General features: G+C 76.5%; 54 protein-coding genes and 2 tRNA genes (1 of these 56 cut by a window edge). 22 read left to right on the top strand and 34 right to left on the bottom strand.

Annotation, left to right across the window (positions count from 1 at the left end; genetic code table 11):
- Positions 1-86, bottom strand: partial view of an aldo/keto reductase gene (locus tag ACI79Z_RS18060; RefSeq protein WP_387990267.1) — the 5' portion only. It extends 925 nt beyond the left edge of the window; the window shows 86 of its 1,011 coding nt (coding positions 1-86); its start codon is at positions 84-86; its stop codon lies off the left edge, out of view.
- 99 nt (positions 87-185) lie between these two features.
- Here ACI79Z_RS18060 and ACI79Z_RS18055 point away from each other — a divergent pair, with 99 nt between their 5' ends.
- A complete protein-coding gene (locus ACI79Z_RS18055; protein ID WP_387990270.1) occupies positions 186-710 on the top strand; it encodes a hypothetical protein in 525 nt (174 codons plus the stop codon).
- A 110-nt stretch (positions 711-820) separates the two neighbouring features.
- Here ACI79Z_RS18055 and ACI79Z_RS18050 read toward each other — a convergent pair whose 3' ends face one another.
- Positions 821-1,492 (bottom strand): aldo/keto reductase, encoded by a 672-nt coding sequence (locus tag ACI79Z_RS18050; protein ID WP_456903418.1) that lies wholly within the window; start codon positions 1,490-1,492, stop codon positions 821-823.
- Positions 1,493-1,675: 183 nt separating this feature from the next.
- Here ACI79Z_RS18050 and ACI79Z_RS18045 point away from each other — a divergent pair, with 183 nt between their 5' ends.
- Positions 1,676-3,058: a cystathionine beta-synthase gene (locus tag ACI79Z_RS18045; RefSeq protein ID WP_387990274.1), complete on the top strand. Its 1,383-nt coding sequence runs from the start codon at positions 1,676-1,678 to the stop codon at positions 3,056-3,058.
- Positions 3,055-4,203 carry a cystathionine gamma-synthase gene (locus tag ACI79Z_RS18040; protein ID WP_387990277.1) on the top strand — a complete coding sequence of 383 codons (1,149 nt, stop codon included), beginning with the start codon at positions 3,055-3,057 and terminating at the stop codon, positions 4,201-4,203. The genes ACI79Z_RS18045 and ACI79Z_RS18040 overlap by 4 nt, the downstream gene beginning before the upstream one ends.
- A gap of 20 nt (positions 4,204-4,223) precedes the next feature.
- Here ACI79Z_RS18040 and map read toward each other — a convergent pair whose 3' ends face one another.
- On the bottom strand, positions 4,224-4,994 hold the full coding sequence (gene map / locus ACI79Z_RS18035; RefSeq protein WP_387990280.1) for a type I methionyl aminopeptidase: 771 nt from the start codon (positions 4,992-4,994) through the stop codon (positions 4,224-4,226).
- Positions 4,995-5,060: 66 nt separating this feature from the next.
- Here map and ACI79Z_RS18030 point away from each other — a divergent pair, with 66 nt between their 5' ends.
- Positions 5,061-5,330, top strand: coding sequence for a helix-turn-helix domain-containing protein (locus tag ACI79Z_RS18030; RefSeq protein ID WP_387990283.1), 270 nt, complete (start codon positions 5,061-5,063; stop codon positions 5,328-5,330).
- Positions 5,331-5,336: 6 nt separating this feature from the next.
- On the opposite strand, the gene ACI79Z_RS18025 is transcribed toward ACI79Z_RS18030, so the two are convergent.
- The 4 genes from ACI79Z_RS18025 to ACI79Z_RS18010 all read right to left on the bottom strand — a co-directional run bounded on the left by ACI79Z_RS18025 (position 5,337) and on the right by ACI79Z_RS18010 (position 7,456).
- Positions 5,337-5,522 carry a ferredoxin gene (locus ACI79Z_RS18025; protein WP_387990286.1) on the bottom strand — a complete coding sequence of 62 codons (186 nt, stop codon included), beginning with the start codon at positions 5,520-5,522 and terminating at the stop codon, positions 5,337-5,339.
- Positions 5,522-6,886 carry a cytochrome P450 gene (locus tag ACI79Z_RS18020; RefSeq protein ID WP_456903417.1) on the bottom strand — a complete coding sequence of 455 codons (1,365 nt, stop codon included), beginning with the start codon at positions 6,884-6,886 and terminating at the stop codon, positions 5,522-5,524. Before ACI79Z_RS18020 ends, ACI79Z_RS18025 begins: the two co-directional genes overlap by 1 nt.
- Before the next feature lie 105 nt (positions 6,887-6,991).
- Complete coding sequence (locus ACI79Z_RS18015; RefSeq protein WP_387990292.1) at positions 6,992-7,282, bottom strand: GNAT family N-acetyltransferase; 291 nt, start codon at positions 7,280-7,282, stop codon at positions 6,992-6,994.
- A 97-nt stretch (positions 7,283-7,379) separates the two neighbouring features.
- A tRNA-Met gene (locus ACI79Z_RS18010) sits at positions 7,380-7,456 on the bottom strand.
- A gap of 125 nt (positions 7,457-7,581) precedes the next feature.
- Here ACI79Z_RS18010 and ACI79Z_RS18005 point away from each other — a divergent pair.
- Together ACI79Z_RS18005 and ACI79Z_RS18000 are read left to right on the top strand one after the other, a co-directional pair.
- The gene (locus tag ACI79Z_RS18005; protein WP_456903416.1) at positions 7,582-8,148 is read left to right on the top strand and encodes a hemerythrin domain-containing protein; all 567 of its coding nucleotides are present in this window, start codon (positions 7,582-7,584) and stop codon (positions 8,146-8,148) included.
- Between the two features lie 139 nt (positions 8,149-8,287).
- A complete protein-coding gene (locus tag ACI79Z_RS18000; protein WP_387990298.1) occupies positions 8,288-8,914 on the top strand; it encodes an antibiotic biosynthesis monooxygenase in 627 nt (208 codons plus the stop codon).
- A gap of 321 nt (positions 8,915-9,235) precedes the next feature.
- Here ACI79Z_RS18000 and ACI79Z_RS17995 read toward each other — a convergent pair whose 3' ends face one another.
- The gene (locus ACI79Z_RS17995; RefSeq protein ID WP_456903415.1) at positions 9,236-9,865 is read right to left on the bottom strand and encodes a response regulator transcription factor; all 630 of its coding nucleotides are present in this window, start codon (positions 9,863-9,865) and stop codon (positions 9,236-9,238) included.
- Positions 9,862-10,989 carry a sensor histidine kinase gene (locus ACI79Z_RS17990; RefSeq protein ID WP_387990304.1) on the bottom strand — a complete coding sequence of 376 codons (1,128 nt, stop codon included), beginning with the start codon at positions 10,987-10,989 and terminating at the stop codon, positions 9,862-9,864. The genes ACI79Z_RS17995 and ACI79Z_RS17990 overlap by 4 nt, the downstream gene beginning before the upstream one ends.
- Positions 10,990-11,075: 86 nt before the next feature.
- Between ACI79Z_RS17990 and ACI79Z_RS17985 the strand changes: the two genes are divergently transcribed.
- From ACI79Z_RS17985 to ACI79Z_RS17970, 4 genes are read left to right on the top strand one after another with little or no spacing between them, the layout of a single operon-like run.
- On the top strand, positions 11,076-11,411 hold the full coding sequence (locus ACI79Z_RS17985) for a DUF2568 domain-containing protein (RefSeq protein ID WP_456903414.1): 336 nt from the start codon (positions 11,076-11,078) through the stop codon (positions 11,409-11,411).
- A gap of 26 nt (positions 11,412-11,437) precedes the next feature.
- Positions 11,438-12,121, top strand: coding sequence for a hypothetical protein (locus ACI79Z_RS17980; RefSeq protein WP_456903413.1), 684 nt, complete (start codon positions 11,438-11,440; stop codon positions 12,119-12,121).
- 28 nt (positions 12,122-12,149) lie between these two features.
- Positions 12,150-12,473 (top strand): antibiotic biosynthesis monooxygenase family protein, encoded by a 324-nt coding sequence (locus ACI79Z_RS17975; RefSeq protein ID WP_387990312.1) that lies wholly within the window; start codon positions 12,150-12,152, stop codon positions 12,471-12,473.
- The gene (locus ACI79Z_RS17970; RefSeq protein ID WP_456903412.1) at positions 12,470-13,453 is read left to right on the top strand and encodes an alpha/beta fold hydrolase; all 984 of its coding nucleotides are present in this window, start codon (positions 12,470-12,472) and stop codon (positions 13,451-13,453) included. The genes ACI79Z_RS17975 and ACI79Z_RS17970 overlap by 4 nt, the downstream gene beginning before the upstream one ends.
- Before the next feature lie 751 nt (positions 13,454-14,204).
- On the opposite strand, the gene ACI79Z_RS17965 is transcribed toward ACI79Z_RS17970, so the two are convergent.
- The 4 genes from ACI79Z_RS17965 to ACI79Z_RS17950 form a co-directional block, all read right to left on the bottom strand.
- Positions 14,205-14,669, bottom strand: coding sequence for a hypothetical protein (locus ACI79Z_RS17965; RefSeq protein ID WP_456903411.1), 465 nt, complete (start codon positions 14,667-14,669; stop codon positions 14,205-14,207).
- A 249-nt stretch (positions 14,670-14,918) separates the two neighbouring features.
- A tRNA-Met gene (locus ACI79Z_RS17960) sits at positions 14,919-14,995 on the bottom strand.
- A 71-nt stretch (positions 14,996-15,066) separates the two neighbouring features.
- Positions 15,067-18,036 (bottom strand): UPF0182 family membrane protein, encoded by a 2,970-nt coding sequence (locus tag ACI79Z_RS17955; protein ID WP_387990408.1) that lies wholly within the window; start codon positions 18,034-18,036, stop codon positions 15,067-15,069.
- Between the two features lie 233 nt (positions 18,037-18,269).
- The gene (locus ACI79Z_RS17950) at positions 18,270-19,295 is read right to left on the bottom strand and encodes a YlbL family protein (RefSeq protein WP_456903410.1); all 1,026 of its coding nucleotides are present in this window, start codon (positions 19,293-19,295) and stop codon (positions 18,270-18,272) included.
- Between the two features lie 103 nt (positions 19,296-19,398).
- Here ACI79Z_RS17950 and ACI79Z_RS17945 point away from each other — a divergent pair, with 103 nt between their 5' ends.
- The gene (locus tag ACI79Z_RS17945; protein ID WP_456903409.1) at positions 19,399-20,808 is read left to right on the top strand and encodes a zinc-dependent metalloprotease; all 1,410 of its coding nucleotides are present in this window, start codon (positions 19,399-19,401) and stop codon (positions 20,806-20,808) included.
- Positions 20,809-20,916: 108 nt separating this feature from the next.
- Here ACI79Z_RS17945 and ACI79Z_RS17940 read toward each other — a convergent pair whose 3' ends face one another.
- On the bottom strand, positions 20,917-21,498 hold the full coding sequence (locus tag ACI79Z_RS17940; protein WP_387990324.1) for a M48 metallopeptidase family protein: 582 nt from the start codon (positions 21,496-21,498) through the stop codon (positions 20,917-20,919).
- A gap of 367 nt (positions 21,499-21,865) precedes the next feature.
- On the opposite strand from ACI79Z_RS17940, the gene ACI79Z_RS17935 reads away from it, so the two are divergent.
- The 3 genes from ACI79Z_RS17935 (at position 21,866) to ACI79Z_RS17925 (ending at position 24,551) form a co-directional block, all read left to right on the top strand.
- Positions 21,866-22,018 (top strand): DUF5679 domain-containing protein, encoded by a 153-nt coding sequence (locus tag ACI79Z_RS17935; protein WP_012950213.1) that lies wholly within the window; start codon positions 21,866-21,868, stop codon positions 22,016-22,018.
- A 109-nt stretch (positions 22,019-22,127) separates the two neighbouring features.
- A complete protein-coding gene (locus tag ACI79Z_RS17930) occupies positions 22,128-23,174 on the top strand; it encodes a ThiF family adenylyltransferase (RefSeq protein WP_456903408.1) in 1,047 nt (348 codons plus the stop codon).
- A gap of 54 nt (positions 23,175-23,228) precedes the next feature.
- Positions 23,229-24,551, top strand: a complete 1,323-nt coding sequence (locus ACI79Z_RS17925; protein ID WP_387990333.1) for an ABC1 kinase family protein — start codon at positions 23,229-23,231, stop codon at positions 24,549-24,551.
- A gap of 133 nt (positions 24,552-24,684) precedes the next feature.
- Here ACI79Z_RS17925 and ACI79Z_RS17920 read toward each other — a convergent pair whose 3' ends face one another.
- The 4 genes from ACI79Z_RS17920 to ACI79Z_RS17905 all read right to left on the bottom strand — a co-directional run bounded on the left by ACI79Z_RS17920 (position 24,685) and on the right by ACI79Z_RS17905 (position 27,955).
- Positions 24,685-24,849 (bottom strand): hypothetical protein, encoded by a 165-nt coding sequence (locus ACI79Z_RS17920; protein WP_456903407.1) that lies wholly within the window; start codon positions 24,847-24,849, stop codon positions 24,685-24,687.
- A gap of 74 nt (positions 24,850-24,923) precedes the next feature.
- Positions 24,924-25,271 (bottom strand): WhiB family transcriptional regulator, encoded by a 348-nt coding sequence (locus tag ACI79Z_RS17915; protein ID WP_456903406.1) that lies wholly within the window; start codon positions 25,269-25,271, stop codon positions 24,924-24,926.
- 145 nt (positions 25,272-25,416) lie between these two features.
- Entirely contained in the window at positions 25,417-25,722 is a 306-nt protein-coding gene (locus tag ACI79Z_RS17910; RefSeq protein WP_387990341.1) for a hypothetical protein, read from the bottom strand.
- 193 nt (positions 25,723-25,915) lie between these two features.
- Positions 25,916-27,955, bottom strand: a complete 2,040-nt coding sequence (locus ACI79Z_RS17905) for an ATP-dependent helicase (RefSeq protein WP_456903405.1) — start codon at positions 27,953-27,955, stop codon at positions 25,916-25,918.
- 213 nt (positions 27,956-28,168) lie between these two features.
- Between ACI79Z_RS17905 and ACI79Z_RS17900 the strand changes: the two genes are divergently transcribed.
- From ACI79Z_RS17900 to ACI79Z_RS17890, 3 genes are all read left to right on the top strand, one after another.
- On the top strand, positions 28,169-28,432 hold the full coding sequence (locus ACI79Z_RS17900; RefSeq protein WP_387990347.1) for a mycoredoxin: 264 nt from the start codon (positions 28,169-28,171) through the stop codon (positions 28,430-28,432).
- A gap of 121 nt (positions 28,433-28,553) precedes the next feature.
- Positions 28,554-29,147, top strand: a complete 594-nt coding sequence (locus tag ACI79Z_RS17895; protein WP_456903404.1) for an ANTAR domain-containing protein — start codon at positions 28,554-28,556, stop codon at positions 29,145-29,147.
- Positions 29,148-29,446: 299 nt separating this feature from the next.
- Positions 29,447-29,794, top strand: a complete 348-nt coding sequence (locus tag ACI79Z_RS17890) for a hypothetical protein (RefSeq protein WP_456903403.1) — start codon at positions 29,447-29,449, stop codon at positions 29,792-29,794.
- Between the two features lies 1 nt (position 29,795).
- Here ACI79Z_RS17890 and nudC read toward each other — a convergent pair whose 3' ends face one another.
- From nudC to ACI79Z_RS17860, 6 genes are read right to left on the bottom strand one after another with little or no spacing between them, the layout of a single operon-like run.
- A complete protein-coding gene (gene nudC, locus ACI79Z_RS17885; protein ID WP_456903402.1) occupies positions 29,796-30,764 on the bottom strand; it encodes an NAD(+) diphosphatase in 969 nt (322 codons plus the stop codon).
- Positions 30,761-32,140, bottom strand: coding sequence for a M16 family metallopeptidase (locus ACI79Z_RS17880; RefSeq protein WP_456903401.1), 1,380 nt, complete (start codon positions 32,138-32,140; stop codon positions 30,761-30,763). Before ACI79Z_RS17880 ends, nudC begins: the two co-directional genes overlap by 4 nt.
- Positions 32,137-33,447: a M16 family metallopeptidase gene (locus tag ACI79Z_RS17875; RefSeq protein WP_456903400.1), complete on the bottom strand. Its 1,311-nt coding sequence runs from the start codon at positions 33,445-33,447 to the stop codon at positions 32,137-32,139. Before ACI79Z_RS17875 ends, ACI79Z_RS17880 begins: the two co-directional genes overlap by 4 nt.
- Before the next feature lie 41 nt (positions 33,448-33,488).
- A complete protein-coding gene (locus ACI79Z_RS17870; protein WP_456903399.1) occupies positions 33,489-34,385 on the bottom strand; it encodes a DUF2510 domain-containing protein in 897 nt (298 codons plus the stop codon).
- A 54-nt stretch (positions 34,386-34,439) separates the two neighbouring features.
- Positions 34,440-36,047, bottom strand: coding sequence for a serine/threonine-protein kinase (locus ACI79Z_RS17865; RefSeq protein ID WP_387990367.1), 1,608 nt, complete (start codon positions 36,045-36,047; stop codon positions 34,440-34,442).
- Positions 36,044-37,447 carry a M20/M25/M40 family metallo-hydrolase gene (locus tag ACI79Z_RS17860; RefSeq protein ID WP_456903398.1) on the bottom strand — a complete coding sequence of 468 codons (1,404 nt, stop codon included), beginning with the start codon at positions 37,445-37,447 and terminating at the stop codon, positions 36,044-36,046. The genes ACI79Z_RS17865 and ACI79Z_RS17860 overlap by 4 nt, the downstream gene beginning before the upstream one ends.
- Positions 37,448-37,492: 45 nt before the next feature.
- Between ACI79Z_RS17860 and ACI79Z_RS17855 the strand changes: the two genes are divergently transcribed.
- Complete coding sequence (locus ACI79Z_RS17855; protein ID WP_387990372.1) at positions 37,493-38,329, top strand: alpha/beta fold hydrolase; 837 nt, start codon at positions 37,493-37,495, stop codon at positions 38,327-38,329.
- Positions 38,326-38,856: a GNAT family N-acetyltransferase gene (locus ACI79Z_RS17850; protein ID WP_456903397.1), complete on the top strand. Its 531-nt coding sequence runs from the start codon at positions 38,326-38,328 to the stop codon at positions 38,854-38,856. Before ACI79Z_RS17855 ends, ACI79Z_RS17850 begins: the two co-directional genes overlap by 4 nt.
- A gap of 155 nt (positions 38,857-39,011) precedes the next feature.
- On the opposite strand, the gene ACI79Z_RS17845 is transcribed toward ACI79Z_RS17850, so the two are convergent.
- The 9 genes from ACI79Z_RS17845 to ACI79Z_RS17805 all read right to left on the bottom strand — a co-directional run bounded on the left by ACI79Z_RS17845 (position 39,012) and on the right by ACI79Z_RS17805 (position 52,593).
- A complete protein-coding gene (locus ACI79Z_RS17845; RefSeq protein WP_456903396.1) occupies positions 39,012-39,506 on the bottom strand; it encodes a GNAT family N-acetyltransferase in 495 nt (164 codons plus the stop codon).
- A 402-nt stretch (positions 39,507-39,908) separates the two neighbouring features.
- The gene (locus ACI79Z_RS17840; protein WP_456903395.1) at positions 39,909-43,328 is read right to left on the bottom strand and encodes an ATP-dependent helicase; all 3,420 of its coding nucleotides are present in this window, start codon (positions 43,326-43,328) and stop codon (positions 39,909-39,911) included.
- A 16-nt stretch (positions 43,329-43,344) separates the two neighbouring features.
- On the bottom strand, positions 43,345-46,533 hold the full coding sequence (locus ACI79Z_RS17835) for an ATP-dependent helicase (protein WP_456903394.1): 3,189 nt from the start codon (positions 46,531-46,533) through the stop codon (positions 43,345-43,347).
- Between the two features lie 369 nt (positions 46,534-46,902).
- Entirely contained in the window at positions 46,903-47,235 is a 333-nt protein-coding gene (locus tag ACI79Z_RS17830) for an MGMT family protein (RefSeq protein WP_456903393.1), read from the bottom strand.
- Entirely contained in the window at positions 47,232-48,215 is a 984-nt protein-coding gene (locus ACI79Z_RS17825; RefSeq protein ID WP_456903392.1) for a hypothetical protein, read from the bottom strand. The genes ACI79Z_RS17830 and ACI79Z_RS17825 overlap by 4 nt, the downstream gene beginning before the upstream one ends.
- A 77-nt stretch (positions 48,216-48,292) precedes the next feature.
- Positions 48,293-48,880, bottom strand: a complete 588-nt coding sequence (locus ACI79Z_RS17820) for a TIGR03086 family metal-binding protein (protein ID WP_456903391.1) — start codon at positions 48,878-48,880, stop codon at positions 48,293-48,295.
- A 131-nt stretch (positions 48,881-49,011) separates the two neighbouring features.
- On the bottom strand, positions 49,012-50,172 hold the full coding sequence (gene moeZ / locus ACI79Z_RS17815; protein ID WP_387990398.1) for an adenylyltransferase/sulfurtransferase MoeZ: 1,161 nt from the start codon (positions 50,170-50,172) through the stop codon (positions 49,012-49,014).
- A gap of 120 nt (positions 50,173-50,292) precedes the next feature.
- Positions 50,293-51,105 (bottom strand): DUF3152 domain-containing protein, encoded by an 813-nt coding sequence (locus tag ACI79Z_RS17810; protein WP_387990401.1) that lies wholly within the window; start codon positions 51,103-51,105, stop codon positions 50,293-50,295.
- 399 nt (positions 51,106-51,504) lie between these two features.
- Positions 51,505-52,593 (bottom strand): alpha/beta fold hydrolase, encoded by a 1,089-nt coding sequence (locus ACI79Z_RS17805; protein WP_456903390.1) that lies wholly within the window; start codon positions 52,591-52,593, stop codon positions 51,505-51,507.
- A 69-nt stretch (positions 52,594-52,662) separates the two neighbouring features.
- On the opposite strand from ACI79Z_RS17805, the gene ACI79Z_RS17800 reads away from it, so the two are divergent.
- Positions 52,663-53,304 carry a TetR/AcrR family transcriptional regulator gene (locus ACI79Z_RS17800; protein ID WP_387991603.1) on the top strand — a complete coding sequence of 214 codons (642 nt, stop codon included), beginning with the start codon at positions 52,663-52,665 and terminating at the stop codon, positions 53,302-53,304.
- Positions 53,305-53,415: 111 nt separating this feature from the next.
- Positions 53,416-53,652 carry a DUF3107 domain-containing protein gene (locus ACI79Z_RS17795; protein WP_387991600.1) on the top strand — a complete coding sequence of 79 codons (237 nt, stop codon included), beginning with the start codon at positions 53,416-53,418 and terminating at the stop codon, positions 53,650-53,652.
- Positions 53,653-53,860: 208 nt separating this feature from the next.
- On the opposite strand, the gene ACI79Z_RS17790 is transcribed toward ACI79Z_RS17795, so the two are convergent.
- Complete coding sequence (locus ACI79Z_RS17790) at positions 53,861-54,511, bottom strand: ferritin-like fold-containing protein (protein WP_456903389.1); 651 nt, start codon at positions 54,509-54,511, stop codon at positions 53,861-53,863.
- Positions 54,512-54,583: 72 nt separating this feature from the next.
- Here ACI79Z_RS17790 and ACI79Z_RS17785 point away from each other — a divergent pair.
- Positions 54,584-56,473: DEAD/DEAH box helicase (locus ACI79Z_RS17785; RefSeq protein ID WP_456903388.1), on the top strand; the 1,890-nt coding region annotated here is incomplete at its 3' end.

The following is a 56,473-nucleotide window of genomic DNA, read 5'->3' as shown; positions in this document are numbered from 1 at the left end:
TGGCTCATGCCCATGCAGCCCAGGCCGAGGGCGGAGACGACCAGGCCGTTCCGGCCGAGCGTGCGGGTACCGGCGGGAGCAGTCATGCCCCGCATCCTCGTCCCGCCGCGAGCGGCCCCGCCACCGGCCGTTTCCGCGCCGGGCGCCCGGGTAGCCGCCCGGGCGACCGACCCCGGGAGGACCCCATGAGCGCGCGCCCCGCCCGCCGCACGGCCCGGCTGCTCGGCCTGGCCAGCCTCGGTCTCGGCACCTCGATGCTGGCCTCGCCCACGGCCGTCGCCCGCTTCGCCGGCGTCGACGACTCTCCCGTGGCGCTGCCGGTGGTCACCGCCGTCGGCGCCCGGGAGCTCGCGCACGCCGCCGGCCTGCTCGCCGGCCGACCCGGCTGGGCGTGGACCCGCGTCGCCGGCGACGCCGTCGACCTGGCCGTCATGGGCGTCGCCCTGCAGAACCGGCGCGGCGAGCGGGAGCGCCGGCTGCGCAACGTGCTCGTCGGCGCCTCGGTGCTGGCGGCGCTGGACCTGCTCACCGCCCTGCGCTCCCGGCGGCGGACGTCGGCCCCCACCCTGACCCCGGTGACCCGGCCGACGACGGGGCTGGTGGCCCCGCTGATCGACGTCCGGCCGGCACTGGCCGGCGAGCCCCGGCGCCCGGTCGCCACGGCCCCGGACGCCGGAGCCGTGGACGCCGGAGCCGTGGACGCCGGGTAGCTCTCAGCCGCGCGCCAGGCCGTCGACGCGGGCGACCTCCTCGGCCGACAGCGCGAAACCGCCGATCTCCAGGTTGGCCCGGATCCGCTCCGGGGTGGCCGACTTCGGGATCACCACCACCCGTGCTCGACGTGCCAGCGCAGCACGACCTGCGCCGGGGTGACGCCGTGCGCGTCGGCGACCTCCCGCAGCACCGGGTCGCCGAGGTCGGTGTTCTTGAACGGGCTGTACCCCTCGAGGACGACGCCGCGCTCCCGGTGCCCGTCCTCCACCGCCGGGTCGTACAGCGCCGGTGCCCAGCTGACCTGGTTCACCTGCGGTGCCACGCCGGTCGCCCGGGCGAGCCGGTCCACCGCGTCCAGCGAGTAGTTGCTGACCCCGACCGCCCGGGCCCGCCCGTCCTCGCGGGCGGCGACGAACCGCTCCCACAGGCCCTCGTCGGAGCCGCCGGGCGGCCAGTGCACCAGCCACAGGTCGACCGCGTCGAGGCCGAGGGCGTCCAGCGACGCCGACAGCGTGCGGTCGGCCCGGCCCGCCTCGCGCGGCGGCAGCTTGGTGGTCACGAAGACCTCGTCCCGGTCGACGCCGGAGTCGCGCAGCGCCCGGCCGACCTCGGCCTCGTTGCGGTACATCGTCGCGGTGTCCAGGTGCCGGTAGCCGGCGTCCAGGGCGGTGCGGACGGCGTCGTAGCAGGTGCTGCCGGTCATCTGCCAGGTGCCGAAGCCGAGCAGCGGCATGCTGCCGCCGCCGGTCAGCGGCGCGGACGGGAGGGGCGCGGTCATGCCGCAGCCCTGCCCGGGCCGGCCGGCGGCGACACGCGCCTCGGCGGACGGACGCGGGCGGGAACCCGCCGACGACGGCCGCCGGCCCGGGGCGCGGAGGGGACGGCGGCGCAGCCGGGAAGCCGTCGGGGTGGTGGGATGGGACACACGGCGCCCACCCGGAGCGCCGACGAGGAGGTCCGCGTGCAGTACGCCGAGTCCGTGGTCGACCTGATCGGCGGCACCCCGCTGGTCCGGCTGTCGAGGGTCACCGCCGACCTCGGCCCGGACGCGCCGCTGGTGCTGGCCAAGGTCGAGTACCTCAACCCCGGCGGGTCGGTGAAGGACCGGATCGCCGTGCGGATGGTCGACGCCGCCGAGGCCAGCGGGGAGCTGAGGCCCGGAGGGACGATCGTCGAGCCGACCAGCGGCAACACCGGCATCGGGCTGGCGCTGGTCGCCCAGCAGCGCGGCTACGAGTGCGTCTTCGTGTGCCCGGACAAGGTCAGCCAGGACAAGATCAACGTGCTGCGGGCCTACGGCGCCGAGGTCGTCGTCTGCCCCACCGCCGTCGACCCGTCGGACCCGCGGTCGTACTACTCCGTCTCCGACCGGCTGGCCCGCGAGACCCCCGGCGGCTGGAAGCCCGACCAGTACGCCAACCCGGCCAACCCGCGCTCGCACTACGAGACCACCGGCCCGGAGATCTGGGAGCAGACCGAGGGGAAGGTGACCTGCTTCGTCACCGGGGTCGGCACCGGCGGCACGATCAGCGGCATCGGTCGCTACCTCAAGGAGGTCAGCGACGGCCGCGTCCGCGTGGTCGGCGTCGACCCCGAGGGGTCGGTGTACTCCGGCGGCACCGGACGGCCCTACCTGGTCGAGGGCGTCGGCGAGGACTTCTGGCCCGAGGCCTACGACCGCTCGGTCGCGGACCGGATCGTCCCGGTCTCCGACGCCGACTCCTTCCGCATGACCCGCCGGCTGGCCCGCGAGGAGGGGCTGCTGGTCGGTGGCTCCTGCGGGATGGCCGTCGCCGGCGCGCTGCGCGCCGCGGAGGAGCTGGGGCCCGACGACGTCGTGGTGGTGCTGCTCCCCGACGGCGGCCGCGGCTACCTCAACAAGATCTTCAACGACCGGTGGATGGCCGACTACGGCTTCCTCGACGTCGCCACCGGCGAGACGGTGGGCGAGCTGCTCGCCGCCAAGGACGGCGCGACGCCGGTGCTGGTGCACACCCACCCGAACGAGACGGTGCGCGACGCCATCGACATCCTGCGCGAGTACGGCGTCAGCCAGATGCCGGTCGTGCGGGCCGAGCCGCCGGTGACCGCCGGCGAGGTCGTCGGCTCGGTGGACGAGAAGGTGCTGCTCGACGCCCTGTTCGCCGGCCGCGCCTCGCTGGCGGACCGGGTGGAGAGGCACATGTCCGCGCCGCTGCCGATCATCGGCTCCGGCGAGCCGGTCAGCGCCGCGGTGGCGGAGTTCGGCGAGGCCGACGCGCTGGTGGTGCACGTCGACGGCAAGCCCGCGGGTGTGGTCACCCGGCAGGACGTGCTCGGCCACCTGGCGGGGGTGACCCGGTGACCGGGTTCTCCGGCTTCGACACCCGCGCGATCCACGCCGGGCAGGACCCCGACCCCGCCACCGGCGCCGTCGTCGTCCCGCTGCACCTGGCCACCACCTTCAAGCAGGACGGCGTGGGCGGGCTGCGCAACGGCTACGAGTACGCCCGCAGCGCCAACCCCACGCGCGACGCCCTGCAGCAGCTGCTGGCCTCCCTCGAGGAGGGCACCGCCGGCCTGGCGTTCGCCTCCGGCCTGGCCGCCGAGGACACCCTGCTGCGCACCGTGTGCGAGCCCGGCAGCCACGTCGTCCTCGGCGGCGACGCCTACGGCGGCACGTTCCGGCTGATCTCGAGGGTCGTCTCGCGCTGGGGCGTCGAGCACACCCCCGTCGACCTCAACGACCCCGACGCCCTGCGCGCCGCGATCCGGCCCGGCGCCACCCGCGTGATCTGGTGCGAGACGCCGACCAACCCGCTGCTCAACGTCGCCGACATCGCGCTCACCGCCGAGGTGGCGCACGAGGCCGGCGCGCTGCTCGTCGTCGACAACACCTTCGCCAGCCCCTACCTGCAGCGGCCGCTGACCCTGGGCGCCGACGTCGTCGTGCACTCGACGACGAAGTACCTCGGCGGGCACTCCGACGTCGTCGGCGGCGCGCTCGTCGTCCGCGACGCCGACCTCGCCGAGCAGCTGGCCTACCACCAGAACGCCATGGGCGCGGTGTCCGGCCCGCTGTCGGACTGGCTGGTGCTGCGCGGGATCAAGACCCTCGGCGTGCGGATGGAGCGGCACCAGGCCAACGCCGCCCGGATCGCCGAGTACCTCACCGGGCACCCGGCGGTGTCCCGCGTGCTCTACCCCGGCCTGCCCGACCACCCCGGCCACGACATCGCGGTCAAGCAGATGTCCGGCTCCGGCGGGATGCTGTCGTTCCGGGTGGCCGGCGGCGAGGAGGCGGCGCTGCGGGTCTGCGAGCGGGCGCGGCTGTTCACGCTGGCCGAGTCGCTGGGCGGGGTGGAGTCGCTGATCGAGCACCCGCACCGGATGACGCACGCCAGCGCCGCCGGCTCGCCGCTGGAGGTGCCGGGCGACCTGGTGCGCCTGTCGGTGGGCATCGAGGACGTCGACGACCTGCTCGCCGACCTGGAGCAGGCGCTGGCCTGACGGCCTCAGCGCGGGGCGGGTCAGCGCGGAAGGGTCAAGATCCTCGGGCCGTCCTCGGTGACCGCGACCGTGTGCTCGACGTGCGCGGCCCGGCTCCCGTCGGCGCTGCGCAGCGTCCAGCCGTCGGCGTCCACCCGGTAGCCGTCGCTGCCGCCGGCGAGGAACCACGGCTCGATCGCGATCACCAGCCCGGCGCGCAGCGGCACGCCGCGGCCGGCGCGGCCCTCGTTGGGCACGTGCGGCGCCTCGTGCATGGTGCGGCCGACGCCGTGCCCGCCCTGGTCGGTGTTGATGCCGCAGCCACCCGCCCGCCCGACCGCCCCGATCGCCGCCGAGACGTCGCCCACCCGGTTGCCGACCACCGCCGCCGCGATCCCCGCCGCCAGCGCCCGCTCGGCGGTCGCCACGAGCGCGAGGTCCTCGGGCCGCGCGGTGCCGACGGGGAAGGTGATCGCCGAGTCGCCGACCCAGCCGTCCAGGGTGGCGCCGGCGTCCACGCTCAGCAGGTCGCCGTCCTCGAGCTCCCGGGTGGTCGGGATGCCGTGCAGGGCGACGTCGTTGACCGACAGGCAGACCACGCCCGGGAACGGCGGGGTGGTCGCGTGCGGGGCGTAGCCGAGGAACGGCGAGCCGGCGCCGGCGTCGGCCAGGACGTCGCGGGCCACCCCGTCCAGCTGGGTCAGCCGGACACCGGGGGCGGCCGCGGCGCGGACGGCGGCGAGCACGTCGGCGACGACCGCCCCGGCGGCCCGCATGGCCTCCAGCTCGCCCGGCGTGCGCAGCTCGATCATCTGGGTCCTCCCGGGATCGGTGTCCCGGCAGCACCGGGATTCATATCCCGGTATTACTATCACGCCATGGTGCGACCGCCGCTGAGCCCCGAGGAGCGCGAGCGCGGCCGCCGGCTGGGCGCGTTGCTGCGGGCCGCGCGGGGCGACCGCTCCCCCGCCGAGGTCTCCGCCGCCTCCGGGGTGAGCCTCGAGGCGCTGCGGAAGATCGAGTCCGGGCGGGTGCCCACCCCGGCGTTCTTCACCGTCGCCGCCCTAGCCCGGACGCTCGACGTCCCGCTCGACCGGCTGGCCGCGGACCTCACCGCGCCGGGCGCCGGGACCGCGCTCTCCGCCTGAGGGCGTTCAGCCGGCGATCGACAGCGCCCCGGTCGGGCACTGCTGCACGGCGTCCCGCGCGGCGTCCCCGTCGTCCGGCGTCTCCTGCAGCACCCGCACCGCGCCGTCGTCGTCGACCTCGAAGACGTCCGGGGCGAGCAGCTCGCACTGCCCCGAGCCCACGCACAGCTCGCGGTCGGCGGTGACCCGCATCAGCGGGTCCCGCCGAGGCGGGCCGGCAGCCGCTTGAGGCCGTTGACGAACGAGGACGCCAGCCGGTCGGGCGGGCCGGTGACCTCGAGGTCGGGCAGCTGGTCGAACAGCGCCCGGAAGGTCACCTGCAGCTCGCGGCGGGCCAGGTGCGCGCCGAGGCAGAAGTGCGGGCCCTTCGAGCCGAACCCGACGTGCGGGTTGGGGTCGCGGCCGACGTCGAAGCGCTGCGGGTCGGCGAAGACCTCGGGGTCGCGGTTGGCCGCCGCGTAGAACAGCAGGAACTTCTCCCCGGCGGTGAACCGGAGGCCGCCGATCTCGCCGTCCCGGGTGGCGGTGCGGCGCATCCAGGTGACCGGGCTGACCCAGCGCACGACCTCCTCGACGGCGGTGCGGTCCAGTGACGGGTCGGCGGCCCACCGCGCCCGCTCCTCCGGCCACTCCGACAGCGCCAGCAGGCCCTGGGAGATGGCGTTGCGGGTGGTCTCGTTGCCGGCCACCAGCAGCAGGATGAAGAACGAGGCGATCTCCTGGTGGGACAGCCTCTCGCCGTCCACCTCGGTGGTGACCAGCGCGGTGGTGAGGTCGTCCCGGGGCCCGGCGACGCGCTCGGCGGCCAGCCGCTCCATCAGCGCGGCCATCTCCGCGCCGGCGGTGAGGAAGGCGGTCAGCGGGTCGTCGTTCTCGATGAGCTCGGGGTCGCCGCCGGAGAGGATGACGTTCGAGTTGGCCAGCACGGCCGCCCGGTCGGCCTCGGGGACGCCCATCATGTCGCAGATGACCCGCAGCGGGATCGGAGCGGCGATGTCGGCGACGACGTCGATGACGCCGTCGTGGGCCGCAGCCGTCACCCGGGCCCGCGCCAGGACGTCGTCGACGACGGCGCGCACCGAGTCCAGGGTCCGCTCGAGCATCCGCGGCGTGAACGTCTTCGAGACGATCCGGCGGATCTTGGCGTGCCGCGGGTCGTCCATGCTGATCAGCGAGCCGTAGAACTCGTGCAGCTCGGCCGGGACGTCCTGCATCGACACGGCGCCCTGCCCCGAGCAGAACACCGCCGGCTGGGAGCTGATCGCCTCGAGGTCGGCGTAGCGGGTGACGGCGTGGTAACCCGGGCCGGCCGGGATGCCGGGCAGGTCGGGCTCGGCGAAGAACGCGAAGGGCCGCTCCCGGCGGAGCCGGTCCAGGGCCGCGTGCCGCTCGGCCGGCGGGCGGGTCCACCAGTCCCGGTCGGACAGGTCGACGTCGCCGAGGTCGACGTCGGTGGGGTCGACGTCGGTGGGGTCGACGTCGGTGGGGTCGACGTCGGTGGGGTCGGCGACCTCCGCACCGGACTCTGTCTGCGGGATCGGGGCCTCGACGCTCACGGGCGACCTCCTCGTCGAGCGGTCAGCAGTGACCGTCAACCTAGAGAGGACGCCGTGTGACGGGCAACACACCCGCGTACGGGCCCGCGCCCGGCCGCCCGCGGGTCAGGCGTCGCCGCGGTCGACCAGGTCGCCGTACTCGGGGTGGCGCTCGATCCAGCCGCGGACGAACGAGCAGCGCGGCACCACCGTCTCCCCGCGCGACCGGACGTCGTCCAGGGCCGCCCGGACGAGCCTGCCGCCCAGCCCGGACCCCTCGGCGTCGGGGTCGATCTCGGTGTGGGTGAAGACCACCCGCGCACCCCGCCGGGAGTACGCGGCCAGCCCCAGGAGGCGGTCGCCGTCGCGGATCTCGTAACGCTCGGACTCGGGGGCGTCCTGCACGGTCGGCTCCATGCCGTTCCGCAACCGGGCCGGCGCCCGCCCTGTTCCCGTCGACCACCCCGGGATGCGACGAGGGCCCCGGAGCGTCTGCTCCGGGGCCCTCGTGCCGTGGTAGCGGGGACAGGATTCGAACCTGTGACCTCTGGGTTATGAGCCCAGCGAGCTACCGAGCTGCTCCACCCCGCGTCGGTAGGACCCACTGTACACGCCTCCCCGGGCCCGGTGCGGGGGGTGTGGGCAGCGCCACCCGGGTAGGACCGCGGTGCCGGGTGAGCAGCCGCCCGGCACCGTTCCGGCCCGGAGGCAGCCCGATGACCGCGAGTACGAGCAACCAGGACGTCGTCGAGATCCTGACCACCGACCACCACGAGGTCCTCGACCTCGTCGGCCGCATCCCGGCCGCCGATCCCGCCGAGCGGCGGGACATGGCCGACACCGTGATCGCCGAGCTGATGCGGCACTCGGTCGCCGAGGAGATGTTCGTCTACCCGGCCATGCGCGAGCACCTGCCCGACGGCGAGGCGGCGGTGCAGGACGACATCCAGGAGCACCAGCAGCTGGTGGAGGTGATGAAGGAGCTCGAGGACGTCGACTCCGCCGACCCCCGGTTCCTCGAGACCCTCAGCCGCCTCGAGCAGGTGCTGCGCCACCACGTCACCGACGAGGAGACCGAGCAGTTCCCCCAGCTGCGCGCCCGGTTGAGCCCGGACCAGCTCGTGGAGATCGGCCGGAAGGTGGAGGCGGCGAAGAAGGCCGCGCCCACCCGGCCGCACCCGTCGTCGCCGCACAGCGCGCTGTTCCACAAGACCGTGGGACCGGGCGTCGGGATGGTGGACCGGCTCCGCGACGCGCTGACCGGCCGGTCGGACAACACCTGAGGCACCGGGACCCGGTCCTCCGCCGGAGGACCGGGTCCCGCGCGGCGCCGGGGACCTTGTCCGGCGCCGGGCGCGGGAGGACGCTCGACCGCGCGGCGATGCCGCAGGGGCACCGCCGCCGGTCCGAGAGGGGGGCGGCATGTACGCCCGATCCACCACCATCCGCGCCAACCCCGGTTCGCTCGACGACGCGATCGCGTACGTGCGCGACGAGGTGTGGCCGGCCCTGCAGGACATGGACGGCTGCGTCGGCCTGTCGATGATGTGCGACCGGGAGTCCGGCCGGTGCATCGCGACGTCGGCGTGGGAGGACCGGGAGGCGATGCGGGCCAGCGCCCAGCGCGTGCACCCGCTGCGCGAGCACCTGGTGGAGCGCTTCGGGACGGGTGAGGACCCCGAGGTGCAGGAGTGGGAGATCGCCGTCCTGCACCGGGAGCACACCGCCGCGGACGGCGCCTGCGCGCGGCTCACCTGGAGCCGCGGCGACCCGGCCCGGGTCGACCAGATCCTCGAGATGTACCGCTCCACCCTGATGCCGCGCCTCCAGGAGCTGCCCGGCTTCTGCAGCATGAGCCTGCTCGTCGACCGGGACAGCGCCCGCGCCGTCGGCACGGTCGTCTTCGAGGACCGCGCGCACCTCGAGGGGACGCGGGACCAGGCGCGCATGCTCCGGGAACGGGCCGTCGACACCATGGGCATCGACATCCTCGACGTCGCCGAGATGGACCTCGTCCTCGCCCATCTCCGGGTACCCGAGACCGTCTGACCCCGGGCACCCCGGGGGACGGAACGGCACCGGCCCCCACCGCTGGGCGGTGGGGGCCGGTGCCGTTCGGAGTAGCGGGGGGACCGGCCGGACCACCGCTCTCGCTGTAGCGCCTCGGCCGTTCCCGCAGGTCACCAGCACCTGCCCACGCAGCTGCACACCCATGGCGTGGTCCGGCTCCCGACCCGCCGTCCTGGAACGCCGGGACGCGGTGGTGACCACGACACCGCTGGCGGACAGTGCGATCTCGCCGGTGCGGCGGCACGTCCACCTGCCTCGCCGCCCCGTCGCGTCGTGTGGCGGTGCGGCTGCGGCCCCCGGCTACGGCTGGGCGACTCCGTGCCGGTAGGCCCATCGGACTGCCTGGGCGCGGTCGCGCGCACCGGTCTTGGCGAAGACCCGGTTGATGTGCGTCTTGACCGTCGCCTCGGAGACCACCAGCCGCGCTGCGATCTCCGTGTTGGAGAGCCCGCCGGCGATGAGCGCCAGCACCTCGGTCTCCCGGTCGGTGAGCGGGCCGCCGGGACGGCGTTCGCCGGCGAGGCCCTGCAGCAACCGGGCCTGCACCTGCGGGTCCAGCAGCGCCTGCCCGGCATCGGCAGCGGCGACGGCGCGGGTGATCTCGGCCATCCCGGCGTCCTTCGTCAGGTAGCCGCGGGCGCCGGCGCGGAGGGCGGCGAGAACGGAGTCGTCGTCGGCGTGCGTGGTGAGCACCACGACCTCGACGTCGGGGTGGTCCCGGCGGATCCGGCGGGTGGCCTCGACCCCGTCCATCACCGGCATCCGCAGGTCCATCAGGACGACGTCGGGCTGCTGTTCGGCGACCTGGTCGAGCGCTTGCGCGCCGTGCTCGGCGACGCCGACGAGCTCGAGGTCCTCGACCAGCTCGAGCAGCGCCGTCAGCCCCTCGCGCACCAGGCGCTGGTCGTCGACGACCAGGACGCGGATCACGCCGGGACCTCGAGGTGGACGTGGAACCCGCCGTCGACCGGCCCGGCGTGCAGCCGCCCGCCGAGCAGGGCCGCGCGCTCGGCCAGGCCGGACAGGCCGTGCCCGCCGCCGGTCCCGTGCAGCGCGGCCCGCTCGCGGCCGCCGCCGTCGTGGACCTCGACCACCACGCCGTCGGGCCGCCAGTCCAGCCGGACGCGCACCGGCGCGCCGGCCGCGTGCTTGCGGGCGTTGGTCAGCGCCTCCTGCACGGTGCGGTAGACGGCGAGGGACGCCTCGGGAGCCAGCGGCACCGGTTCGCCGCGGACGTCGAGCGCGCACGGCGTCCCGGTGGCCGCCTGGTGCTGCGCGAGCAGCTCCGCCAGCGCGTCGGGTCCGGGCACGACGCCCCCTCGCAGCGTGGACACCGCCCGCCGGGCCTCGACCAGCCCGCCGCGCGCCAGCTGGTGCGCGCGGGCCAGGCCGCCGGCCAGCGGGTCGGCCGCGCGCTCGGCCCGGACGGCGAGGGCCTCCAGCTGCAGGACCAGCGCGGACAGCGTGTGCGCGAGGACGTCGTGCATCTCCCGCGAGATGCGGGTGCGCTCGGCCAGCGCTGCGGAGGCCTTCTCCGCCTCCCGGCTGCGCTCGAGCTGCACGACCAGCTGATCGGCCCGCGCGCGCTGCTCCTGCTCGCTGCGCAGCAGCAGGCCGAACAGGAAGAACAGCGCCGCACCGCCGGTCACCACGGTGATGAAGACCCCGGCGTTCGGCGCCTCCAACGCCAGCACGACGTCGAAGAGGACCACGCTGACCGCGGCGACCGTCGCGGCCGTTCGGCGCGGCAGCCGCAGCGGCGCGTAGGCCACGCCCAGGTAGAGCCCGATGCCGCCGGTGCCGGTCGGGTCGCCGTGCCGGGCGGCGGCCGAGGCCACGGCCATCACCAGCAGCAGCACCACGGTGGTCCGGACCGGCGCGTCGAACCAGAGCAGGAAGACCAGGGCCGCCGCGGCGTAGACCGCCACCGACAACGTGACGACCAGCGCGTCGCCGGAGGTCCCGAGCCCGACGCTGCTGCCGGCGTTGGCGACCACCACCAGCGCGACGACGGCGAGCCCCACCGGGAGGACCCACCGCCGCTGCCCGTGCACGGGCGACAGTCTCCACCCACGGGTGGACGCCGGAGACCAACCCGCGCGCCGACGATCCGACGGCCCGGCGGCGGCACCGTTTCCGCATGCTCACCGCAGCGCAGGACCTCAACCTCGCCGTCCGCTTCGGACTGGAGCTGGGACTGCTGGCCGTCGTCGCCGTCGCCGCCTGGCGAGGCGCCCGGTCGCCCGCCGCCCGGCTGGCCGCCGTCGTGCTGGTCCCCGGTGCCGTGGCGGTCGGCTGGGTGCTGCTCGTGCACGGCGGGTCCGTGCCGCAGCCGGTACGGGTGGCCGCCCAGCTGGGCGCCCTCGCCCTCGGCCTCACCGCCCTGCGGCGGCTCGGTGCCCGCCTGCCCGCCACCGCTGCGGTGGCCGCGCTCGCCGTCGGCAACGCCGCACTGCTCGCCGTCTGGAACCAGTGACCATCCCGTCCCGGAGGAGATCCGCCGTGTCCACCACCGTCCCCGTCCCCGTCGCCGTGCGCTCGCCCAACGCCCCCGCGGTCGCCGCTGCCGCCTACGTGCTGTCCTGGATCGCCGGTCTGCTGCTGGCGCCGGCCGCGCCGGAGCGCGACGCGCCACCTGCGGAGATCGCCGGCTTCTACGCCGATTCCGGACCGGCCGTCGTGTCGTCCGCGCTGCTCGTGCACGGCACCGCCGGCCTCGCCCTCGCCGGACTCACGATCGGGCTCGCCCGGGTCACCGGCGTCCGCGGCGGGCTGCGCCGGGCCGTGGTCGGCATCGGCATCACCGCCGCAGCGCTGTCCCTCCTGCAGTTCGCCCTCGCCGTCACCGCGGTCGTCGGCGAGCACGCCGCCACGACCAGCCGCACGCTGCTGCTCGCCATCGACTTCGTCGACGTGCTCAAGATCGCCCTGCTCGCCGCCTTCGCCGCGGTCGCGACCACCGCCGCCGCTCGAGCCGGCGCCGCGGCCCGCTGGCTGCAGGTCACCGCGGCCGTCCTGGTTCTGCTGCTGCTGGTGGGCAGCGCGGCGCTGGTCGGCGTCGACGCCCTGGTGCCGGTGCTCGAGATCTCCCTGCTGCTCCTGCTCGCCTGGGCGGCCGCGGTCGGCTACCTCGTCGCCCGCTCCGCCCGCTCGCAGACCCGGCCCCAACCGGCCCCCGGCGCCTGATCTGACCGCGGCACTCGAGGAGGACCCCATGAGCCCCGGGACCCTGATCAACTGCTTCGAGGTCACCCCCGAGCGAGACGAGCGCTTCCTGCAGCCGTGGCGGCAGGCCGACGACCTGCTCCGCAGCAGGGGCGGCTACCGCACCACCCGCCTGCACGAGGCGCTCGGACCGCAGGCCCGCTCCCGCCACGTCCACGTGGCCGAACTCGCCTCGGTCGAGACCTGGCGGTCCGCCGTCGCCGGCCCCGAGTTCGCCGCGCTCGCCGCCCGGATGGCCGACCTCTCCCCCACTCCCGGCTTCCACACGGTGGAGATCGCCCGCAGCACCGCAGGTCCGGAGCAGGACCGGTGAGGACCGCGTCGGCCACGCTGCAGGGAGCGGTGGGGCCGGCCGCGCCCGCCGATCAGGGCACCCTCCCCGAGACAGTTCACCGCTGCGTCGACGTCGGCAGTCACATGGTGGCGGTCACCGTCCGCGGTACCCGTCCCACGCCGGCCTCGGCGGCCGCGGTCATCGTCACCGGGGCCGGGGACTGCCAGGCATCGTGGACACCGGCCGCCGACCTGCTGGCGAACCACACCCGCGTGATCACCTACGACCGGGCCGGCCTGGGCCGCGGCCGACCTGGCCCGGCTCCGACCGTGCAGGGCTACCTCGACGAGCTGCAGGCCGTGCTCGACGCCTGCCTGCCCGAGGGCCCCTACGTGCTGGTCGGGCACTCCCTCGGGGGCCTGATCGCACGCCTGCACGCGCAGCAGCACCCCGACCGGCTGGCCGGCCTCGTGCAGGTCGACGCCACCCCGGAGCAGATCGCGGACGACCGCGCGGTGCAGGTCGGCTTCGCCGTCTCCGGCGTGCTCGCCCACCTGCTGCGGGGCCTCGCGCCGTTCGGCGTGGTGCGGGCACTCCTGCGCCTGCGGGCGTTGCCCCTCTACCCGGAGCAACGCACGTTCGAGGCCCGGCTCAGCGCCGGCCAGCGCCGCGAGTGGGTCGCCTCGGTCGCCCGCAGCTTCGGCCTCCGGGGTGCGGCCGGAGCGGAACTGCGCTCAGTCCTGTCCTGCGCCCGCGAGGCGCGGCGGCGCACCGCCGGTGTGGGACGGCCCCAGTTCGGCGACCTGCCGCTCGTGGTGCTGACCAGCCGCGCGTGGGGCGAGGAGTGGGTGGCGATGCACCGCGAACTGGCCACCCGATCCACGTGCAGCATCCACCGCGTCTTCGACGACCGCCGGCACAACATCCACATGGCCCATCCCGACGCCGTCGCCGAGGCAGTGACCTCCCTCCTCCGGCCCACGTCGCTCCGACCGAACGCTGGTCCCCCACCGCAGTGACCGCCTCGGCTGCGGCTACGCGGTTCCGGGCGTGCTGACCCGGCTCCAGCAACATGAGCGACGACCGCTCGGGCAGGCGGTGCTGGGCCGGGGCGGTGCCGCTCGTTCGGCGGAGACGCGTTGGCGGATCGTGAACTGCTCGCGCTGGGACCGGGCCGCCGGATCGGCCTCTGACCTCGGCGACGACGTCCAGCACGGCGCCGGCGACCGTGTCGGGCGCGTCGGCGTGGGCGTCGCGCCCGGTGTCGGCCAGGAGGAGCCGGCCGTGGCCCGGGAGCGCCGCGAGTGCCCGTTGCGAGCCCTGCGCCAGGTCCTCGAGTCGGGCGGCCTCCATGCCGGCGAACTCGGCCGCTGCCGTGTGGAGGCTGCCGTGGCGCGCACCGAGCCGACGGGCCTGGGCGCGGTACGGCTGAGGCAGTCGGTCGACCGCTCCCAGCGGCACGGAGGGCAGCCGGGCCAGCAGTTGGGGAACGCCCCGACGGAGGCGGTGGCCAGCGCCGTCGACGTGCGGGAGGCGAGGGCGAGCGCGCGGGTGGACGCGGCCACCCGCGCGCGGACCGGTCCCCAGGTGATCGCCGGACCGCCGGCCCCGCCGATGAACACGACGGCGGGCGCGCCAGAGCCGCTGTCGACGCAGCTCACCGGCCCCGTCCGGGTCCGCAGCCGGCGACGACGGCTCCCGGTGGTGGACCCGGCCACGTGGCTCGCCTCCGCTTCCCTCCGGTGGTCGGGGCCGACGGCCACGGATCGCTCAGGCCGGCAGCGGCTCTGCGGCCGGGAGGCCACGGCCGAGGAAGCCCAGCAGCCGCAGGTGCACCGGGGCAGCAGCGGGTACGGGCACCGCAGGTCCGAACACCCCGGGCAACCGGAACGCATCGAACCCCATGCCCTCCATCAACGCGAGCAGCCACTCGGCCCGCGCCTGGTCGATCTGTTCGAGACGGTCGGTGGCGACGGCGAGGTCGAGTCCGTGGACGACGACCTCGGTCAGCTCGATGACCGCGCCCAGCGGCGCCGGCACCGGGCCGAGGGAGATCGTCAGCGTTCGCGCCACGGCGCCCGGGGCCCGGGGCCCGCCAGGCGGCCAGGACGGCGTCGGCGGCGTCGCGGTAGGCGGCGGACGGGTGCCCGTGGAGCCAGTCGTCCGCTCCCCGGCGCCCTCCAGGACGGCCAGTGCATCGAGCGCCCGCCTGCCGTCGTCGGCCTCGCCGACCACCGTCATCCCGGCTCGGTCGCCAGGTAGGCCGCCAGCCCGGTGCGGACCACCTTGTGGTCGTCGACCAGGAAGACCCGCGCCGGCCCTGCGTCGTCAGGCTGTGCTGCCACGGCCACGCATGCTGCCCGACCTCCGGCGGACGGGGGCGGGACCCCGCCCCCGTGTTGCGAGCATCCCCGGTGCGCCCGCGGTGAGGTGCATGCACATGCGACAGGGGCCCTCACAGTCACTGTGAGGGCCCCTGTCGTCTGGTAGCGGGGGCAGGATTCGAACCTGCGACCTCTGGGTTATGAGCCCAGCGAGCTACCGAGCTGCTCCACCCCGCGTCGGTGAGACCACCCTACACCCGGTCGCGGGGCGGGGGTGCACCGGGTCGGCACACCCCCGCCCGCGCGGCTCAGCCGGTCGGCGTGGCCGGCGCCGCGGCCGCGCCCTGGGCCGCCTCGTAGGCCTCGACCGCCCGCTGCAGGTCGGCCAGCGCCTGGCCCTGCGCGGCGAAGTCGCCGCTGCGCTGGGCCTCGGCCAGCCGCTGCAGCGCCGCGTCGAGGTCGGCGACCGCCTGGTCCAGCGCCGTGTCCGACCCGTCGGCCGGCGGCGTCGTCGGCTCGGCCGGCGTGGTCGGCTCCGCGGGCGTGGTCGGCTCGGCCGGCGTCGGCTCCTCGGTGTCCGGGGTGGTCCCGGCGTCGTCGGAGTCGGTCGCGGTGTCCCCCGCCCCGGCCCCGAAGACCTGGTCCAGCGCGTCGGAGAGGGTGTCGGCGTAGCCGACCCGTCCGCCGTAGTTGACCAGCACCTTGCGCAGCAGCGGGAACGAGTTCTGCCCGGTCCCCTCCACGTACAGCGGCTGCACGTAGAGCAGGCCGTTCTCCCCGATGGGCAGCGTCAGCAGGTTCCCGAACACCGCCTGCGAGTCCTCGCTGTTGAACAGCGTCAGGTCCCGGGCGACCTCGTCGTTGGTGTTGAACGACTGCTGCACCTGCTGGGGCCCGCGGAAGGGCGTGTTGCCGGGCAGCCGGAGCACCTGGATCGAGCCGTAGGTGTCCGGGTCGCTGGAGGCGGAGATGAACGCCGAGAGGTTCTGCCTGCGGAAGGCGTTCAGCGCGCTGGTCAGCTGGAACGTCGCGTCCGGCTCGCCCGGTCGCGCGGCGAGGATGTAGTACGGCGGCTGCGCCTCCTCGGTCTGCGTGTCCTGCGTCGGGTCGGCCGGCACCGCCCAGCGGTCGTTCTGGCTGTAGAAGTCGCCCGGGTCGCTCACGTGGTAGCGGGTGAGGACGTCCCGCTGCAGCTTGAACAGGTCCTCCGGGTAGCGGACGTGGCTGATGAGCTCGTCGCTCATCTCCGACCGCTCCTCGATCACGCCCGGGAACGCGGCCATGTAGGCCTTCAGCACCGGGTCGTCCTCGTCCCACTCGTAGAGCCGGACGGTGCCGTCGTAGGCGTCCACGGTGGCCTTGACCGAGTTGCGGATGTAGTTGAACTGCTCGTTCGGCAGCGCCGCGGTCCCCTGGCCGGTGAGCGCGTCCTGCGCCGCCTCGCCGAGCTCCATCCGCTCGGAGTACGGGTAGGCGTCCGACGTCGTGTAGCCGTCGAGGATCCACTGCACGCGGCCGTCGATCACCGCCGGGTAGGGGTCGCCGTCGACGGTGAGGAACGGCGCGGCCTTCTCCACCCGCTCGCGCGGATCGCGGACGTAGAGCACCTTCGAGGCGTCGTTGACCGCACCGGAGAGCAGGAAGTTGCGCTCGCGGTAGTAGATGGCGAACGTCAGCTGCCGGAAGAAGCTGCCGATCGCGACGCCGCCCTCGCCGTCGTAGGTGTTGTTGACCTCGCCCTCGGAGCCGTCCTCGGGCCGGTCGAACTCGCGGGCGTCGGCTCCCTCGGGCGCCCCGACGACGGAGTAGTCGTCGATCAGCTCGCCGTAGTAGATCCGGCCCTGCTCGACCTCGATGTCACCGGTGGTGGGCAGGTCGCGGCTGGTGAAGTTCGGCTCGCCGCCCTCCTGCCCGGTGACCACCTGGTTGGCCGGCGCGGCGACGAACCCGTTGCCGTGCGTGTAGACGGTGTGCCGGTTGATCCAGGTGTCCTGGTTCTCCGACAGGCTGCCGCTGTCGAGCTCGCGGACGGCGACGACGTAGTCGCGGGTCTCGCCGTCGATCGTGTACCGGTCGATGTCGAGCTTCTCGGGGAAGCCGTACACGTTGCGGATCTGCTGGCGCGCGGTGAACGTCCCGGCCAGCACGTTCGGGTCGAGCAGGCGGGCGTTCGGGATCGTCGCGTCGTCGTCGCGCAGCTCGGCCAGCGCGGCGTCGGTGTCGACGTCCTCCCCGGTGTTCTCCTGGGCGAAGTCCGTGTACTCGACCTCGGTGAGGTCGTAGGCCTCGCGGGTGGAGGCGATCGCCCGCTCGATGTAGTCGGCCTCGCGCTCGTTGGCGCTCGGGCGGACGACGAACTGCTGCACGATCGCCGGGTAGGCCACGCCGATCACCAGGCTGGACAGCAGCAGCAGGACCAGCGCGGCGGCCGGCAGCCGGAAGTTGCGGACGACCACGTTGGCGAAGAACGCGACGGCGCAGAACGCCGCCGCGAACACCAGGATCGTCTTGGCCGGCAGCAGCGCGTTGACGTCGGTGTAGCTCGCGCCGCTGAACAGCTCGCCTCGGTCGGAGTAGACCAGCCCGTAGCGGTCGAACCAGTAGGCGACCGCCTTGAGCGCCACGAACAGGCCGAGCAGCACCGACAGCTGCACCATCGCCGCGCCGGTGAGCTTCTGCCCCGGCGTCTGCAGCCGCAGGCCACCGAACACGTAGTGGGTGAGCAGCGAACCGATCAGCGCAAGCAGCACGATGGCGAAGCCGAAGCTCAGCAGCAGCCGGTAGAAGGGGTACTCGAAGACGAAGAACGACAGGTCGAGGCCGAACTGCGGATCGACGTCGCCGAACGGCGTCGAGTTGCGGAAGGTCAGCCAGGTCTCCCAGCTGCCCTGCGCGGTGAACCCGGCGAACAGGCCGACGACGACCGCGACCGCCGACAGCACCAGGGTGCGGCGGGGCTCGAGCGACTGCCGGTAGCGCTCCAGGTTCTGCTGCTCCAGCGACATCGGCCGGAACGCCGGGCGGAACCGGTAGGCCAGGTAGACCGCCAGCGCGGTGAGCCCGCCGGTGGCCACGCCGGCCACGGCGAACAGCAGGGCCCGGGTCTGGAGCTCGGTCCAGAAGACCTCGGTGTACCCGGTCTCGTCGAACCAGAGGTAGTCGACGTAGACGTTGGTCAACGTCCCGATGGCCGTGAACAGCACCAGCAGCACGGCGATGGACCCGATGACCACCTTCGCGCGCCGCGACAGCGTCGGCACGGACACGGGGGGCCGCATGGCCACGAGCGGTCTCCTTCAGTTGCAGGTGCGGCGGGCCCCGGGGGGCGCCGTCGCGGTGTGGCGACCGCGTGCGGTCGGACGTGTGGGGCGCCGGTCGGCACGGGCGCCGGGCTGGCGCACGAGCGGCCGGTGTCGCCCCTGACCAACGCTCGGCGCGGCACCGGGTTCCCCGGGGAGCCCGTGCTGGCCGACAGCATCCCCCACGCGGGCCGTCCCGGGACGGGTGGCGGTCAGCAGCCGGCGGGAGTGCGCCCCTCCCGCACGTCCTCGAGGGCGGTCAGGGCGTCGTCGAGGGTGGCCACCCGGGCCAGGGTGAGGCCGGTGGCCGGGGACCCGAGCGCGTCCGGGCAGTTGTCGGCCGGGACGAGGAACAGCTCGGCGCCGATCTCCTGGGCGGCGACCATCTTCAGCTGGATGCCGCCGATCGGGCCGACGGTCCCCTGGGCGTCGATCGTGCCGCTGCCGGCCACCACCGCGCCCTCGGTGAGGTCGGTGTCGCCGACCAGGTCGAGGATGCCGAGGGTGAGCATCAGGCCCGCCGACGGGCCGCCGACGTCGGCGACGTCGATGTCGACGTCGAACGGCGCCGAGGGCTGCTCGCCCACCACCACGCCGAGCACCGAACCCTCGCGGTCGGAGGACCCGCCCGTGGTGACCGTGGCCGTGCCCGGCCGGCCGAGCCGGGTGTAGGCGACCTCCACGGTCGTGCCGGCCGGGATGGCGGCGAGGACGGCGGCCAGCGCGTCGGAGTCCGGCGTCGGCCGCCCGTCGACGGCCTCGATCGCGTCGCCCTCCTCGAGCAGCCCGTCCGACGGGGAGTCGTCGCCGGAGAGTCCCCGGACGACGACCTTCACCGGGTACCCGAGGTGGCCGAGCGCCGCGGCCTCGGCGGACTCCTCGGAGGTGAGGAAGGCCTGCCGGTTGGCCTGCTCGATCTCGTCCTCGGTCTGGTCCGGCGGGTACACCGACTCCTCGGGCACGACGCTGATCTCGTCGTCGAACCAGCCGCGGACAGCCTCGACCAGACTCAGGCCCGCCCGGCCGACGCCGACGGTGGTGAGGTTGAGGTTGCCGGTGACGTCGTTGCGGTCGCGGCCGCGGACGGAGATGACCGGGTCGCCGTCGATGTCGCCGAGGGTGTTGAAGGTCGGGCCGGGCACCTGGGCGACGTAGGGCACCGGCAGGGCCGCGCCGAGGACGCCGGCGACCAGCAGCAGCACCACACCGACGGCGAGGACGGCGATCCGACGGGTCACGACCGGCCAGCGTAGAACCTCGGGCTGGCAGCGTCCGCCGAGAGCGGACGCCGGAGCCCGCGCTCGGGCTCCGGTGGTGTGATCACGCGTCTACCGTGGGGGCATGAGTGACGTGCCGTTCGGATTCGGGCTCCCCGACCGCGACCCCGAGCGCCGGGACCAGCCCGGTGCCGGCGACCCGTTCGGCTTCGGCGCCCTGTTCGGGTTCGGCGGACCGGGCGGTGCCGGGGGCGGCACCCCGGAGGAGCTCCTGGGCAAGATGCCGCTGTTCGCCGAGCTGCAGAAGCTCATGAACTGGTCGGGCGGGCCGGTCAACTGGGACCTCGCCCGGCAGGGCGCGATCAGCTCCCTGGCCACCGGCACCCAGCCGACGTCGGAGGCCGAGCGGGCCGCCGTCACCGAGGCGGTGCGCCTGGCCGACCTGTGGCTGGACCAGGTCACCGACCTGCCCTCGGGCGCCGACCGGGCGCTGGCGTGGTCCCGGGTGGAGTGGGTCGAGCAGACGCTGCCGGCCTGGGGCGCACTCATCGACCCCCTGGCCGAGAAGGTCGTGGCCGCCATGACCTCCGCGCTGCCGCAGGAGGCCATGGCCATGGCCGGCCCGCTCGCCGGGATCATGGGGCGGATGGGCGGCCTGATGTTCGGCGCCCAGGTCGGGCAGGCCCTCGGCCGGCTCGCCGGCGAGGTGCTCACCGGCACCGAGGTCGGCCTGCCGCTGGCCCCGGCCGGCTCGGCGGTGCTCGTCCCGCAGAACGTCGCGGCGTTCGCCGAGGGCCTGGACCGCCCGGCCGACGAGGTCCGCCTGTTCCTCGCGCTGCGCGAGGCCGCGTCGCTGCGGCTGTTCGCCCACGTGCCGTGGCTGCGCCAGCAGTTGCACGACGCCGTCCACGCCTACGCCCGCGGCATCACCATCGACCGCGAGGCCATCGAGCGCGGGCTCAACGACGCGATGGGCTCGATGGGCGGCGGCTTCGACCCGTCCAACCCCGAGGCGCTGCAGGAGCTGCTGGGCAGCGGGCTGCTCGAGCCGGAGGAGACGCCGGAGCAGCAGATGGCGCTGCGCCGGCTGGAGACGCTGCTGGCACTGGTCGAGGGCTGGGTCGACGCCGTCGTCGCGGCCGCGGCCGGCGAGCGGCTGCCCGGGCACGGGGCGCTGGCCGAGACGATGCGCCGCCGCCGCGCCTCGGGCGGCCCGGCCGAGCAGACCTTCGCCACGCTGGTCGGGCTGCAGCTGCGGCCGCGCCGGCTGCGCGACGCCGCCACCGTCTGGGGCGCCATGGCGCAGCAGCACGGCACCGGGGCCCGCGACCGGCTCTGGTCGCACCCGGACCTGCTGCCCACCTCCGACGACCTCGACGAGCCTCTGGACTTCGTCGCCCGCCAGGGCCTCGACGACGAGCTGCGCGCGCTGACCGACCCGGCCGAGGACACCGACGACGACGGCGGCAGCAGCAGCAGCAGCGGCGACGGTGGCAGCGGCGAGGGTCCGGACGGGGACTCCGCCAGCCGCTGAGGACACCCCGCGAGGAGTGGGGGCCGGAGGCTCCCGCGATCGCGTGGCGGTCGGCCCCCTCGCAGGGCCCCGCGAGCCTGCGTGTGGCGGGGGGCGAGGGGCCCTGCGTCAGTCGACCAGGTCGCCGTCGTCCGCGCGGGCGCCGTCGGCCCGGGCCGACTCGACGCCCTCGAGGAAGCCGCGGGCCCGCTCGGCCTGCGGGTAGCGGGCCACCAGCGCCCAGAAGCGCGCGTCGTGGCCGGCCTCGAGCAGGTGCGCCAGCTCGTGCACCAGCACGTAGTCGACGACGTACTCCGGCATCGACCGCAGCCGGCTCGACAGCCGGATGCTGCCGTCGGCGGGGGTGCACGAGCCCCAGCGACGCTGCTGGTTGTCCACCCACCGCACGCTGGTCGGCTGCGGCACGCCGTCGAGGTGCGCGGCCGACAGTGCGCGGGCGCGGCTCATGAGCTCGTCGTCGCCGCCCAGGGAGCGGCGGCGGCGCTCCTCCCGGGTCTGCAGCTTGGCCACCATCTGGGCCACCCAGCGCCGCTCCTCGGCCGGCGTGAACGCCGCCGGGATGAGCACGATCGTCCGCCCCGACTCGCGGTAGGCGGTCACCGTCCGACGGCGGCGCGCGCTGCGGCGCACCTCGACCGGCCCGTCCGTGGACAGGGGGCCGCGCGAGGGGGCGGGGGTCGATCCGGGCACGGGAGGACGGTAGCCACCGGCCGCCGGCGACGCGCGGAGGGGCGCCACCCGCTCGGGTACGAGTCGCACGGACGGTGGACAGCCGGAGCCTGTCGGCGACGCGCTCCGTCCACAGCGGCGCCAGGCGTGTCCGCGCAGGTGACGGGCGTGGAACGGGTCGGCGACGGGCGGGTGGACACCGGCGCCTCCCCCGGCTGCACACAGCGACACGCCGCGGGGTCCCCACCGTCTCCACAGCGCTGTCCACAGGCTGTGGGCACCGCGGCGGGACGGGCTCCCCGGCCGGACGGGTCGGACGGGACCGCCCGGGTAGCGTTCGCGGAGGCGGCGCCCGGACGGGTGCCGAGCAGCTGGAAGAGGAGGCACCGTGGCGGAGAGCTACAACGGCTACTGCGTGAAGTGCAAGGAGAAGCGGGACTTCGACGGCGAGGTCAAGGTCAGCGAGTCCGGCCGCCGGATGGCCCAGGGCACCTGTCCGGTCTGCGGCACCAAGATGAACCGGATCCTCGGCAAGGCCTAGGCACTGCCTCCTGACGGCGGCGTCCCGCACCGCGGGCGCCGCCGTCGTCGTCCCCGGACCCTGTGGACGACGGCAGCGGGAGCCGGGCCGGTCCTGCCACCCTGCGCGGGTGTCCGACACCGCCCACCCCCTGCTGCCCCCGGGCACGCCGCTGCTGCGCCGCTCCCCCGACGCCGTCCAGGTCGGTGGGGTCGAGCGCGACGGCGTGCTGGTCGGCTCCGCCCCGGCCGCGGTGACCGCCCTGCTGCGCGGCCTCGACGGCCGGCGCCCCCAGCGGACCGTGCTGGCTGACGCCGCCGGCGACGGTCTCGACCCCCGCGCGGTCGCCGCCCTGCTCGACCACCTGCGCGCCACCGGCACGCTGGTCGACCTCGAGGCCGCGGACCTGCTGGCCTCCGATGCCGGCCCGGCCGCGGCGGCCCGCACCGCCGCGGAGCTGCCCGCCGCGCGGGACCCCGACGGCGCGGTGCGCTGGCACGCCCGGCGCGCCGCGACGGTCGTCGTCGAGGGCGCGACCCGGGTCGGCGTCCCCCTGGCGACGCTGCTGGCGGCCAGCGGCGTGGGCCGGGTCGACGTCCGCGACGACGGCGTCGCCACCGCGGCCGACGCGGTCGCCGGCGGGCTGACCGCGGCCGACGAGGGGCGGGCCCGCTCGCTCGCCGCCGCGGACGCCGTCCGCCGCGCCAGCCCGCTCACCGACCTGCGCCCGCTGCCGCCGGGCGCCGTCCCCGACCTCGTCGTCCTCGCCCGGCCGTGGGCGGCCTCAGACCCGCTGGTCGCCGGGTTGCGGGACGCCGGCGTCGCGCACCTGGTCGCCGCCGTCCGCGGCGAGACCGGCGTCGTCGGGCCGCTGGTGGTCCCCGGCGTCACCGGCTGCCTGCGGTGCGCCGACCTGCGCCGTCGCGACGCCGATCCGCACTGGCCGGTGCTCGCCGCCCAGCTCACCGCCGCCGACGTCCCCGGCGGGTCCACCCTCCTCTGCTGGGCGACCGCGCTGGCCGCGGCGCAGACGGCGCTGGCCTACCTCGAGGGCAGCGGCAGCCCGGCGGCGCTGGCCGGCACGGTCGAGCTGGCGCCCCCGGGGCTCGTGCCGCGGCTGCGCCGCTGGTCGCCGCACCCGTCCTGCGGGTGCGGCGACGTCCGCCCCTCCGGGTGACGCCCACCGCGGCTCCGTCAGCGGCCCGGGCTCCGCGTCGGGGACAATGGCACGGTGACCGACGACGCACGGGGGATCCCCAGGGGCTCGATCTCGCGCACCGCGCGGCTGGCCTCGCTCCCCCTGGGTGCGGCCGGCCGCGCCACGCTGGGGATCGGCAAGCGGCTGTCGGGGCAGTCGTCCGAGGCGGTCGCCGCGGAGCTGCAGCAGCGCACCGCCGAGCAGCTGTTCGCCGTCCTGGGCCAGCTCAAGGGCGGGGCGATGAAGCTCGGCCAGACGCTGTCGGTGTTCGAGGCCGCCGTCCCCGAGGAGGTGGCCGCCCCCTACCGCGAGGCGCTGGTCAAGCTCCAGGAGGCGGCACCGCCGATGCCGGTGCGCACCGTGCACGCGGTGCTCGCCCAGCAGCTCGGCGGCACGTGGCGCACCCGCTTCCGCGAGTTCGACGACCAGCCGGCCGCGGCCGCCAGCATCGGCCAGGTGCACCGCGCCACCTGGCGCGACGGCCGCGACGTCGCCGTGAAGATCCAGTACCCGGGTGCGGCCACCGCGCTGATGGCCGACCTCAACCAGCTGTCCCGCTTCGCCCGGCTGTTCGCCGCGCTGTTCCCCGGCATGGACGTCAAGCCGCTGATCGCCGAGCTGCGCGCCCGGGTGATCGAGGAGCTCGACTACGGGCTGGAGGCCGACGCGCAGCGGCAGTTCGCCGCCGCCTACGCGGGCGACCCGGAGATCGTCGTCCCGCGGGTGGTGGCCAGCGCGCCGAAGGTGATCGTGTCGGAGTGGCTGGAGGGGCTGCCGCTGTCACGGGTCATCACCGAGGGCACCCGCGAGCAGCGCGACCGCGCCGGCCACCTCATGGCGGTGCTGCACTTCTCCGCCCCGCAGCGGGCCGGGCTGCTGCACGCCGACCCGCACCCGGGCAACTTCCGGCTCGTCGACGGCGGCCGCCTCGGGGTCATCGACTTCGGCGCCACCGCTCGGCTCCCCGACGGGCTACCCGAGCCGATCGGCCGCCTGGTGCGCTGGGCGCTGGAGGGCCGCGCCGAGGAGGTGCTCACCGACCTGCGCGCCGAGGGGTTCGTGCGGCCGGGGATCGAGGTCGACGCCCAGGCCGTGCTGGACTACCTGCGGCCGATGCTCGAGCCGGTCGAGAGCCCGGGCTTCCGCTTCACCCGGGCCTGGATGCAGGAGCAGGCCGCCCGCCTCGCCGACCCCCGCAGCGAGGCGAACAAGCTGGGCCGCCAGCTCAACCTGCCGCCGGCCTACCTGCTCATCCACCGGGTGACGATCGGCTCGATCGGCGTGCTCTGCCAGCTCGACGCCGCCGCCGACTACCGCGGCGTCCTCGAGGAGTGGCTGCCCGGCTTCAAGGCCTGACCGGGGCCCGACGGTCCCCGACCGGGCCCGGGACGACGAGAGGCCGGGCCCCCGACGCACCGGGAGCGTCGGGGGCCCGGCCTCGACCGGGAGGGCTCGGCGTGCTGCCGGGCCCCTGAGGGGGCGCCGCCGTTCAGCGGACGGCGGCGCTGGCCCGCGCGGCACGCCGGCTGGCGTACTCCGCGCGGCGGGCCCACCGGCGGGCGGCCCGCAGCCGGCGCACGCGGCCGGCGGCGTCGGCCTCGGCGCGCAGCTCGCGCAGCCGCGTGGTGGCCAGGTCGTACTCGTACGTGGTCATCTCGGGTCCTCGGTGCTCGTCGGGCGTCGGTGCCCGATCGGATGGCTGTCGCTGTCGGCTGTCGCCGTCACGGCTCACGCCGCGACGACCTTGCGGGGACGGCCCCGCGGGCGCTTGCGCGGGATGACCACACCCCGCTCGAAGATCTCGCCGCCCCAGACGCCCCACGGCTCGCCGCGGTCCAGGGCGCCGGCCAGGCAGGCGTCGCGGACCGGGCACTCCCCGCACAGGACCTTGGCCTGCTCGAGCAGCGCGGGGCTCTCGGCGAACCACAGGTCCGGGTCGTCGGTCCCGCGGCACGGCAGGGGGCGCCGCACCGGAGCCGGGGCCAGGGGGACGTGCGGCGTCCTCGGGGTGGTGCCGCCGGTCCGGGGGAGCCCGGGTCGGCGGTGGGACGTCGGGCCGTCGATCGTCTGCTGCACTGCCGCTCCTCCTCGTACTCGTCGTCTGCGCGGCCGGCGGGGGCCCGCCGACCGGGTGGTCGGGGCCGGGTGCCGCGGAGGAGAGACGAAGGCCGCGGATCCCGGGGTTCGGGTTCCGCGGCCTCGAGGAGGACCGGTCGAGCGGCTAGCTCTGCGGTCTCCCCGGGGAGTGGATCCCGAGGGTGTGGCGCTGCTTGCTGATGTGGGTGCGGAGGGCATCGGTGCCGCCGACGCCGGGGCCGAACTCGCCGCCGGTGGGCAGACCGGTCCCCTGGACCGGAGCGGTGGGCGCAGCGACGGCGGTGCCGGTCAGGTCGAACGGCGTCATCGACCGGACCACGGCGTAGCGCGGCCGCGCGGACGGGACGGCGCCGGTCAGGGCCGGACGCACGTCGAGGGCGCCCCAGGCGGAGACCCCGGCGGGGGCGAGGACGCAGCGCATGTCGGTCATCGGTCCCCCTCCTCCCGGGGTCGGAGTCCGGCGGTCGGGCCGGGCTCGGTCTGGCGCGCCCGCGGTCGTCCGTCGGGCGCAGGCAGGACAGTAGGGAAGGTCACCGCAGCGGCGCAACGCAATTAACGGGCGCGTCCTCCGATGGCGTGGGACGCGCCGGTCCGGCCGTGCGGTGGGCACGGCCGGTGACCGGTCAGCCGCCGACGGTGGCGAGGACGTCCTCGCCGTACATCTCCAGCTTGCGGGCGCCGATGCCGGGGAGCCCGGACAGCTCGCGGATGCTCGTCGGCTTCGCCTCGGCGATGGCCTGCAGGGTGGCGTCGGTGAACACGACGTAGGCGGGCACCGAGGCGGCCTGCGCGGTGCTGCTGCGCCAGGCGCGCAGCCGCTCGAAGATCTCCCCGGCCTCCCCCTCGAGCACGACCTTGGCCCGCTTGGTCCTCCGGGGCGGCGGCGGGGCCGACGGCGTGGAGCCGGGCACCAGGCCGTCGAGGAAGCGGCTGCGCGGCCGGGCCCGCTTGGCGCCGGGGTTGCGGGCCAGCGACCAGGAGAGGGTGAGCTGCTCGCGGGCGCGGGTGACCGCGACGTAGAGCAGCCGCCGCTCCTCCTCCACCGCCTCCGGCCGGGACAGCGACTGGGAGATGGGCAGCACGCCGTCGACCAGGCCGACCACGAAGACGGCGTCCCACTCCAGGCCCTTGGCCGCGTGCATCGACGCCAGCGTCACGCCCTGGACGGTCGGCGCGTGCTGGGCGTCGGCCCGTTCGGCGAGGTGGGCGACGAAGCGCGGGAGGTCGGTGGTCGGGTCCTCGGCCACCAGGTCGACGGCGAGGTCGACCAGCGCGGCCAGCGACTGCCAGCGGTCGCGGGCCGCTCCCCCGGCCGGCGGGCGGTGCTCCACCCAGCCGGTCGAGGCGAGCACGTCGCGCACCGTGGGCACCAGCGCGCCGGGCTCGTGGCCGCCGGCGGCCGCGCCGCGCAGCAGGACGACCGCCTCGCGGACCTCGGGCCGCTCGAAGAACCGCTCCCCGCCCTTGAGGACGTAGGGCACGCCGGCGTCGGCCAGCGCCGACTCGTACACCTGGGACTGGGCGTTGATGCGGAACAGCACCGCGATCTCCGACGCCGGCGTCCCGCTCTCGACGAGCGCGCGGCAGGCCTGGGCGACCGCGGCGGCCTCGGCGGGCTCGTCGGCGTGCTCGAAGAAGCGCGGCTCGGGGCCCTCGGCCCGCTGGCCGAGGAGCTTGAGCCGGAAGATGCTCTTGCGTTCCGGCGCCTGCCCGATGAGCTTGTTCGCCAGCCCCACCACCTGCGGTGTCGAGCGGTAGTCGCGCTCGAGCTTGACCACCGCGGCGTCGGGATAGCGGTCGGCGAAGCCCAGGAGGTAGTCGGGGTCGGCCCCGGTGAAGGAGTAGATGGTCTGGTTGGGGTCGCCGACGACGCAGACGTCGGCCCGCCCGCCCAGCCAGGCGTCGAGCAGCCGCTGCTGCAGCGGGTTGACGTCCTGGTACTCGTCGACGACGAAGTGGCGGTACTGCGCGCGCACCTGCCGGGCGACGTCGGGGTGCTCCTCCAGCGCGAACGCGGTGACCAGGAGCAGGTCCTCGAAGTCCAGTGCGCCGTCGCGCTGCTTGGCCGACTCGTAGGAGGCGTACACGCGGGCGACGGCGGCGGCGTCGAACGGCGGCTCGCGCCCGGCGGCCGCGGCCCGGGCCGGGTAGTCCTCCGGGGTGGCCAGCGTGGTCTTGGCCCACTCGATCTCGCTGGCGAGGTCGCGCAGGCTGGTCCGGTCGGTGGTCAGCCGGTTGCGGGTGGCCGCCGAGGCGACGACCCGCAGCTTGTTCTCGATCAGCGGCGGCAGCGGGCCGCCGAGCACGCGCGGCGCGAAGTAGCGCAGCTGGCGCATCGCCGCCGCGTGGAAGGTGCGGGCCTGCACCCCGCCGACGCCGAGGCCGGCCAGCCGGGTGCGCAGCTCCCCGGCCGCACGGGCGGTGAAGGTCACCGCGAGCACCTGCTCGGGGACGAACGCGCCGGTGTGCACGCCGTAGGCGATGCGGTGGGTGATCGTGCGGGTCTTGCCCGTCCCCGCACCGGCGAGGATGCACACCGGGCCGGTGACCGCCGAGGCGGCCTCGCGCTGCTCCTCGTCGAGCCCGGCCAGGACCGCCTCGGCACCGGCGGAGGTCCCCGCGGACCCGGGGGTCGCCAGGGGCGCGTCGGCTGTCCGGGGCATGCGGTGGTTCCTCCGAGGGCACAGGGGGACGGCGGCCGGCGGACCGCTCCTGCGAGTGTCCCAGCCCGGGACGACAGACGGCGCGGACACCCCGGCGCCTGGGGACGGCCGGTGCGCCCGGGGACGGCGAGGCCGGGAAGAGGCGACGGGCCCGCGGTGTTGGCCCCCTGGGACGTCGTCGCGTCCCCGCCCCGATCCCCTGGAGGACCCCGAGTGACTGCCGCGCCCGCCGCCGTGACGATGTACACCACCACCTGGTGCGGGTACTGCGTGCGGCTCAAGAAGCTCATGCAGGTCGAGGGCATCGACTACGCCGAGGTGGACATCGAGCGCGACGCCGCCGCGGCGGAGGTCGTCATGAACGCCAACGGCGGCAACCGCACCGTCCCGACCCTGGTCTTCGCCGACGGCAGCGCGCTGACCAACCCGAGCATCGACCAGGTCAAGGCGCGGCTCGCGCAGCAGTCGGACGCCTGATCGGCGGGTGCTGCAGGGGCCGCGGCCCCCGGCGGTGCATCATCGTCCCCCGGCGGGTCGCGACCGTGGCACGCCGACGTCCCCCCGGCCCACCGGCCGAGCACCCGCGGGAGCCGCTGTCGTGACCTCGGACGCCGTGCACCTCCCCGTGTCCGCAGCGACCCCGGAGGAGCCGCCCGCCGACCGGCCCTCCGTCGTGCTCGCCCGGACCGGCCGCGGCTGGAGCATCCTGTCCCCCGGCCGCGCCGACGACGTCGCCGACCTGCTGGAGGGGCTGTCGCTGGCCGACCTCGTCGCCGAGGAGCTCGACGGCCCGGCCGATCCCGACCGCGCGACGCGCCGCGCCGCGCGGGGGACGGCCGACGCCGGGCCGGACGGCGACCCCCGGGACGCCCGGATCGCCGCGCTCGAGCGGACCGTCGCCCAGCTGGAGCACGCGCTGGCCTCCCGGGTCGCCACCGAGCGGGCCATCGGCGTGCTCGCCGAGCGGCAGGGCACCACGCCGCGGGCGGCGTTCGAGGCGCTGCGCACCCAGGCCCGGTCGCTCGGGCGGCCGGTGCACGAGCTCGCCCGCGAGGTGCTCGAGCCCCTCGACGGGGCGGCCGCCGAGCCGGCCGCGGCCCTGCCGCCGGTCCCCCGCCGCCCGCCGGGCCGGCGGGTCCCGCACGCGCCGGGCCGCCCCGGCCCCGCCGTGCCCGCGGACGGCCGCCGCTGAGCGGTCCGCAGCCGCTGACCCCGGGCGCGCTGGCCGACCGGCTGGCCGCCCTCCTCGCCGACGTCGGACCGGAGCCGGGCGCGGCCGCCCTGCGCGTCGCCGTCGACGGGCCCGACGTCGCCGAGCCGGAGGGCCTGGCCCGGGCGGTCGCCGAGCGGCTGCCCGCGCTCGGCCGCCCGGCCGTCGTCGTCCCGGCCGCCGGGTTCCTCCGGCCGGCCTCCCTGCGGTTCGAGCACGGCCGCACCGATCCCGACGCCCGCTACACCGACTGGCTCGACGCCGGCGCGCTGGCCCGCGAGGTGCTCGACCGGGTGGGTCCCGGCGGGCCGGCCGAGTACCTGCCGGTCCTGTGGGACGTCGGCCGCGACCGCGCCGCGCGGGCCGGCTACCGCCCGATGCCGTCGCGCGGGGTGCTGCTGGTCCCCGGCCCGCTGCTGCAGGGCGTGGGGCTCGCCTTCGACGTCGTCGTGCACCTGCGGGTGGCGCCGGCCGCGCGCAGGCGGCGCTTCCCCGCGGAGCAGGCGTGGGAGCTGCCCGCCTTCGACCGCTACGACGACGAGGTCGACCCCGTGCTGCTCGCCGACGCCGTGGTGCTGGCCGACCGCCCCGAGCACCCCGCGCTGGTCCTGCAGGGCCGCTTCGCCTGACTCAGTCGAGCTCGCCGGCCACCCAGCGGTCGATGATGTGCCGGGCGATCGAGACCGGCGGCGGCAGCGCGGCGGGCCCGCGGCCCGAGCGCAGCTCCTCGCGGGTCCACCAGCGGGCCTCCTCGATCTCGGTCGGGTCCAGCCGCAGCTCCAGGTCCCCCTCGGCGCGCGCCACGAAGCCGAGCATCAGCGACTGCGGGAACGGCCAGGGCTGGCTGCTCACGTAGCGGACGTCGCTGACCGCCAGCCCGACCTCCTCGGCGACCTCGCGGGCCACCGCGCCCTCGGCGGACTCCCCCGGCTCGACGAACCCGGCGAGGATCGAGAACCGCCCGGGCGGCCACACCGCCTGCCGGCCCAGCACGCAGCGGTCGCCGCCGTCGTGGACCAGCATGATCACCGCGGGGTCGGTGCGGGGGAACAGCTCGGTGCCGGTGACCGGGTCGCGCTGCACCCAGCCGGCCCGCTCGATCGTCGTCGCGGCACCGGACAGCGGGCTGAACCGGGCCCGCTCGTGCCACTCCAGGATGCCGACGGCCTCGGCGAGCAGGCCGGCGTCGAGGTCGCCGAGGTCGGCGCCCACCTCGCGCAGCCCGGTCCACACGTCCACCGGGCGGCCGTTGACCGTCAGCGCCCGCTCGCCGCGGACCGCCGCGTAGGGGACGCCGCCGGCCTCGCCGAGGTACACCGCGCCCGCCGGCAGGGCCGGCTGCTCGTCCCACACCAGCTCGGGGCCGCCGTCGGTCTCGCGCACCGGGACGGCGCGGCGCTCGTCGACGGTGAGCACCCGCACCGGCCGCCCGCGGGTGGGGTCCTCCAGCGACCGGCCGAGGTGGTCGCGGTCGTGCGCCGAGCGGGACAGCACCGGCACCGTGCCCGTCGTGTCGGGCGTGCCGGCCGGCCAGAACCCGCGCACGGCCTCCGGCGAGGCGACGTCGTCGGGCGTGCTGCCGCCCGGCGGGACGCTCACGCCGGGTCCGGCGCGGCGGCGGCGCTGGCGGTGACGTCGACCGGGCCGAGGGCCCGCAGCGCGTCGGTGACCCGCTCGGCGTCCCCGACGACGACGGCGGTCAGCGCGGCCGGCGCCAGGTGGCGGCGGGAGGCCTCCTGCACCTGCTCGACGGTGACCTCGGCCAGCGCCCGCTGGTGCTCGGCCAGCCACTCCGCGGACAGACCCGACCCGGCCAGCGCGGACAGCGTGCCGGCCAGCCCGGCGTGCGTGGCGGTCGACAGCGCCATGCTGCCGAGCACGTAGCGGCGGGCGGCGTCCAGCTCGGCCTCGGTGACCGGCGCCAGCGCCATCCGGCCGAGCTCCGCCCACGTCTCGAGGAACGCGGCGCCGGTGACCTCGGTGGCGACGTCGGCCTCGACGAGGAACGACGAGGCCGCGGCCAGGTGGTCGACGGCGCTGCGCGGGCTGTACGAGTAGCCGCGCCGCTCCCGGATGTTCTCGACCAGCCGCGAGGAGAAGTAGCCGCCGAACACCGTGCTCGCCAGCCGGACGGCGGGCAGGTCGGGGTCGGTGCGGCCGGGCGCCGGCCCGCCGAGGCGGATGTTGGACTGCACCGCGCCCGGCCGGTCGACCACCTCGAGGTGGCCCGGGGCGAGCGTCGGGGCGGGCTTGGCGCCGGCCGCGGTGCCCTCCCCCGTCCAGTCGCCGAGCGCCTCGGCGACGGCGTCGGTGGCCGCGGCGACGTCGAGGTCGCCGACGAGCACCAGCGTGCTGCCGGCGGGCAGCAGCCGCTCGCGGTGCAGCTTGCGCAGGGCGGGGGCGGTCACCTTGCCGACCAGCTCGGGCGCGGGGAGCTGCGCGGCGTAGGGGTGGGTGCCGTAGCGGCGGGCGGCCAGCGCGGTGCGGGCGATGACGCCGGGCTGGGAGCGGGCGATGGCGATCCGCTCGGCCACCCGGTCGCGCTCGGCCTCGACCTGGTCGCCCGGGTAGGCGGCGTCGGTGAGCACCTCGGCGAGCACGCCGAGGACCGGGGCCAGCCCCTCGGACAGCAGCGTGGTGGAGAACAGCAGCCGGTCGGGGTCGGCGGCCACGGTCAGCTCGGCGCCGTGGCCCTGCAGCGCCTCGGCGACGGCGGTGGCGTCGCGCCGCCCGGTGCCGAGCAGCACCGCGCCGGAGAGCACCGAGGACCGGGCGGCGTGCTGGAGGGCGCCGCGCGGGGATGTCGCGGCGAACGGCACGCGCAGCCGCAGCTCGACCAGCGGCACGCCGGGCCGCGGCACGACGACGACGGCAAGCCCGTTGGGCAGCGTCGTCGTCGCGACCTCGGGGACCGGCTGCGGGCGCGGCTCGCCCAGCGGCGGGATCAGGCCCAGGTCGAGGACGGGGGCGCTCATCGGGCTCCTCCGGTGGCGCGCAACTCGAGGATCGCGGCGGTGCCGGGATCGAGTCCCTTGGCGGCGACCTGCACCGCGTCGGGGGTGACCGCGGCCAGCCGGGCGGCGAGCTCCCCGGCCAGCTCGGCGCGGCCGTGGACGAGCTCGGCGCCGGCGAAGGCCAGCGTGCGGCCGAGCACCGAGTCGGCCTGGCGCAGCAGCTGCGCGCTGGTGCGGGCCTGCACCCGGGCCAGCTCCTCGGCGCTCACGCCCTCGGTGGCGACCCGGCCGATCTCCTCGTGCACCGCGGCCAGGACGTCCTCGACCGGGACGGCGGCCGGGTGGTGCACCTGGGTGGTGAGCAGCGTGGCGTCGCGGACGTCGAAGGGGTCGCCGAACAGGCCCACGTAGCTGCTCTGCGCCACGGCCAGGCGGTCGTCGTGCACCAGCCGGCGCTCCAGCCGGGAGGCGTCGCCCTCGCTGAGCAGCTCGGCGAGCAGCACGGTGCCCAGGTAGGTGTCGAGGTCGCCGACCGGGTCGGGCACCCGCCAGCCCAGGGCGACGGCGGGCGCGGGGGCCAGCCGGTCCTCGACGACGTCGCGGCGCACCGTCGTCGGCGAGGGCTCGCCGGTGTAGGGGGTGGGCGGCACCTCGCGGGCCTCCACCGGGCCGAACCAGCGGCGGACCAGCCGCTCGGTCTCGCCGACGTCGAGGTCCCCGCCGATGCACAGCACCGCGTTGCCCGGCGCGTAGTAGCGGGAGAAGAAGTCCTCGGCGTCGGCGACCGTGGAGCTCTCCAGGTCGACGAAGGAGCCGTAGCCGTCGTGGGTGTTGGCGAAGCTCTCGAACGCGATCTGCGGCAGCTGCAGCCACGGGAAGGCGCCGTAGGGCCGGTTGAGCACGTTGACCCGGATCTCCTCCTTGACCACGTCGATCTGGTTGCGGAGGTTCTCCTCGGTGATGGCCGGGGCGGCCATCCGGTCGGCCTCGAGGAACAGCGCGCGCTCGAGCGCCTCGGCGGGCAGCGCCTCGTAGTAGTTCGTGTAGTCCTGGTGGGTCGAGCCGTTGAACGTGCCGCCGGCGGCCTGCACCAGGCGGGCGTGCTCCATCTTCGGCACGTGTGCCGAGCCCTGGAACATGACGTGCTCGAAGAGGTGGGCGAAGCCGGTGCGGCCCTCCGGCTCGTTGCGCATGCCCACGTCGTAGAAGACGGTCACGGCGACGACCGGCACGCTGCGGTCGGGCGCGAGGACCACTCGCAGCCCGTTGTCGAGCGTGAAGCGCTCCACCGGGTGCCGCAGTGTCAGGTCGGCTCCCGCTGCTGTCACGGACCGACAGTAACCACGCGGGACGACGCCGCGCCGGGCGCCTACAGCACGTCGATGTCGGCGACGACCCGGTCGATGGTCCCGTAGAGCTCGGCGTGCGTGTTGGGGATCGAGACGTAGAGCAGCGCGGGGTCGGGCCGGCCGACGTCGACGACCAGCAGCGCCGCCCGCTCACCGGTGGAGTCGTAGCCCTCGACGTCCCAGGTGAGCTGGAACTCGACCAGGTGCGCCGCGTGGCCGTCGACGGTCAGCGCCTCGTCGCGCAGCACCTCCCGCTCGTTCGGGTACGGGTAGTAGGCCGCGCGCACACTGTCGGCCAGCGCCGTCACCGTCGCCTGCTCGCTGCCCGGGCCGGTCCAGCCGTAGCCGTCGGAGACCGGTCCCGACGTGCACTGGGCGATGAAGTTGCCGCCGTCGGGGGTCTGCTCCTGGGTGATGAAGTACTGCCCGGCGATGGTGCGGGTCTCGGGCATGGAGCCGAGGTCGTACTCGTACCAGCCGTTGCCGAGGAAGGGGTAGGAGATGCCCGCCTCCTCGTCGATGATCCGCACGGTGCCCGGCGGGAACGTCGGGCCGGCCGGCGGGGAGCCGGCGACCGGCGGGTCGGTCTCGGTGCCCTGCCCGGTGGCGCTGCCCCCGGACAGGCCGACGACCAGCGCGACGACGACCACGGCGACGACGGCCAGCAGCGATCCCCCGACCCACCAGGCCGTGCGGGGCCGCCGGGCCGGCTCCGACGACGGGCCCGGCTGCCAGGACCCGCCGTCCCGGGGCGACGGGGGCGCGGCCACCGGCGGCGCCTGGACGGCGACCCCGGGTCCGGCCGGCGTCGTGACGTCGGACCACGTCTCCCCGTTCCACCAGCGCACCACCCCGGGAGCGCCGTCGGGGTCGGGGTACCACCCCGCGGGTGCGCGCGTCAGCCCAGGTCCGGTCACGGGGGGCAGCGTAGGGCGGGAGGCGCGCCGTCCCGGGCTGCCGCGGCGTGCAGGTCAGTCGTGGCCGCGGTCGGCGCCGTCGTCCCACCAGCCGCGCAGGGTGGAGAGGCCGTCCACGCCGCCGCCGCGCAGCTCGGCCACGGCGTAGGTCCCGAGGTCGTCCCACGTCCAGGCGAACACGGTGTCGCCCTCGTCGTCCACCCAGCAGGCCGCCCGGCCGACCTCGGTGCCGTCGTCGTCGAGGACGGGGAACCAGCCGGTGGGCCCGGGGGCGCCCTCGTACTCCGGTCCGCAGTCGAAGCGGTCGTCGAGCCGGTCGAGCCCCCGGGTGTCGGCGGCGAGGGCCCGCGCGGCGCCGTCGCCGTCGTGCGCCGCGTAGGTGACCGCGGACGGCCCGTCCTCCTCCGGGTCGCCCGGGCAGCTGAGCTCCCGGAGGACGCCGTCGGCGGGCTCCTCCGCGGTGCACGCCGCGGGGTCGGTGCCCGCCGCCAGTGCGGTGGCGACCAGCCGCTGGCCGGCCGCCCGGGCGTCCTCGCGGGCGTCGTCGAGCCGGAGGACCACCGCGACCAGCGCCCCGGCGAGCGCCAGAGCGAGGAGCGCGCCGAGCCCGGCGAGCACCCACGGCAGGCGGGCGGGCCGCCGCGGGACCGGTGGGCGCGGCCCGACGGGAGTGGGCGGCGCGGCCGGGTGGCCCGTCTCCTGCTGCCGGGTGACCGCGCGGGCCGGGGCGCCGTCGGCGGCCGGGCCCACCGCCGTCCCGGCGTCGCTCCCGGGGACGGGGACGCCGCTCTCGGCCAGCGCGGCGCGCGCGGCGGCGGCCATGGCCCCGGCCGTGGGCCAGCGCCGGTCGCGGTCCTTGGCCAGGCCCCGCAGGACCACCGCGTCCAGCGCCGGCGGGACGCCCGGGGCCAGGGACGACGGCGGGGGCGGCGGCTCGTGGACGTGCGCGGCCATCAGCGCCACCGGGTCGTCACCGGCGAACGGCCGCCTCCCGGTGAGCGCCTCGAACAGCACGCACGCCAGCGAGTAGACGTCGGCACGGGCGTCGAGCGGGCCGGAGCCGAACCGCTCGGGTGCCATGTACTCGGTGCTGCCCACGGCCATGCCGGTGCCGGTCAGCGCCGGGCCGGTGGCGTCGGCCGAGGTGCGGGCGATGCCGAAGTCGGCGAGGTAGCAGAAGTCCTCACCGGGCGCCGACGCCGCCAGGTCGCCGCCGTCGGCGCGGGCGACCAGCAGCACGTTGGAGGGCTTGACGTCGCGGTGCACCAGGCCGCCGGCGTGCGCGGCGTCGAGCGCGCGGGCCACCTGGCCGACGACGTCGACCGCGCGGGCCGGGGACAGCCGCCCGGCGCGGCGCAGTAGCGAGGCGAGGTCCTCCCCCTCGACCAGCCGCATGTCGAGGAACAGCTGGCCGTCGACCTCGCCGTACCGGTGGATGGGGACGACGTGCGGCTCGTTCAGCCGCGCGGCGATGCGGGCCTCGCGGCGGAACCGCTCGCGGTAGCTCTCGTCGGCGGCCCACTGCGGGTGCAGCACCTTGAGGGCGACGTCGCGCTCGTGCTCGCCGTCGTGGGCGCGCAGCACCTGGCCCATGCCGCCGCGGCCGAGCACGCCGAGCACCCGGTAGGGGCCGAAGCGCCCGCCGTCCGCCGGCGCGGTCACCGCGCGGCCAGCTCCCGCCACAGGTGGGCCGCGGCCTCGGCGCCGCGGTGCAGCATCGGCAGCAGCACCCGCTCGTTCGGTGAGTGGATGCGGTCGGTGGGCAGGCCGGCGCCGAGGAAGACCAGCGGCGCGCCCAGCACCTCGACGAGGTCGGCCTCCGGGCCGCTGCCGCCCTCGCGGGTGAACAGCACGTCGTCCGGGGCGGTGTCGAAGGCCTGGCCGATGGCGCGCAGCAGGGCCCCCGTGTGGGACGAGTCGAGGTCGCTCGCGCACGGGGCGACGCCGCCGGGCGGGGTGTGCACCTCGGCCGTGATCCCCTCGGGCAGGTGCTGCTCGACCCACGCGCGCAGCATCGGGCCGACGTCCTCGGGCCGCTGGTCGGCGACCAGCCGGAAGGTCAGCTTGGCGTGCGCCTCGGCCGGGACGATCGTCTTGTGGCCGGGGCCGGTGTAGCCGCCCCACATGCCGTTGACCTCGGCGGTCGGGCGGGCGCCGATCCGTTCCAGCGTGCTGAACCCGGCCTCGCCGGCGGTGGCGCGGGAGGCGGCCGGCCCGGCCAGCCAGGCGGCCTCGTCGAAGGGCACGCGGGCCATGAGCTCGCGCTCGCGGTCGGTCAGCTCCCGGACCTCCGCGTAGAAGCCGGGGAGGGTGACCCGGCCCTGCTCGTCGTGCAGCGCCGCGAGCAGGGACGCCATCGCGTGCAGCGGGTTGGGCACGCCGCCGCCGAAGGACCCGGAGTGCAGGTCGACGGCGGGGCCGCGCAGGGTGATCTCGGCGTCGGCCAGGCCGCGCATGGCGACGACGGCGCTGGGCACGTCGGGGGCGGCCATGCCGGTGTCGCTGACGACGACGACGTCGCAGGCCAGCCGGTCGGCGCGCTCGCGCAGCAGGTCGGCGAAGTGCGGCGAGCCGGACTCCTCCTCGCCCTCGACCAGCAGCTTCACCGTGACGGCCGGGGTGTCGCGGCCGGTGGCGGCCAGGTGCGCGCGGATGCCGAGCAGGTGGAAGGCGACGTTGCCCTTGTCGTCGATGGCGCCGCGCGCGTGCAGCTCGGGGCCGGCCGGGGTCTCGACGCGGGTCGGCTCGAACGGCGGGTGGTCCCACAGCTCCAGGGGGTCGACCGGCTGCACGTCGTGGTGGCCGTAGACCAGCGCGACCGGCGCGTCGTCGTCGGCGCTGGGCCACTCGGCGTAGACGGCGGGGGCGCCCGGCGTCGGCCAGATCTCGACGACGGGGAACCCGGTGCGGCGCAGCGCCCCGGCCAGCCACTCCGCGCTCGCCGCGACGTCGCCGGCGTGCGCCGGGTCGGCCGAGATGGAGGGGATGCGCAGCCAGGCGTCGAGGTCGGCGTGGAGGTCGTCGAGGTGGGCCTGCACGAAGTCGCGTTCCGGGCTCGTCACGAGCGCGACGGTAGCGGCGCACCGGCACCGGATACGTTGCGACCCATGGCCGGAGAACTGCTGCGGGTGGACGTCGGTGACCTGACCTTCGACGTGCGGGCCGACGGCCCCGGGGACGGGCGGCCGGTGGTGCTGCTGCACGGCTTCCCCGAGACCTCGGCGTCGTGGGCCGCGGTGACGCCGCGGCTGGCCGAGGCGGGGCTGCGCACCTACGCCGTCGACCAGCTCGGCTACTCCCCCGGCGCGCGGCCGCTCGACGTCGACTCGTACGCGCTTCCCAACCTCGTGCAGGTCACCGCCGACCTCATGACGGCGATGGACGTCCCGGTCGCCGACGTCGTCGGGCACGACTGGGGCGCCAACGTGGCCTGGGCGCTGGCCGGCTGGCACCCCGACCGGGTGCGGTCGCTGACCGCCGTCTCGGTGCCGCACCCGACGGCGTTCACCGCGGCGTACCGCTCCGACCCGGAGCAGAAGGAGCGCTCGTCCTACATCCGGCTGTTCTGGCAGGAGGGCAAGGCCGAGGAGGTGCTGCTGGCCGACGGCGCCCGCCGGCTGCGGCGGATGTACGGGGACGCGGTCGCCCCCGAGGCGGTCGACGAGTACGTGGCCGTGCTGTCCGCGCCGGGGGCGCTCACCGCCGCGCTCAACTGGTACCGGGCGATGAGCTCGTCGACACCGGTGGACGACGTGACGGTGCCGACCACCTTCGTGTGGAGCGACGCCGACATCGCCATCGGCCGGATCGCCGCCGAGGGCTGCGGGTCCTTCGTCGCCGGCGACTACCGGTTCGTGGAGCTGCCCGGCGTGAGCCACTGGATCCCCGAGCAGGCGCCCGACCAGCTCGCCGCCGCGATCCTGGACCGCATCGCCTCCTCGTGACCGTGCGGCTGCGCGTCCCCACCGCCGAGGACGCCGACGCCTGGACCGACCTCTTCGACGACGCGGAGGTCATGCGGTACGTCGGCAGTGGCGAGGTGCGGGACCGGGCGTGGTACGCGGCGTTCGTGGCACGGCAGCAGGCGCTGGCGGCGAGCACCGGCCTCTGCCTGTTCTCCGTGCTCGTCGGGGACGAGGTCGTCGGCTTCACCGGCGTCCAGCCCTGGGCGCAGCCGTGGGGACCGACCGGGGTGCCCGAGGTCGGCTGGCGGCTGGGCCGCCGGTTCTGGGGGCGCGGCCTCGCGACGGAGGCGGCGGCGATCGCGCTGGACCGGGCTCGGGTGCTCGGGGTGCCGCGGGTCGTCGCGATGGTGCACGCGGACAACGCCGCATCGCTGACGGTCGCCCGGAAGGTCGGTCTCACCCAGGAGGCGGTCCTCCGGGCGCCGTCCGGGGTGCCCGTGCTGCAGTACGGCACGGCACTGGCCTCGGTGAGCACGGACACCCCGGACGCCGTCCCCGACGCCTGATGCCCGCCTGAGCCGTCCGTTCCCCGTCCACGGGCCCTGCCGCGCCACGCACCCGACCCGTCCGCCGATCCGGCCGCGGCCGCGGCGCAGGGTCCGGTGCGCACCGCCCGGGCCCGCGTCCGCTCGGGGCACGTCGCCGTGGAACGGGCGGGGAGTCAGAGAAGCCGGTAGTAGCGGACCAGCGGGAGTGCGGTGAAACCGGCGGCCTCGTAGGTCCGCCGGGCCGGCGCGTGCCCCGGGTCGCCGCCGGTGCCGATCGCGACGATCCGGACACCGGCGCGACGCAACTGATCGACGCCGTCGTCGAGGAGCGCACGCCCGATGCCGCGCCGCTGGACCACCGGGTCGACGGCGAGCATCTCGACCTCCCCGCCGTCCGGCTCGTCGTGCGTCTCGTCGTGCACCACGACGGCGACGAAGCCGACCGGCCGGCCGTCGTCGACCGCCACCCGCACGCGCATCCCCGCGTCGCGCAGCACCCGGGCGACGGCGGCCGCCTGGGAGGCCCGCCAGTCGGGGTACAGGTGCCGGTACACCGCCCGGCCGAGGACCGCCTCGAAGGACGCGAAGACCGGCGCCCACGCGCGCAGCGACAGGGCGACGACGCCGTCGACGTCGGCGTCCTCGAGGTCCCGGATCACGACGGTCACCCCGTCAGGCTGGCCCGCACGTCAACCGGGTCCCGGGACGGCAGGACCGGGCCGGCGCCCCGGTCGGTCCCCGTCGAGGTCGAGGAACTCCCGGACCCCGGGAGGTGCCGGCGCAGCTCCTCGGGGGTCAGCGGCACCGACCAGCGCCGGCGCCCCCGGCGCGACGAGGTGCTGAGGAGCCGCTGCACCAGCTCCCGGGCGGGCGACCAGCCGATCGAGCACAGCCGGTGGCCCGTCCCGGTGCGGACCTCTCGGCGACGTACCCGACGGCGAACGCCCGGAACGGCGTCTCCAGGACCTCCGGCCGGACGCCGCCGCGGTGGCACGGGATCGCGGTCGTGGACACGGTGCCTCCTCCCCCGTGCGCCCCGCCCCGGGGCCGTCACCGGTTCCGGCGTGCGCTCACGTCTCCTCCTCGGGCGGTGGGGGCAGCTCCTCGTCGTCGGGCTCCGGCGGCGGGGGCAGATCGTCGTCGTTGGGCTCCGGCGGCAGCTCCTCGTGGGTGGCCTCCCCCGTGACCAGGGCGAGCAGGCCGGCCTCGTCGAGCAGGTCGACCGGGCGCACGGTGACGCCGGCGGCGACGTGGTGGAAGCCCGCGCTCACCTTCTCCACCGGGACGCCGGTCAGCCGCGACCAGCCCAGCCGGTAGGCGGCCAGCTGCACCGCGGCCGCCGAGAGCTCCGCGCCCGACGGCGGCGGGCCGGTCTTCCAGTCGACGACCTCGAAGCCGCCGTCGCCGTCGGCGAAGACGGCGTCGATGCGCCCGCGCAGGGTGAGCGGGCCCAGCGGCGTCTCGAACGGCACCTCCACCTCGACCGGCTGCCGGTCGGCCCAGGGGCCGGCGAGGAACGCCGCCTGCAGGGCGCCCAGCGCGCCGTCGGGCGCCGCGGACTCGTCGCCGGAGCCGGGCAGCTCGTCGAGGTCGAGCAGGCGGGAGACGCCGAAGCGCTCCTCCAGCCAGGCGTGGAACGCCGTCCCCCGGCGGGCCAGCGGCGCGGGCGCCGACGGCATCGGCCGGCGCAGCCGGCGGGCCAGCTCGGCCGGGTCGCGACGCAGCGCGACCAGCTCCGACACCGACAGGTGGCTGGGCAGCGGCACCTCGACGGTCGGCCGCGCGGTGCGGCGGCGCTCGCGCAGCAGCAGGTCGGCCTCGCGCACCCACTGCTCGACCACCGGGTCGGACGTGCCCAGCGCGGCCGCCGGGTCCAGGGGGTGCGGGGCGGCGCCCGTGACCAGCTCCGCGGCGGCGGTGAGCGCGCGGCGGCGCGGCGGGGACAGCGGGTCGGCCGGCCACACCCCGACCGGCCACTCCTCCAGCGCGGGGTTGGTCGCGTCCTCCTCCGGCCGCTCGGCCCAGGCGACGACGACGCCCGCGCCGGCGGTGCACGCCCGCCGGACGGTGTCGAGCAGCACGGACGGACCGTTCGGCTTCACGCCCTCGCGCCACCAGCTGCCCGAGCACAGCAGCAGGTGCTTGGCGCGGGTGACCGCGACGTAGCCCAGCCGGATCTCCTCGGCCTCGCCGAAGGCCTTCCACTCCTCCACGTAGTCCTCGAGCGCCGCGCGCACCGCCGCCTGGTCGCCGGAGCCGGGCACCGGCAGCCGGAGCTGCGGCAGCTCGGCGCGGTCGGTGGTGCGCAGGTCGACCGGGATCGCGCCGGGGTCCTTGACCCAGGAGTCGCTGGTGTCGGTGCGCGAGGGGAACTGGTCGGCGGTCATGCCGGGCACGGCGACGACGTCCCACTCCAGGCCCTTGGCCGAGTGCACGGTGAGCAGCTGCACCGACTCGGGGTCGACCGCCACCTCGCCGGGCTCCAGGCCGCGCTCGCGCTCCTCGGCGTCGCGCAGATAGCCGAGGAACGCCGGCAGCGAGGGCAGCTCGGCCAGCTCGGTGAACTCGGCGGCGACGGCGTGCAGCGCGTCCAGGTGCGCCCGCGCCGCCCCGGGGCTCACGCCGGGCGTGCTGGCCAGCTCGGTCTCCAGGCCGAGGGTCCGGGCGACCTCGTCGACCAGGTCCGGCAGCGACTCCCCCAGCCGCCCGCGCAGGTGCGCGAGCTCACCGGCGAGCCGGCGCAGCCGGCGGTACGCCGCGCGCGAGTAGGCGCCGGGGTCGCCGAGGTCGTCGAGCGCCTCGACGATGCTGCCCCGCTCGGAGCGCCGGACCGGCTCGTCGTCGTCCCCGTCCGGCGTGCGCGCGTGCACCAGCGCGCGGGCGCGGGCCTCCAGCGCCGCGAGGTCGCGCGGGCCGATCCGCCACCGGGCGCCGGTGAGCAGCCGGCCCAGGGCGTCGCCGGCGGAGGGGTCGACCAGGACGGTGAGGGTGGCGACGACGTCGGACACCTCGGGCACCTCGAGCAGCCCGCCGAGCCCGACGACGGTCACCGGCAGCCCGCGGGCGCGCAGCGCGGCGGCGATGCCGGGCAGCTGCTTGCGGGTGCGGACGAGCACCGCCGTCGTCGGCGGGCGGCCGTCGGGCCGGGGCGGCAGCGCGGGGTCCTCGCCGCGCCAGCAGGCGGCCAGCCGGTCGGCGAGCGCCTCGGTCTCCTCGGCCACCGTCGTGTACAGCCCGGCGAGGACGGTGCCGGGCCCGGCGCCGGGCCGGGCGGTGAGGTCCGGCAGCGCCACGACCGGCGCGGGCAGCAGCCCGGCGACGGCGTTGGCGACGTCGAGCACCGCGCCGTCGTTGCGCCAGCTCGTGGCCAGCGTGAGCCGCTGCGCCCCCTTCCCGCGGGCGCCGGGGAAGGTGCGGTCGAAGCGCTCGATCGTCCCGGACGAGGCGCCGCGCCAGCCGTAGATCGACTGGCGCGGGTCGCCGACGGCGAGCACCGCGTGCCCGGTGGCCCGCCCGAACAGCGCCTCGAGCATCCGCAGCTGGCCGACGCTGGTGTCCTGGTACTCGTCGAGGAGCACGATCCGCCAGCGCGCCCGCTCGCGGCGGCCCACCTCGGGCGCGGAGACGGCGATCCGCGCGGCCAGCGCGACCTGGTCGGAGTGGTCGATCGCCCCGGCGGCGCGCTTGCGCCCCTCGAACGCCTCGACCAGCGGCAGCAGCGCCACCCGGGCGCGCTGCCGGGCGAGCATCTCGACCACCGGCTTGTAGGGGCCGCGCTTGCCCTTCGCGTCGGGGTAGCCGGCCACCTGCGCCTCCAGGCGCGCGGTCCAGGTCCGCAGGGCCGCGGGGCTGACGTCGTGCTCGCCGAGCTCGGCGGCCAGCGCCAGCACGTCCTCGGTGGTGGTCAGCGGGCTCAGCGGGACGTCGTCCATGTCGCCGGTCCAGCCGGACACGACGGCGGCCGCCTGCCCCCAGCACATGGCCGGGCCGAGCACGCCGGCGCCGGGCTCGACGCCGATCCGCAGCCCGTGCTCGGAGACCAGCGAGGCGGCGTACCCGTGGTAGGTCGACACCGTCGGCACCGCGACGGCCAGCCGCTCCCTCAGCTGCGGGTCGGTCTCGGGGTGGCGGGCGAGCGCACCCAGCCGCAGCCGGATCCGCTCGTTGAGCTCGCTGGCCGCCTTGCGGGTGAACGTGAGCCCGAGGATCTCCTCCGGCGCGACCAGCTCGTTGGCGACCAGCCAGCACACCCGGGCGGCCATCGTCTCGGTCTTGCCCGACCCGGCCCCGGCGACGACGACCAGCGGCCGGTCGGCGGGCGCGGACACCACCCCGGCCTGCTCCGGCGAGGGCGCGTACGACAGCCCGCAGCGGGCCGCCACCTCGGCCGGGTCGAGCAGCCGCCTCGGCTTCACCGGCTCGGCGACCGCCGGGCCCAGGAGGTCGTCGAAGGAGAGCTGCTCGTCGGGCGTGGGCGCGCGCCGGCTCACCGGCGTCCCCGCCGGGTCACGCGGTGACCTGCCGGCCGCGCTCGTGCAGCGGGCAGCTGCGCCGCGCCGGGCACCGCCCGCAGTGGCTGCCGGTGCGCACCTCGAAGGTGGCCGCGCCCATGCCCTCGCCGACCTCGGCGACCAGCTGCCCCGCCCACGTCTCCCCCAGCGGCACGTCCGGCGGCAGTGCGTCCTGCGCCTGCTCCTTCGCCCTCGTCCCGGTACCCACCTGCAGCAGCGAGGCCCCGCCCGGGGCGCTGCCGTGGTCGCCGAACGCGCCGGCGGCCACCGCCACCTGGTAGGCGGCCAGCTGCCCGTGGGTGTCGACCTCCTTGGCGTGCGTGCGGCCGGTCTTCAGGTCGACGACGACCAGCCGGCCCGCGGCGTCGCGCTCCAGCCGGTCCACCTGGCCGCGGATGCGCGCCCGCCCGACGGTGACGTCGAAGTCGGCCTCGGCGGCGAGCAGCTCGCGGCGGTTGGCGGTGTGCCAGCCGAGGAAGCGCTCGAGCATGTCGCGGGCGGCGACCCGCTGCCGCTGGTCGGCCCAGCCGGGGCCGAGGTCGAGGGCGTCGAGCTCCTCGGCCAGCGCGGCCCGCGCCTCGGCGGCCGGCAGCCCCTCGGCCACCTTCTGCGCGACCGCGTGCACCGCCGAGCCGACCGTGCGGTGCGACTCCGGGGCGGCCTCGGCGCCGACCGCGCCGAGCACCCACTTCAGCGGGCAGCGCTGGAAGGTCTCGATCGCCGAGGGGCGCACCCGCACCACCTCGTCGTCGGGCACCAGCGGGGCGTCGTCGGACAGCGGCGCCAGGCCCCACCAGTCCTCCGGGGAGGCGCCGGGCACGCCCTCGGCGGCCAGCCGGCGCAGCACCGCCGCGGCCGCCGAGCGGCGGGCCGGGTCGGTCTGCGGGTCGCTGACCGCGCGGCGCAGCTCGGCCACCAGAGCCGGCAGCGTGAGCGAGCGCGGCAGCGGCGTGAGCGGCCGGCCGTCGTCCGGCGGGGCGACGACGAGGTCGAGGAAGCGTGAGGCGGTGGCCCCGGCGTCGGGACCGTCCAGCGCGCCCTCGACGGCGGTGACCACCAGCCGCTTCCGGGCGCGGGTGGCGGCGACGTAGAACAGCCGCCGCTCCTCGGCGAGCATCTGCGTGCGCCGGTCCACCGACGTGCCGTCGATGCCGGCCACCCGCTCCACCAGCAACTCGGTGCCGAGCAGCGTGCCGCGGTCGCGCAGGTCGGGCCAGATGCCCTCCTGCACACCGGCGACGCACACGACGTCCCACTCCAGGCCCTTGGACGCGTGCGCGGTGAGCAGCCGGACGGCGTCGGTGGCGGCGTCGCGCTCGGCGCCGGTGAGGCCCGGCAGCTCCTGGGCCGACAGGTGCTCGACGAACGCGCCGACGGTGGCCGACGGCAGCCGGTCGACGAACCCGGCCGCGGCGTCGAACAGCGCGACGACGGCGTCGAGGTCGCGGTCGGCGGCGGCGCCGGCGGCTCCCCCGGCGGCGCTGGCCCGCGCCCACCGGCCCGCCAGGCCGCTGCGCTGCCACATCGCCCACAGCACGTCCTCGGCCGACCCGTCGCGGGCGAGCGCGACCCGGCCGGCGGCGAGCACCGCGGCCACCCGGCGGGCCGGGCGGGCCACCGCCTCGGGCAGCTCCTCCAGCAGCGGCGCGTCGGCCAGCGCGGTGGCCAGCGGGGTGCCGCGCTCGTCGGCGTCCACGCCGCGCTGGGCCTGCGCGATCCGCACCGCCCGGCGCAGCCGGCGCAGGTCGAGGACCGTGGCGCCGCCGAGCGGGGACGCCAGCAGCGCCTCGGCGCCGGGCTCGTCGAGGGCCAGCGCCCCGGGCTCGTCGCCGGGCCGGGGCAGCAGCGCGGTCAGCGCCGCCAGCAGCGGCGCGACGGCCGGCTGCGCGGCCAGCGGCAGGTCGTCGGTGGACACCTCGACCGGCACGCCCGCCGACGTCAGCGCGCGCCGCAGCGGGCCGATGGCCAGCACGGTGCGGACGACGACGGCCATGTCCGACCACGGGACGCCGTCGACGAGGTGGGCGCGGCGCAGGGTGTCGGCGACGTAGGCGGCCTCGACGGCGGCCGAGCCGAACACGTGCACCTCGGCGCGGCCCGCGTCGGCGCCTTCGACCGGCTGCAGGCGGCGGTGCTCCCACGGGCCGGGGAGCGCCTCGGCGACCCGGCGGCCGACCTCCAGCAGCGCCGGACCCGAGCGGCGGCTGACGCCGAGCGAGAGCCGCTGCGCGGGCCGGCCGTCGACGGTGCGGAACCGGTCGGGGAACTCGACGATGCCGCGCGGCTCGGCGCCGCGGAACGCGTAGATCGCCTGGTCGGGGTCGCCGACGACGACCAGGTCGCCGCCGCCCCCGGCGAGCAGCTCCAGCAGCTCGACCTGCGCGGGGTCGGTGTCCTGGTACTCGTCGACGAACAGCCAGCGGGCCCGCGCGCGCTCCTGGCGCAGCAGCTCGGGGTCGTCCTCCAGCTCGGCGATCGCGGCCCGGACCAGCTCGGCGGGGTCGTAGCCGGAGGCGTCGCCGCCGCCGGCCGTGGAGAAGGCGGTGACCGCCTCGTACTGCTCCTGGAACGCCGCGGCGTGCAGCCACGCGTCGGTGCCGGTCTCGCGGCCCCACGCGGCCAGCAGCTCGGGGTCCACGCCGCGCTCGGTGGCCCGCAGCAGCAGCTCGCGCAGCTCGCCGCGGAACCCGGCGGTGGCCAGCGCCGGCAGCAGCGACGCCGGCCAGCGGACCGCGCCCTCCCCGGCGAGGTCACCGCGCAGCAGCTCGGCGACGACGGCGTCCTGCTCGGCGGCGGTGAGCAGCCGGGGCGGGGCCTCGCCGCGCAGCAGCGCCGCCCGCCGCAGCACGCCGTACGCGTAGGAGTGGAAGGTGCGGGCCAGCGGCTCGCGGATGGTGCGGGCGACCCGCGCGGTGATCCGGGTGCGCAGCTCGGCGGCGGCCTTGCGGCTGAAGGTCAGGACGAGGACCTGCTCGGGGTCGACGCCGCGGTCGATGCGGGCGGCGACGGCCTCGACGATCGTCGTCGTCTTGCCGGTGCCGGGGCCGGCGAGCACCAGCAGCGGGCCGCCGGCGTGGTCGACGACGGCCTGCTGGGTGGGGTCCAGCCGCGGCGGCGCCACCGTTTCCCGGTGCGGCTGCACGAGCCGGTAGACCGGCGCACCCTCGTCCCCCCGCAGTGCCACCCTCCGATGACACCACGACTCACCGACAGCGCCGCAGAGCGCTTCGTCACGCGGGCGGGTACCCGACCTGGTACCGGTGCCCGGTCTCGCCGGGGAGGCGGTCCGGCAGCGCCTCGTCCACCGGCCGCCGGAGGCGCCCTCCTGCCCGGTGCCCCGGTTCGGGTCGTCGCCGCCGAGGGTGCGGGCGCCGACCGGCACCGCGCCGACGCGGGCCACGAGCCGGTCCGCCGTCGGGTTCGGGTCGGCCGGGTGCGGGGTCGGCCGGGTGCGGGGTCGGCCGGGTGCGGGGTCGGCCAGGTGCGGGGTCGGCCAGGTGCGGGGTCGGCCAGGACGTGTCGCCGCCCGGGCCGGCGATGGAGCCGTCCGGCCTCAGGGCCAGGCGACGGCGGCCAGGTCGACCCGGCCGTCGCGCACCGGCACGCCCTCCCCGGCCAGGAGCTGCAGCTGGCGCACCCGCACGGGCTCGGTGCAGGTGCCGTCGGCGCGGACCACCCGGTACCAGGGCACCGCCGCCCCGCCGCCGCCGCCGGACAGCGCGCGGGCCACCCGCCGGGGCCCGACGCCGACCAGCCGGCCGATCGCCCCGTAGGTGCTCACCCGGCCCGGCGGGATCGACTCGACGGCGTCGTACACCGCCTCGTCGACGTCGGCGGCGTCCACCGCGGACGGGCGGCGCGGCTCCCCGGGCGGCCGCGGGCTCACAGCCGGTAGTCGCTGTGCGCCTGCCACCAGGCGTAGAGCGCGGCGAGGTCGGCCTGCGTGCCACCCGGCGCCCCGACGATGCCCTCGACGAGGGCCGCGTCGTCGGTCCAGGTGATGACCACCGCGTTGTTCTCGGTGTCGATGGCGCACGCCACCAGGCCGCTGTTGCTCCCGCCGCCCCACGAGCCGATGCCGGTCGTCGCGGTGCAGTCCTGCCCCTCGGGGAGTTGCGCCAGCCCCTGGTTCGAGGCGTCGTCCGTGAACACCGCGTCCATCGTCGCCTTGTCGGGGTACTGGAAGAACTCGGCCTGCTGCGGACCGGGCTGGGTGGTGCTCGCGCCGCACGACGCGTGGGCGACGTCGCCGTCGCCGGCGAGCGCGGCCTCCGCGCAGTCGGTGAAGTCGACCGGGAGGATCGCCAGCAGGTCTCCGCCGGGCCCGGACCCACCCGTCGTCGGGGCCGCGCTGGTCGACGACGACGGCGCACTCGGGGACGGGCGCGACGACGTGCCGGCCGACGACTCGGCCGAGGTGGTCGTGGCGCCGGCCGCGGGGGCCGGGTCGTCGTCCCGGAGGACGACGAACAGGACGACCGCGGCGGCGACCACGAGGACCAGAGCGGCGACGAGGCCGATGACCAGCCCGCGCCGGTTGCGTCCCGGTCCCGGGCCCCCGGGCTGCCCGTACGGGGCCGGCGGCCCGTACTGACCGGGCTGGCCGTACTGACCCGGCTGACCCTGGCCGTACTGGCCGGGCTGGCCGTACTGACCCGGCTGGCCCTGGCCGTACGGGCCGGGCTGGCCGTACGGGCCGGCCTGGCCCGGCTGGCCCGGCTGGCCCTGGCCGTACTGGCCCGGCTGGCCGTACTGACCCGGCTGGCCCTGGCCGTACTGACCCGGCTGGCCCTGGCCGGGCTGGCCCGGCTGGCCCTGACCGTACGGATCCGGCTGGCCGGGCGGGCCGTAGGGCGGCTGACTCATGGGGACCTCCCGCTGACGTGCCCCGGAGGATAGGGAGACGTCGGGTGCGGCGGACCCCTCCGACGCGTCGCGGCGGGCTAGGCCCGGCGGCCGAAGCGGGCCAGCAGGCGCCGCTGCGGGGCGGCGCCGTCGGGCAGCTCGACGGCCGGCGCGAACAGGCCGGGCACGCCGTCGGCGGGCAGCCGCGCGGCCATCGCCTCCGCCGCACGGACCAGCGCCGGGTCCAGCGCCTCGTCCCCGCCGGTGGCGCGTGCGAGGTCCCAGGCGTGCACGGTGAGGTCGGCGGTGAGCTCCTCGACGTACTCGCGGGCCGGCGTCGGGCCGCGGGACAGGTGCACGGTGCCGGCCGCCAGGTCGGCGGTGGCGGCGGCGGCCAGCGCCTCGTCCGCGACGGTCTCCCACGCCGTGAGCGGGTCGTCGCCGAGCAGCGCGTCGGTCCCGGCCGGCACGCGCGCGGCGACGGCGTCGAGGGGCTCACCGGCCAGCAGCCCGGGCACCCAGTGCGCCTCACCGACCAGGTGCGCGACCAGGTCGGCCACCGTCCAGCCGGGCAGCGCCTCGAGGTCCCACTGCCCCGGCTCGACGGCGTCGACGCGGTCGGTGAACGTGGCCTGGGCGCGCTGGAAGAGCTCCAGCAGCTCGGTCGGTGACGTCGGCTCGGGCACCGGACCAGTCAACACGGACGCCGAGGGCCCGGCACCCGTGACGGGTGCCGGGCCCTGGTGAGGCGCCGGAACGGCCTCGTCCCCGGGTCCCGCGGCGCGCGCAGCGTGTCGTGGGGAGGGACGAGGTCCTCCTAGTAGGTGGGCAGCGTCTTGTCGATCCGCGTGGCCCACGCCGTCACGCCGCCCTGGACGTGCACGGCGTCCTTGAAGCCGGCGTTCTTGACCGCGGCGAGCACCTCGGCCGAGCGGACGCCGGTCTTGCAGTGCAGCACGATCGGCTTGTCGTTCGGCAGCCGCGACAGGGCGCGGCCGGAGAGGATCTCGTCCTTGGGGATGAGGGTCGCGCCGGGGATCGAGACGATCTCGTACTCGTTGGGCTCGCGGACGTCGATCAGCTCGAAGTCCTTGCCCGCGTCCATCATGTCCTTGAGCTCGTCGACGGTGATGGTCGAACCGGCCGCGGCCTCCTGGGCCTCGACCGACACGACGCCACAGAAGGCCTCGTAGTCGATGAGCCCGGTGATCGGCTCGGCCTCGGGGTCCTTGCGCACCTTGATCGTGCGGAAGGTCATCTCCAGGGCGTCGTAGACCATGAGCCGGCCGAGCAGCGTCTCGCCGATGCCGGTGATCAGCTTGACCGCCTCGGTGGCCTGGATGGCGCCGATGGTCGCGCACAGCACGCCGAGCACGCCGCCCTCGGCGCAGGAGGGGACCATCCCGGGCGGCGGCGGGACCGGGTACAGGTCGCGGTAGTTGGGCCCGTGCTCGTTCCAGAACACCGAGACCTGGCCGTCGAAGCGGTAGATCGAGCCCCACACATAGGGCTTGCCCAGCAGCACGCATGCGTCGTTGACCAGGTAGCGCGTGGCGAAGTTGTCGGTGCCGTCGACGATGAGGTCGTACTGGCTGAAGATGTCGAGGACGTTGTCGCTGTCCAGGCGCGTCTCGTGCAGCCGGACGTCGATCAGCGGGTTGATCTCCTTGATGGAGTCGCGCGCGCTCTCCGCCTTCGACCGGCCGACGTCGGACTGCCCGTGGATGATCTGGCGCTGCAGGTTCGACTCGTCGACGACGTCGAACTCGACGATGCCGAGCGTGCCGACGCCCGCGGCGGCCAGGTACATCAGCACCGGCGAGCCCAGGCCACCGGCGCCGACGGCGAGCACCTTGGCGTTCTTGAGCCGCTTCTGCCCGTCCATCCCGACGTCCGGGATGATCAGGTGGCGGCTGTAGCGGCGGACCTCGTCGATCGACAGGTCGGCGGCGGGCTCCACCAGGGGTGGCAGGGACACGCTTGCTCCTCGGGTCTCGACCAGCGGCCCCAGGACGGCGGGGCCTGCGTTCGACGGTCCAACAGGGTGGCACGCGGGTCTGTTCCCGCCCTCCCCGCCCCGGCGTCCGGGGGGGCCGGGTCAGGGGTACGGCCAGGCGTTCTTGGCGCAGCCCTCGAGGCCGAGGGTCTGCTGCTGCATCACGGGGGCGACCTGGCCGGGACCGGGGCAGTCCTGGTGGCCGTTGCCCAGCGCGTGCCCGACCTCGTGGTTGACGACGTACTGGCGGTACGTGGCGACGTCGCCCTGGTAGTCGGGGACGGCGGTCTCCCAGCGGGCCAGGTTGATGACCGCGCGCTCGCCGTAGCGGCAGGAGGTGTAGCCGCCGGTGCCCACGCCCGGGCAGTAGCGCTCCATGCTGCCGGGGCTGACGAGGCTGACCCGGAAGTCGTAGGAACCGGCGTCGGTGGTGTCCACGCGCTGGAAGGACATCCGGCCGCCGTTCCCCCACGAGCGGGGGTCGCCGAGGGTGGCCTCCACCGCGGCCGCGAACGCCGCCCCGTCGACGCCGATCCCGTCCTCGACCTCGACGACGAAGCGCTGCAGCGGCCCGGTGCCGTAGACCCCCGAGCTGCCGGGGACGACCGCCACGGTGCCCGCGCCCTGCTCCACGTACGTGCCGGCCGCGGGCGCCGGGAGGCCGGTCGGGCCGGCGTCGCCCTCCGCGGGCGCGGTGGGCGCGGGGGTGTCCGTCGGGGTCGCGCTCGGCGTCGAGGAGGCCGCCGACGTGGCGGTCGCCGTCGAGGAGGCCACCGACCCCGTGCTGCCGGCGGTCGCGCCCACCCGGGCCGGCGTGCCCGGACCGAGCAGGTCGAGCACGGTCAGCACGGTGGCGACGACGAGCAGCGGGATCGCGTAGGCGCGCCAGCCCCACCGGGCCACGAACCGGCCCACCGGGCCTCGCCGGCGCCGCTGCGGCCGCGCGCCCCGGCGACCGGCGGCGGGAGGCGCCCCCGGCTCCGCGGGCCGCGGGGGACGGGGCCGCGCCGGCGGGTCGCGGCGGTCGGCCGCCGGCGACGGGGGGCGCGAGGACGGCGGGCGGGCGGGCAGCGGCGGGAGCGGCGGGAGGCCGCGGGCCGCCTCCCGCCCCGTCCGGGCCCCGGGGGGCCGGCCGGGCGGAGGACCTGCCACGGTGCCGCCTCCTCGCCGTGTCGGGCCTCGCGGCCGCCGGGCTGCCGGTCGTCCTTCCGGTCACGCAGTGTCGCGGGCGGCGTCACCGCGCGTCCAGGTCAGGCTCTCACGCGTCACACGAGACCCGTGCGACCCGCTGGTGGCGCGTCGCGCGGTCCCGGCTCAGCCGGCCCGCGCCTCCGGCTCGTCGTCGTCCCCGGCCTCCGCGGCGCTGCGGCGGCCCCCGGCGTCGAGGTCCTCGAGCAGGCCGAGCACCGCCCGGGCGGTCTCCTCCGGCGCCTCGAGCATCGCCACGTGGCCGACGGTCTCCAGCACCAGCAGCCGCGCGTCGGGGACGGCCGCCGCCAGCCGCGGGGCCAGCCGCGGGTCGACCAGCCGGTCGCGGTCGCCCCAGACGACCAGCGTCGGCATCCGCAGCGCGCGGGCCAGCCGCCAGGCGTTGGCCCGGCCCACCCGCAGGTAGGAGGTGATGAGGCCGCGCATGCTGCGGGTCAGCGCCCGGTTGGCCCACTCCTGCCGCGCCCGCTCGCGGGTCTCCGCGACGGCGGCGTCGATCCGCTCCGGCGGCACCCGCCCGGGCTCGCCGAAGCACATCTGCAGCATGCCGCGCACCGACTGCTCCGGCGTCACGCCGGCCAGCCGCCGCTCGGCGACGCCCGGCACGCCCGGCAGCAGGAGCAGCAGCAGCGCGCGGCTGAACGCCTGCGGCACGCGGTAGACCGGCATCGCCGGGGAGACCAGCGTCAGCGACGCGACGAGGTCCGGCCGGCGGGCGGCGACCAGCAGGCTGACCAGGCCGCCGAGGCTGTTGCCGAGCAGGTGCACCGGCCCGCCCTGCCCGTCGCCGGGCTGGTCCCGCACGTGCTCGAGGACCTCCACGACGGCGCGCACGTGCCCGCGGATGGAGTACGACCCGCCGGTCGGCGGCTGCGAGCGGCCGAACCCCGGCAGGTCCACCGCCCACCCCGCGCAGCGGACGGCGAGCAGCGCCGCCAGGTCGGTCCAGTTGGTGGACGCGCCGCCGAGGCCGTGGACGTACAGCGCGCGCTCGCGCGGCGCCCCGGGCGGACCGGCCCACGGGGTGGTGCGGACGTACACGGTGCCGCCGCTGACCGCCAGCTCCTCGCCGGGCCAGGCGTCCGGCGGCGCGCCGGGGACGGGCAGGGGCGCCGTCGACAGCCGGGCGGTGGACGACGGGGCGATCGACGGGGGCGCCGGCGGGCGGCGGCGCGCACGACGGACCTCGGGCACGCGGCGAACGGTATGCCAGCCGGAGGTGTCGCGTGTGGCGGGTGACCCGCCGGTAACATCCCCGGGACCATGCAGTCCTCCCGACCGGCCCCCGTCCGCCGCACGTCGCGGCTGCCCCGCGGCGCCCGGCGGCTGCAGCTGCTGCAGGCCGCCCAGGAGGTCTTCGTCGCGCACGGCTTCCACGCCGCCGCGATGGACGACATCGCCGACCGCGCCGGCGTCAGCAAGCCCGTCCTCTACCAGCACTTCCCGGGCAAGCGGGAGCTCTACCTGGCACTGCTCGAGCAGCAGGTCACCGAGCTCACCGACCGGGTGCGCGAGGCGATGGCCGGCACCGAGGACAACCGGCAGCGCGTGCACGGCGCCGTCGGTGCCTACTTCGACTTCATCGACGCCGAGGGCGGCGCGTTCCGGCTGGTCTTCGAGTCCGACCTGCGCAACGACGACGACGTGCGGGCGCTGGTCGACCGCGGCAACCGGGCGTGCGTCGAGGCGATCGCCGAGGTGATCGCCGGCGACACCGGCAGCTCGCCGGAGCAGGCGCACCTGCTGGCCTCGGGGCTGACCGGCCTGGCCGAGACCAGCGCCCGGTGGTGGCTGGCGCAGAAGGGCACGGTGTCCCGCGACGAGGCCGTGTCGCTGATGTCCGCGCTGGCGTGGCGGGGCATCTCCCGCTTCCCCCGGGTCGAGGGCGAGCCGGCCGCGGGCTGATCCGGTCCCGCGCCGTGCCTGTTCGCTGAGGGCACAGGCGCACGCCGGGGCCGGGCACCCCGCGCTGGACTAGCGTGGTCGGCAGCCGTGCAACCCGAGGAGGCATCCCCCGTGGAAGTCAAGATCGGTGTCCAGCACTCCCCCCGGGAGCTGGTCGTCGACAGCCCGAAGACCCCTGACGAGATCGCTGCCGACGTGGCCGCCGCCGTGTCCGGCGGCACGAAGGACGGGCTGTTGACCCTGGAGGACGAGCGGGGCCGCCGTGTCCTCGTCCCGGTCGACCGGATCGCCTACGTCGAGATCGCCCAGGCCGACCAGCGCCGGGTGGGCTTCGTCGCCGGCGCCTGAGACCCGCACGTCCCGACGGGGCGTCCCCGCACTGCGCGGGGGCGCCCCGTCGACGTGTCGCGGGACTCCACGACGTGAGCCGCCCCGCGAGGGTCGTGCCCGGTGGCGGGCCCGGAGGGTCCCCGGCGGGTGCGACGGAGCGGCTCAGCGCGACTGGGGAACGGCACGTGGCCGCGGTGCCATCCGGGAGGATCGCAGTGTCACAGTGTCAGGGGTTGAGGCCCAGGGTCTTCATGCGCTCGGTGTGCGCGGCGGTGATGCGGTCCACCAGCCGGACGACGCCGGTCAGGTCGCCGGTGCCGCCGATGATCAGCCGGGCCAGGCCGTCCCGCTCGGCGATGACCGCCTGCGACTGGGAGATCGCCTCCCCCACCAGCCGGCGCCCCCACAGCGCGAGCCGGCCGGCCAGCGTCCGCTGCGCGGCGATCGCGGCCCGGACCTCGCGGACGGCGAAGTCGGCGTGGCCGGTGTCGGCGAGCACCTCGAGGATCAGCGACCGGTCCGGCTCGGGCAGGGAGCCCGCGATCTCGCGGTAGAAGTCGGCGGCCAGGCCGTCGCCGACGTAGGCCTTCACCAGCCCCTCGAGCCAGGTGCGGGGCCGGGTGCCCTCGTGGAAGCCGTCGAGCGCGGCCACGAACGGGCGCATCGCCTCGGTCGGCTCCACGCCCAGCTCGATCAGCCGCTGCGCCAGCCGGTCGTGGTGACCCATCTCCGCGGCGGCCATGCGCGCCAGCGCGGCGCGGCCGGCCAGGGTGGGCGCCATCCGCGCGTCCTCGGCCAGCCGGTCGAACGCGGTCAGCTCCGCGTAGGCGAGCACGCCGAGCAGGTCGACGACGGCTCGGGTGTCGACCGTGGTCACGTGCCACCTCCGGGTGGTGTCGGGGCGGACGGGGCCGCGCGGCGACCGAGGCTAGCCGCTGTCCGCGCTAGCATGGGGAACAGGCGGGCCGCCAGGCGCGCTGGTATCTGTGCGCTGACGAACGTCGGACGACGCCCTGAGGAGCCCCCACCGGGCACCGGGTGCGTCCCGGTCCTCCCCGGTCCGCTGGCCGCGTCGGCGCTGGAACGCATCCCGCGACACCCGACCGCGGAGCGCCCGGGCGACGACGCCGTCGCCCCCGGCAGCTCCCCCAGCCGACCAGAGGCGAGAGCACTGACCTCCACCGAGAACACCCCCACCGAGAACACCCCCACCGGGACCGGCACCCCGAGCACCGAGCTCGAGCACGCCGAGACCGGCGCGCCGGCCCCCGAGCAGGTCGAGCAGACCGTCGAGGCGCTCGGCGGCGCTCCCGTCGAGGAGACCGCGCCGCTGTTCAGCGACTTCGACGTCCACCCCGACGTCGTCGCGGCGCTGGCCGAGGCCGGCATCACCCGGACCTTCGCGATCCAGGAGCTCACCCTCCCGCTGGCGCTGACCGGCAACGACCTCATCGGGCAGGCCCGCACCGGCACCGGCAAGACCCTCGGCTTCGGCGTCCCGCTGCTGCAGCGCGTCGTCCCCGCCGCGGAGGGCGGCGACGGCGTCCCGCAGGCGCTGGTCGTCGTCCCCACCCGCGAGCTGTGCGTCCAGGTGGCCCGCGACCTCGGCACCGCCGGCGCCAGGCGCGACATCCGCGTGCAGGCCATCTACGGCGGCCGTGCGTTCGAGCCGCAGGTGTCCGCGCTGCAGGCCGGCGTCGAGGTCGTCGTCGGCACCCCCGGCCGGCTGCTGGACCTGGCCGAGCAGGGCCACCTGATCCTCGGCAAGGTCCGCGTGCTGGTCCTCGACGAGGCCGACGAGATGCTCGACCTGGGCTTCCTGCCCGACATCGAGCGGATCCTCGGCATGGTCCCGGCCCAGCGGCAGACGATGCTGTTCTCGGCCACCATGCCCGGCCCGATCGTCACGCTGTCGCGGTCGTTCATGACCCAGCCGACGCACATCCGGGCGCACGGCAACGACGAGGGCTCGACCGTCCCGCAGACGACGCAGTTCGTGTACCGGGCGCACAACCTCGACAAGCCCGAGCTGCTCGCCCGCGTGCTGCAGGCCCGCGGCCGCGGCCTGGCGATGGTCTTCTGCCGCACCAAGCGCACCGCGCAGAAGGTCGCCGACGAGCTGGTCGACCGCGGGTTCGCGGCCGCCGCCGTGCACGGCGACCTCGGCCAGGGCGCCCGCGAGCAGGCGCTGCGCGCGTTCCGGAGCGGCAAGGTCGACGTCCTGGTCGCCACCGACGTCGCCGCCCGCGGCATCGACGTCACCGGCGTCAGCCACGTCGTCAACTACCAGTGCCCCGAGGACGAGAAGACCTACGTGCACCGGATCGGCCGCACCGGCCGCGCCGGGCGCGAGGGCGTCGCCGTCACGCTGGTCGACTGGGACGACATCCCGCGCTGGCAGCTGATCAACAAGGCGCTGGACCTGCCGTTCGTGGACCCGCCGGAGACCTACTCCACCTCGCCGTGGGTCTACACCGACCTCGACGTCCCCGAGGGCGCCAAGGGCCGGCTGCCGCGCGCGCAGCGGACCCGCGAGGGCCTCGACGCGGAGGTGCTCGAGGACCTCGGCGAGACGGGCAAGAAGACCAGGGGCGCCGGCCGCGGTCCCGCGCGGGAGGAGTCCCGCACCGAGGGCGAGCGCCCGGCCCGGTCCCGCTCGCGCCGCCGCACCCGCGGCGGCGCCGCGGCCGAGGCCGTGGCCGCCGCGCCCGCCGACGCCGCGTCGGGTGAGGCCGGGTCCGGCGAGGCCCCCGCGTCCCCGGCCGGGGGTCCGACCCCCGGGGCCGGCGGGGGCGCGGCGAGGCCGCGGCGCCGTAGCCGCCCCGGCGGCCCGGGGCCC

This window comes from Geodermatophilus sp. SYSU D00663 (assembly GCF_054050655.1).
Note: the sequence above shows the minus strand (reverse complement) of the source record. Positions and strands in the feature narration are given on the sequence as shown.

Excerpts from the sequence above, each read along its gene's own strand:
- ACI79Z_RS18055 (WP_387990270.1), top strand. The coding sequence starts at position 186 with ATGAGCGCGCGCCCCGCCCGCCGCACGGCCCGGCTGCTCGGCCTGGCC.
- ACI79Z_RS18050 (WP_456903418.1), bottom strand. The coding sequence starts at position 1,492 with ATGACCGCGCCCCTCCCGTCCGCGCCGCTGACCGGCGGCGGCAGCATG.
- map (WP_387990280.1), bottom strand. The coding sequence starts at position 4,994 with ATGATCGAGCTGCGCACGCCGGGCGAGCTGGAGGCCATGCGGGCCGCC.
- ACI79Z_RS18030 (WP_387990283.1), top strand. The coding sequence starts at position 5,061 with ATGGTGCGACCGCCGCTGAGCCCCGAGGAGCGCGAGCGCGGCCGCCGG.
- ACI79Z_RS18025 (WP_387990286.1), bottom strand. The coding sequence starts at position 5,522 with ATGCGGGTCACCGCCGACCGCGAGCTGTGCGTGGGCTCGGGGCAGTGC.
- ACI79Z_RS18015 (WP_387990292.1), bottom strand. The coding sequence starts at position 7,282 with ATGGAGCCGACCGTGCAGGACGCCCCCGAGTCCGAGCGTTACGAGATC.
- ACI79Z_RS18005 (WP_456903416.1), top strand. The coding sequence starts at position 7,582 with ATGACCGCGAGTACGAGCAACCAGGACGTCGTCGAGATCCTGACCACC.
- ACI79Z_RS18000 (WP_387990298.1), top strand. The coding sequence starts at position 8,288 with ATGTACGCCCGATCCACCACCATCCGCGCCAACCCCGGTTCGCTCGAC.
- ACI79Z_RS17985 (WP_456903414.1), top strand. The coding sequence starts at position 11,076 with ATGCTCACCGCAGCGCAGGACCTCAACCTCGCCGTCCGCTTCGGACTG.
- ACI79Z_RS17975 (WP_387990312.1), top strand. The coding sequence starts at position 12,150 with ATGAGCCCCGGGACCCTGATCAACTGCTTCGAGGTCACCCCCGAGCGA.
- ACI79Z_RS17955 (WP_387990408.1), bottom strand. The coding sequence starts at position 18,036 with ATGCGGCCCCCCGTGTCCGTGCCGACGCTGTCGCGGCGCGCGAAGGTG.
- ACI79Z_RS17945 (WP_456903409.1), top strand. The coding sequence starts at position 19,399 with ATGAGTGACGTGCCGTTCGGATTCGGGCTCCCCGACCGCGACCCCGAG.
- ACI79Z_RS17920 (WP_456903407.1), bottom strand. The coding sequence starts at position 24,849 with ATGACCACGTACGAGTACGACCTGGCCACCACGCGGCTGCGCGAGCTG.
- ACI79Z_RS17910 (WP_387990341.1), bottom strand. The coding sequence starts at position 25,722 with ATGACCGACATGCGCTGCGTCCTCGCCCCCGCCGGGGTCTCCGCCTGG.
- ACI79Z_RS17905 (WP_456903405.1), bottom strand. The coding sequence starts at position 27,955 with ATGCCCCGGACAGCCGACGCGCCCCTGGCGACCCCCGGGTCCGCGGGG.
- ACI79Z_RS17880 (WP_456903401.1), bottom strand. The coding sequence starts at position 32,140 with ATGAGCGCCCCCGTCCTCGACCTGGGCCTGATCCCGCCGCTGGGCGAG.
- ACI79Z_RS17855 (WP_387990372.1), top strand. The coding sequence starts at position 37,493 with ATGGCCGGAGAACTGCTGCGGGTGGACGTCGGTGACCTGACCTTCGAC.
- ACI79Z_RS17825 (WP_456903392.1), bottom strand. The coding sequence starts at position 48,215 with ATGAGTCAGCCGCCCTACGGCCCGCCCGGCCAGCCGGATCCGTACGGT.
- ACI79Z_RS17800 (WP_387991603.1), top strand. The coding sequence starts at position 52,663 with ATGCAGTCCTCCCGACCGGCCCCCGTCCGCCGCACGTCGCGGCTGCCC.